Source organism: Gracilimonas sp. BCB1 (genome assembly GCF_040117685.2).
Taxonomy (GTDB): domain Bacteria; phylum Bacteroidota; class Rhodothermia; order Balneolales; family Balneolaceae; genus Gracilimonas.
Map to the genome: position 1 here is coordinate 57,672 of NZ_JBEDYP020000007.1, position 43,398 is coordinate 101,069.

The window sequence follows — 43,398 nt, forward strand, 5'->3', positions numbered from 1 at the left end:
AAGGTTACCAAAGAAATTTCCAAGCTGGAAGATTATCTGCAGCAAATCGTTGAGAAGTATGAGAAGCTGGACATCGGCGAGCTCAGTAAATCATTGAAAGAAAAGGAGCAGGAAGTCCGTCGTCTGGAACAGCAACAGCACAGCCTGAGCTCCAAAGTCCAGGTATATCAAAAAAATATTGGTGAGCTGGTTAACCGAAAGGACAACCTGAAAAGCAGCGAAGGCACCGCCCAGGAAGAACTCGATTCCATTCAGCCCAAGCAAAAAGAATTACAGCAGAAGATGCTGGAGCTGGATGAACAACAGCAGGAAAAGAAAGACCTGCTCGAAACATTGGAAGACGAGCGCTCCATTGCTCAAAGCCGCTACAACGATACCCAGCTCAAACATCAGGATCTCCGTAACAAAGTTGAAAATCTGGAAAAAGAAGTTCAGCGGGCTGAGACCGGAATTGAAAATGTAGAGAGGCGCATTGAAAACCGGACTTCGATGACGGAAGAAAGTAAGGAACAGATCGACACGCTCAGTTCCCGAATCAAAGAGCTGCAATCCAGTATTGAGAAGAATGCTGAGGCCAAAAAAGAAGCTGATGAGGAACTGGAAAAAGCGGAGGAAGCGGCCGCCAAGCAGCGTGGAAAGATCAATGAAATTGAAAAAGAGCTAAAGGAAGTCCGTCGGAAGAAAGAGGTGAATATGGAGCTGGTTCATCACCTGGATATGGCCCGTGAGAAAATGGAGATGCAAAGTCAGGCTCTATCTGATCATATTTGGGAAACCTACGGCATCCTCATGAAGCAAATTGAAGGCGCTGAAATGCCGGAAAACAAAACGCCTGATGAAGTGAAAGAGCGCATCAGCTGGCTGAAGCAAAAGCTGAACAGCATTGGGGAAGTAAACCCGCTGGCTATCGAAGAATATAAAGAGGAGAAAGAGCGGCTGGATTTCTACGAAGAACAAATTAAGGATCTGGAAGAAGCCGAAGAACAGCTGCTCGAAACCATCGATGAGATTAACGAAACGGCTACCGAGCGCTTTAACAAGACTTTTGAGCGGATTCGGGTTAACTTTCAGAAAGTGTTCAAAACCCTGTTTGAAGCTGACGATTATTGTGACCTGCTTATTGAACAGGATGTAGAAGATCCGCTGGAAGCCCGCATTGAAATTAAGGCACAGCCACGCGGTAAGCGGCCATCCGGTATTTCACAGCTTTCCGGTGGGGAGAAAACACTGACGGCTATCGCCCTTCTTTTCGCTATTTACCTGGTGAAGCCTTCTCCGTTTTGTGTTTTGGATGAGGTGGACGCTCCGCTTGATGATGCCAACATTGAGCGATTTGCCAAGATGATTAAGGAATTCAGTGAAGACACTCAGTTTATCATCATTACCCACAACAAAAAGACAATGAGCAAAGCCGAGATGATGTATGGGGTGACCATGCCAACTACCGGAGTTAGTCGTTTAGTTGGGGTGAAGCTGGACGAAGTGGAAGACGTGCTCTGAGAATATTGAATAAGGAACATTCAACATTGAATGTTGAAGTTTAGTTGGTTTGCAGCGGATTGTTAATCCTAATTCCAAACCTGACTCCAATCACTAACCCTAACTCCACACCTCTCTCCGATAGCTCTGCGTCGGAGCGAATTTTTGCCAGATTCTTTTTAAAAGCTCCCAAACCAATATATTCACGTCATCATCATTTTCTGAATCAACCTATTAGCTATGAAGTGTCGCATTCCGGTTTTTCTGATTTTATCCTTTCTTCTGATTGCTTGTCAGCCTCAAAAAAAACAGCCAGATTTTGACTCGCTTCCACTTTCAGCTCAGTCTATTTCTATGCTGGGCGACACGCTAAAAACGAATATTCAGGGCATTCCCGAACGGTATTTAATTCGGATAGATTCGCTCAGCAAGCTGGCTTTTCAGGAAGAACGCATGGTGGATCACATGATTTGGGAAGCCCGGAAAACCGCTTATGCCGGAGATTACCGCCAGGCAGTTGAGCTTTTCACCGATGCCATCAACCAATTTCCCAAAGAGCCAAGATTATTCCGGCACCGCGATCACCGATACATTACGCTCCGGGCTTTTGATTCAGCCATTGATGATTTTCAACAGGCTGCAAAGCTTTTTGAGGGCCAGCCCGACATCATCGAAAAAGACGGTCTGCCAAACAGTCAAAACATACCACTTAGCACCCTTCAGACTAATACATGGTATCACCTTGGGCTGGCGCATTACCTGAAAGGGGAATATGAGCAAGCCAATCTGGCTTATGAAAATGGGCTTCAGGTATCCGGCAACACAGATATGCGTGTGGCTTTTTTATACTGGAAGTATATGACGCTGCGAAAACTCGGGCGGGATGCTGAAGCCGGTGCTTTACTCGACCAGGTTTCTCCCGATATGGAACTGATTGAAAATACCAGCTATCATGAATTGTTAATGGTGTTCAAAGGGGTTTTTACTCCGGATGAAATTATCACGGAAGAAAACTCCGAACTTGATAATGCTACTCTTGGGTACGGACTCGGATTCTGGCATCACATTAATGGCCGGGAAGAAAGGGCTAATGAAATCTGGCAAGGGGTACATGAAGCCGGAAACTGGGCGGCCTTTGGCTACATTGCCAGCGAGGCTGAATTGGCTAGGTTTTAATATTTACTTCACCGAATAAGAGCACTCAAACAAAGTGTGAAAGTGTTAACGTAAATAACACCATACTTCACGTTAACACCTTCGCACTTTAAGACGTTATTCTAATTCCCCACAAAGAACACGGCATTCCCGAACAGCAGCTTGCCATTGTGCCAGAAACCTCGGAACAGGGGGTTATCAACCATATACACTACGTGACCTGCCCCCATATCCTGAACACCGAAAGCAAGCGTGTGCTCCAGTGATTCCTTCGCTTTATTTCCCGCAAAACCGCTGCGATGAGCTCCCTTTTTGGCCGCTCCAACATTCCACCCGTTTGCAAGATAATCAAAAGCAGAAGACCCCAGTTTCAGTGACATGTAATCCTCATCATATCCAAAGGCTAATGGGTGTGAGGTATCCAACGAAATCTCGAAGATGCTGCCGGGATTAAAATACTGTGCCCGCTCGCGTGAAGCTTCCCCATACTTTTGGAGTTTGTCTTCGGGCTCTTCACTTTCCTCGTTCTCCCGCTCTTTTCTTTTCAAGTTGAAGCCATCCTTCCCGGCTAAGTCATTATTGGCACTTCCAACGGCAATTAAGGTTCCGCCGGAACGAATCCATTCTTTGATGGCATCCATTTCTCCGTTACCGATGGCACTACCATAAGTATCCGGCAGAATGAGTACATGATATTCATCCCAATTAACGGAACCCACATCATCTGCATTAATCAGGTTTACAGGATAGTTGATTTGCTGATCGAAGTAATTCCAGATATGCCCCACCATGTTAGAGCTGGTTCCCGCACCGGAAAGCAATGCCACCTTAGGCTTCTCGATATAGCGGACATAAGATGATCCAAAATCTTTACCGGAATCCACAAAACCCGTAGCTACGGGGGTAATAATCCGGTTCAACAAGTTTGCCTCATCCTTCACGATCTCATCAAATTTATCACCGAGCCTTTCATTTCCATTGCGTGTAATAATTAACGTACCGGGAGCATATTCTTTTCCGTTCAGGGTGAAGGCCTTTTCAGCATACCGAACGGCAACGCCTTCATCCAGCAATCGGGCAAGATATCTCAAGTCTTCGATAGAGTTCCATTTTGCGAGATAAGCATACGGCTTGTCGATAACAGGAGTGAGCTCATCCTCCATACTCATGGAAAGGGGCTCGGTATCCAACTGTCCTTTGATTGCATAGCCATCTACTCCATAGGCATAATGCATTTCCCAGGCGGTGATATCGTACGTGAGCGAATCTGCAAGCTCCGGCTTAGGCTCAAACAACACCCGAACCAGCGTTCCCTTGGGCTGATACGTACTGATCACGTAGTCACCTTCCTCAATGGAAACCCGACCGGTTTCACCCGTTCTGTAATCATATCCGTTTGCATTGGAAGAACGGCTCGCCACCCCAAAATCGATGCGCTGATTTACCAGGTATCTTAGCAGCCGGGATACTTTATCCGGGTTGCTGCTCTTTTTCACCACAAAGGTTTTATATTCTCCGGCTCCGTTTCGGTTGGTATTGGTGAAATAATCAGAAAACTCCTGAATCACCCGTTTCGAATTTTGAGCGGTAATTTCCACGGTGGACAATCCGCTTACAGTATGGTGTGTCAAACGATCATTCAGTGTAAGCGTATCGCCTTCGGCTGTAATCACTCCTCGTCCGGCAGAACTATGTCCGGCCTGCTCGTACGTCATCCCGATAGCCCCGTTAAATGTAGGCCAGGTATCCCCGTAGCTTGGGTAGAACAGGTCAAATACCTCGCGGGTAAAGTACAGCCAGTTTTCTTCATCAAAATATTTGGCGTGGTTTTTTCCAATCATGGTCTGAAACTGCCGCTGCCAGTCTGTGATCGCCATATGGAATGGTTCTGCAGCAGGTGCAAAATAATATGGTGAATTGTATCCCTGCTCGTGAAAATCCACATGCACATGAGGCATCCACTCGTTATAAACGCGGATTCGCTGCTGACTCTCCACCTGTGTTTGCCAGGCCCAATCACGGTTCAGATCAAAATAATAGTGATTAGTTCTGCCTCCGGGCCATGGCTCATTGTGCTCTCGGGTTTCCGGATGCACGTTTTTATTCTCCCCAACCACACTGCGATACCAGTTTACATAGCGATCACGACCATCAGGATTTACCATCGGGTCCATAATTACAACTGTATTTTCCAGATCGTTGGCGTTCTCTGTAATCAGTTTATAAACAGTATTCAATGCCGCCTCACTGGAAGAAGTTTCGTTACCGTGCACGTTATAGCTCAGCCATACAATCGCCTTTTGGTTGGGCGTTGGAGTTCCTGCTTCCAGGTCGGCCAGTTTTAAATTATTGGTTCGGATTTCATCCAGATTTTGGTGATTGGCCTCGGTTGTAACCACGGCATACATCAGCTCACGTCCTTCATTGGTGATTCCGTATTGGGTAAGTGAAACCATAGGTGATTCGTCAGCCACATGCTGAAAGTAATTCATCACTTTATAATGGGGCGTCCATTTTTCGCCTAATTCATACCCTAAAAACTCAGCCGGCGACTGAAGCTGAGCGAACGTACTTCCGGTTAACATTAAACAAGCTGTAACAGCTGCCAAAACAAATTTCTTCATACTTCCGGGATAATTAATTTCTTTCTTAAGTTGGTTAATGGTAGGTATTCAAAAGCGAGTGCACAAGTAAATTTTGGGAAGTCAGTTCAGTGCCTGAAAACGATGCTCCAAAATTTTATGGTAAGCTTCTTTTTTTTCGTCTGATAAGAATGATTTGCTAATAATTTTTCTAAACTCAGTTTTATTTTTCTTCATTTTCTCAATTAGAGACTCAATTTGCTTGTTATTCAAGCCAATATGCTTTCCATATTTTCGAAACGTACTCCTGTGAAAATTACTTTTTTTGCCGGTTAAAGTAAGCGCCAATTCTTCCGGATCTTTTTCTTCCGGTATTACAAGACGAGTAGAAAGCAGATCATAAGCAGGAGATAACTTCCATCCCAACATAGGATCTTTAAATAAAGAAAAGTTCTTCAAATGCATATCGCCGTTACCTGTCAGGTAGGTAAACAGTATCAGCTCAAAAAACCGGGTGAGGTCAAATACCGGGTTTTCCGAATACTTCTTTATAATTTTTGCTATCTGCTCGTGAGAGCCTTTATATTTGTCTTCTGTCATTCGGCCGGATAGCTGACACATATCCTCCATTGCAAATTTCTTACTTCTGTCATCCCGATCTATTCGTTTTGTTATATAAGCCTTTTCTCCCGAAGCAAGATATATGAGCCCGCACCTTACAACTTCAATACCTGCAGCTTCTGCCATTAACATTGTACAATGTTCATTCTCGGGTAATTCCGGCCAATGATTGGAAGGAGGTTTTAGAATAAAACGCCCCCATAAACCCACAATGGTCAATTTATTTGACTCTTTTGTTTTCTTTTGAATTTCTAAGGAAAGCTTTGCCTGCACTCCCGGAACAGTGACCCTTTGATGGACTGATTTTTTGGCTAATTCATTTAACTCCTCAAAATTATACTCCAACTCCGGCTCAACCTCATTTCCAAACATTTCTTTCAGACATTTAGAATGATAGTTTTGTGTGCCCTCAACCGTTTCCAGGCAAATAAGACACCTGCTCATAATTCCCTCACGCTAACATTTCCTATTGTATCTTTGCAGCTTACAAGAAGCAACCCCATTCGATCCCTGGGGTTAACTTTCCAGGTGTCCTCAACAACACTTAAAAGCCAGCCTTCGGGAATCAATCCATCAAAAAACGGAAACAAGGTATTTGACTCATATGCCTGCTCGCTGAGAGGAAGGGTCAAACTAACCGGCTCACTTTCATTTTTTGATAAGTACCCCTTATCATATTGAAATTGATATCCTTTTTCTGTCTCTCTAAGAGTTCCGGCTATTTTATCATTTACTAATATGGTTGCTTTTCTATAACTCATCTCGATCATTTATTCTTATTGGCCCCATTTTATAACCAAATAAAACCAGCACCTGATTCACTTTATCCAGCTGCAAAGTTTCCTTTCCCTGTTCTAAATCACGAATAAATCTCAACCCTACTCCTGCTCGTTCAGCTAATTCCTTTTGGGTTAATCCCAATTGGTCGCGACGTTTTTTTACAAATTTGATTAACTCTTTGTTGCCTGAGCGCATAATGATTATACCTTTACGGGTATATTATTAGGAAATTTAACATCATTATACCTTTTCGGGTATAAAATTGCAATATAGTTTTATTTTATATCCGTTCGGGTATATTTATGATTTTGTAAGCCCTTTTCAACTGCTGCCATTCCCTATTATCAAATCTGTTATCTTTTGTGTATGATTAATCAAAAGTCCCAAATCAATCTTACAGCGTGATTATAAGCAGCAGTAACAGTCAGGTTGCCCCTATCAAACGCATCGCCGCCATCGACATTGGCACCAACTCTTTCCACGCCATTATAGTTGATGTTTACTCCGACGGCAGCTTCCGAACGCTCGACAAACTCAAAGAAATGGTTCAGCTGGCCAAAGGCGGAATGGGCAAACGCCTTTCGGATGGAGCTTTCAAACGCGGGTTAACCGCTCTCCGAAACATCAAACGACTTGCTGACAGCTACGAGTGTGAAGAAATTCTGGCCTACGCAACCAGTGCCATTCGGGAAGCAGAAAACGGTGGGGAGTTCATTCAAAAAAGCATTGATGACATTGGTATTAAAATGAATGCCATTCCCGGCCGTGTTGAAGCCGAGCTGATTGGACTGGCGGTCCGACATGGAGTGAAGCTCACTGAAGAACCGGTATTGATGGCTGATGTAGGCGGCGGTAGCGTGGAGTTTCTTATCGGTAATGAGAATGAATTCTTTTATACCGCCAGCAAGAAAATCGGGGTTTCTCGAATGACGGAAATCTTCAAGCCTGCTGATCCCATCACCGAAGAAGACATTAAAAAGCTGGAAGCCCATTACGAAGAACAACTCCGGGATGTGGCCCAGGCATTTGCTCAGCACCGTACGGATACCATTATTGGATCTTCGGGTACCATGGAGAACATTGCACAGATGATTGCCGCCCGCAAGGATAAGTCTATTGATGTTACGCTGAATGAGATGGAGTTTTCGGCTGAAGAGTTTAAAAAGTTCTATGATTGGTTTATCACACTCACCAAAAAAGAACGGAAAAATGTAGCCGGACTTGATACCAAACGGGCAGGTTTTATCAATACCGGAGTGGTGTTGCTGGACTTTCTGATCCAAAAGTTTGGAATTAAAAACGTAAAGATCTCATCTCAGGCACTGCGTGAAGGGATTGTAATTCGTTACCTGAAAAAAGACATGATTGGGCTGCAGTGGTCGGGTGCTTTTGCTGATCCAAGGCGCAGAAGTGTGTTTGAATTGCTTAGAAAAACAAACTGGCACGAAGCGCATTCCCGCCATGTTGCCAATATGGCCCTTACCATTTTTGATGCTCTGGAAGATGAACTTGAGCTGACTTTGAACGACCGTGAACTGCTGGAATATGCCAGCTACCTGCATGATATAGGGTATTATATTTCTCACTCCAAACACCACAAACACGCTCTATATATCATCCGCCATTCTGATTTGAAGGGTTTTAAGGAAGACGAGATCGAGATCATCGCTAATGTAGCTCGTTACCACCGGCGTTCAACCCCCAAAAAAAGGCACGGCGAATACTGGAAAATGCCACCGGCCATTCGAAAGCGAATACGAAAACTCTCAGGAATACTGAGGGTGGCTGACGGTTTGGATCGCAGTCACTACCAAAACGTTAAAGACCTGCAGGTTTTTTCAGATGAAAAACAGATTAAGCTGAATATTAGAACAGAGGGCGAGCCCTATCTGGAAATTTGGGGAGCTGAACGTAAATCTGATCTGCTAAAGGAAGTGACAGGCAAGAAAATTAACATTGAACGGGTGATTGAACCGGCTTATATCGGTTAATAAAAAAGCTCCGACGCTGAACGTCGGAGCGATATCAAGTTTCTAATAAAGCGTAGGTCGGACAGGCTGTCCGATCTACGTTTTTTGAGACATCCATCCCAAATGGGAAACAGCGCAAGCGGACGCTTGCGCTGTTTTCTCAATAATTACTATGACTTAATCACCGAAAGAACCGGCAGGCCCGGGAAATACAACAGGACTTTCAAAGCCGTCTTCTGATACACTGGCTACCCCGAAGTAATAATTGTCGATAACTACGTTCTCGAGGGTGTGCTCGGTTTTATCGGCCGGAACAAACACACTTTTCTGCCATTGGTTGGCATCTGTAAGCCGCCAGTAGATTTTATATCCGGCCAGCTGAGGGTTTTGCTCAGCATCCAAAGCCTTCCACTTTAGTGTAGTGCTCGGACGTACGGCTCCGCCAATTTCTACCTCTGCCGGGGGACTTGGAGCCCAGCTCATCGCCGCCATAACCACGGCGTTCAAACCGGTTAGCTTGGCTGCAAAATCGAATTCTACTTCATCGAGCACATCACCATACTCAATACCGTCTTCGGTGCGTAAATCCTGATGCTGACGGTTGTAGTCTTCGTTGGTTTCCATGATACGAACCCCGGGAAAACCGGCTTCATTAAACGGACGGTGATGTCCACCACGGCCAAAACGATCGAGCCGGTAAATCATCATCACATCCAGGTTACGGATGTACAGGTCGGCCATTTTATCTACGTAACGAGCCAGGTTTCGCGATGGAGAATCTACTTCGCCACCGGTATATCGACGAATGGTGGCTTCCCGCTCTGTTTCTACTGCACGGGTCCCTTCTGAAAATACCCGGGCAGTGGTGTTGTCAATCACCTGATTGATGCCCTGTATATTCCCAATCATATCATTATTCAAAACCCCTTTGATATCCCAGCCTTTTTCCCTGGCATGGGCTGCTAAAATCTGACCTCCAAACAAGCCCTGCTCTTCGCCAGACAATGCCGCATACATGACAGACCCTTCAAACTCATAATTCGTCAAAATACGGGCCGACTCTAACACACCGGCTACTCCGGAAGCATTGTCGTTGGCACCGGGAGATTCGGATTCCCCATCCAGTGCATCAGATACGCGGGAATCGATATCACCGCTCATTACCACGAACCGGTTAGGATCGGCGGTTCCTCGCTGTATGGCAATTACATTAACAACGTTGGTTGGTTCCGGTATGCGACTTGTTCCTTCAATTACATCACTGACATAAAAAACCTCGAGGCAACCTCCGCATTCTTCAGAAATACGTTCAAACTCAGCCTTAATCCAGCGTCGGGCAGCGCCAATGCCACGGGTATCTGAGGTTGTATCGGATAAGGTGTGTCGTGTCCCAAAACTGACAAGCTTGGAAATATCGGCTTCAATTCGATCAGCAGAGGGAGCTGCACCGATTTCCCGGAGTACTTCCATTTCCGGTGTTTGGGCTTGGGCAAATCCCGCAAAAACAGAAATAAAGAGAAGGGAAAGAGCAGTAGCTTTAAATGATTTCATAAATTTAGTTTTTGTTGAGGTTATCATGCGAACGCTTCAAATCGTCCGGTGTCTTATTATCCTGGTTCAAATATTCTTTCAGGTTTTCCTGGAACTTAACCTGAGCTTTTAGTCCAGCCCGGTGTCCGAAAAAAGCCCCTGATCCACAGGCTATAATTACTGTAAACATAAAAGTGAGCTTTGAATCTCCCAGTCCGGCATCATAAATCTGAACCCAAACCAAGGGGGCAATGGCAACCAGAAGTGCAAAAATGTAGGGAACAGGATTCGGCCCTTGTAAACGCCTCATAAACCGACGGCCTGAGAGAAAAACCAAATTCAAATATACCAACCCAAAGCCTAAAAGCACAAGCAGGCCTACATAGGAAGGGTTACTTATCATCCCTAAAAATTCAGAAGAAATGAGCGTGAAGGCAGCTGAAATCATTAAAATTCCGGAAGCGTAAAAAATAAACCGTGGTAAATTATCCAAAACGTTTTACAGGGGTTGAATTGGGGTTTTTTAGACAAGCTGAAATTCCTAAAAACGCACCCCAAATTCCAATGCTAACATATTTTTTAACGCCTGTCTCAGAGAAATAGCTATTTAGCGGTCAACCAATTCTCAGGATTGAGGTTTTCGTTGCCACGACGGACAAGGAAAAAGATAACTTCACCTAATTCAGACTGACTGGTTCCTGACAAGCCCAGCTGCTGTCCGCGTTCAAGAATAGAACCCACTTCCACATCAATGCGGCTTAAATTTCCGTAGGCAGTGTAATACGAACCGTGCTTTACAAACACCACATCACCATAACCGGGCAAGGGTTGAATGCGGAATACATACCCGTCAGATACAGCTTTTACAGGGGAGGCCGCATCGGCTACAATATCAATACCCGGATGTTCGGTTACCGTACCATAAAGAGGGTTTCGAACACGGCCGAATTTTTTGGCAACCGTTTTACTGTTTACCGGCCATGGAAGACCGCCTTTGGCCTGAGCAAAAGAATTTTCATACGTCAGCAGCACTTCATCGCTCACAAAGTTTTCGCGTACAATGGGACGGGAGTATTTTTCAACTTCATCAGCTCGGCGGGCAGCATCTGCGATATTGCGGGCTTCCTCAAGGCGACGAATACGTTCATTTTCAGCTTCACGCAGTTCCTCCTCTTCAGAGATCAGGTTGGTAAAGGTACTTTCCAGGTTTTCTTTTTCCTGCCGGGTTTTTCGAAGCTCCTCAAGCCAGGTGCTGCGCTCCTGCTTAATTTTCTCTACCGTTGCCTGCTGTTGTTGCCGCTGATCACCAAGTTCTTCCTTTTCCTCCCGGATCTCACTTATCACCTGCTGATTTTTTTTGTAACTGTCCTGTAAATCATCTTTTACCTGATCCAGCTCCTTCTTATTAATTTTGATCAGCTCAGCTTGCTTTGTCTTTTGCTCTTCGAACCGTTGCAGATAATTTGACCGAACCAACATTTGGTTAATGGACTCTGAAGTGAGCAGCAGTTCCAGGTTGCCGGCCCTGCCGTTTTTATAGGCGTACAGAATAATTTCCTTATAATTATCAATTAGCTGTTCCAGCTCCTGCTCTCGGAGTTCAATCTCTTTTTCGGTGAGCTGAATCTCAGCTTCAATCTGGCTCTGTTCTTCCTGCAGGCTGTTTATTTTGTCATCCTGTAGAGCAATGAGATTGTTCAAAGACTGAAACTGCTCAAATGACTTATCAAATCGTTCTTCAGCCTGACTAACCCGCTGCTGGTAATTCCTTATACGTGCTTCCAGTACATTAATTTCAGCACGTGTGTTTTCCTGGCGCTTAAGCAGCTCCTCTCTTTTCTCCTGATAGGTTTGAGCGAAAGACTCTGCCCCCATCAGTAAAGCCAAAATCAAAACTCCAATAATGCGGATGCCACTTTTCGCCTTCATATTCTTTGAATTATGATGTCGTTTGGAATATCCATTTCCAGATTTAATTTACCCGGATTAACCTCAAGGCTTCTTACCAAAAATACGACCCGGGAATCTCCGTCTGCGCTAAAGATCGTTATTTTTCTTGGTAAAGTGAATCCGTTCAGTTCACCGTAACTTTCGTAAATAATGCGGGAGTAGGGAGCCAGTCCTCGCCGGCTTTGATCCACCTGCTGAACCCGGCCATTTTCCTTATTCACAAAAACCCGGGCTCCGTTTTTTAACCGCAGCTGATAGGAATTATTGCTTTCCCAGACAGACTGAACGTCTTCCGCATTCACCTTATAATTCAACAGGTCAAGAATATTGATGGAAGCAAGCTCATTCAGGCTGGTCATCCGGCCATCGTAGATGGATATTTTCTGGGCGATTTTATCCAGTTTGTTATAAATCAGAATGGAATCACTATCCACCAGCATCTGCCCGCCTTCAATACCGATTCGGTTTTGGAAAGTGAGCAGACTCAACTCCCTGTTTGCCTGAAAATCGATGGTCACCCGGTCGCTGTTTCCGGGCTCACTCACCAATGCCCTGCCCTTACCTTTTAAGGACTTCAGCTCGGTTGAGTAATTCGGAATTTTAGAGACTATTTCCTTTTTGGGGATATCCACACGGGTAAAATCCCCCTCGGTAACCAATCGGGTTGACGTACATGAACTAAGAATAAATCCAAGTCCCAATACGGTTAAAAGTGAAAGACGAGATCGAAACTTCACGTTAATTTATTTTATCCTGCAAGTGTGTTCGGGTTGAATCTTTTTCCAGCGCTTGCTGCCACCAACTACGGGCCTCCTCCATGTTTCCGAGCTGTTCTTCCACATCGCCCATATGCTCGAGCACTTCTGCGCTGGCTGCTCCGGTTTTTATCGAAGCGTCAATGAATCTTTTTGCCCGATCGTAATCACCCAGCTTAAAATACACCCAGCCTACCGTATCCAGATAAGCAGCATTCTCGGGGGCTACCTCAATAGCTTTTAGTGCTAATTCTTTGGCTCGTTCCAGGCTTTCTCCCCGAACCGATAAATTATACGCGTAGTTATTCATCGCATTGTCGTTTTCAGGATCATAGCGCAGGGCCAGCTCATATGCTTCATCCGAGGCTTCATGCTTTTCGAGGTTTGCCCTCACATCACCCAGCGTACTGTACACAATCGATTTGAATGGGCGGCGAGCCGGGGCGCGGGTTGCATTCTGCAGCCATTCTTCTGCTTTTCGGTTCTGATCGGTAAGCATGTACGCACTCCCTACAAAAAACTGAATAAAGGCATCATCAGGCACCGACTCATCCGCTTTTTGGCCTACATCGATGGCCTCCTCATATCGCTCCTGACTCATTAGCAGCTGCAGCCGCTGCCTCCAGGCAATATCATCTTCTGGGAGCAACTCGTTTGCCCGCTCGAGATTCTCAAGGGCTTTTTCGGGTTGAGCCGTTTGAGCATAGAACTCCCCTGCAAGGGTGAAAGCCGGTCCGTAACCAGATTCACTTTCCGTGAGAGCATCTAACACGCGTTCGGTTTCAATTCTCAGTTGAATGTTTTGGGAATCCTGCTGAACCCTGGCATACAAAAACCGGGCAATGTTCATTTTATCCTCAGCCTCAATCAACGGATCACCAATAAAATCCGTAAGCAGGGTGCCGGCACTGTCCCATTTCTGTTCGTCCAGGTAAATACCGGCCAGGTTTATGAGTGATTGCGGGTCCCGCGCATTTCGATTCAGAGCATCCGACAGTACATTCTTGGCTGAATCCCGCTCACCGTTTCTCACATAATATTCACCCAGCATATTCAGCATTTCCAAATTATCCGGGTCTATTTGTCGCACTTTTTCAAGCTGAGCCACGGCTGAGTCAGGTACAGCAAGCGCTTCGAAATTCCTGAACTTCATTAAAAGCACCTGAATATCGGGGCCTGTAAGCTTCAGGATTTCATCAAGCGTCTCATTCGACTTCAGGAACTCTCCATAATCATTATAGGTGTCGGCGAGCATATACAGGGCATCGAAATCATCGGGGTAAAAATTCAGCAAGGTGATCAGCTCATCCAGCGTAGCTTGATTTCGGCCGGCTGCACGGTAGATCTGGGCCAGTTTCAGCCGATACCATTTATTTTCAGGTTCTGCCTCAACGGCCTGCTTTCCGAACAGAGCAGCGTTAGGGAGATCGTCCAGCTGCAGATAGGTATCAGCCAGTGCGTAGTTTACACCCGAAGCTGCCTCCAGATTTCGGCGTGCTGCCAGAAATAATTCTCTGGCTTTTTCAAATTCTTCGTTCTCAAATGCTTCCATCCCCTGAATATAAGATGCCTTACCGGCCAGCTGAGCATCGGACTGAATCTGAGCCATCGCCGGGGCACATCCCAAAAAAAGGATCGAAAATAAAAAGGTCTGGAAAAATTTCATGGCATTCATAACAACGGTAAGTATAACAGGAAAGTGTGATTTATGCTCACCTGCTTCCTCAACAAAAAAGAGCCGGATGGGATGTCCGGCTCTTTTGCTCTTTCAGCTTTGATGCTGCTTCTCTTTTCATGAATAGTGAAAGCAGAATGAAAGTTATGCGGGTTTTCGTTCCCAAATGTTAAAATCTATCTCAGGGGTTGTTTATAAGCTGACGCATTTGTTAAATTCAAGCCATGCAAATTTTCTGTGCACATAGGATCAATCTTACCACACTCCGGCGGAGCCTCCGACGGCGGTAACCACATTTTTATAGTTGCTTCATAGCAACTCTCATCTTTTAGCCGCAAGATCCTGAACCAACTTCTTCCCTGACAGAAGTCTATTCATTTCCTAATTCACTCTATTTATTTACCAACATGTCCGTAAAGATTCATATCGCTTCCGAGCCTCATACCGCTTATGCCAATGATATTTGTGCCATGATCGAATCTGCTGCCCGCCAGCGCGGCACCGGTATCGCCAAGCGTAAACCGGAATACATCACCAAAAAAATCAGAAACGGAAATGCCGTAATTGCCCTTGATGGCGAAACGCTGGTCGGCTTCTGTTATATCGAAATTTGGGAGGATAAAAAGTATGTGGCTAACTCCGGCCTTATTGTAAACCCGGATTACCGCGGGCAGGGAATCGCCAAGAAAATAAAGGCTAAAGCATTTGAACTGTCCCGAAAGAAATACCCTGATTCAAAATTATTCGGAATAACCACCAGCCTGCCGGTAATGAAGATAAACTCAGACCTCGGCTACAAGCCCGTAACTTTTTCTGAACTCACCCGCGACGAGACCTTCTGGAGCGGCTGCCAAAGCTGTCCCAACTATGATATCCTGACCCGAAATGAACGTAAGAATTGCCTGTGCACGGGAATGTTATTTGATCCAAAGCATCCTAACAATAAACCCAAAGAAGAACGCCAAAAGAATGTGGCCAAATATTATCGCTGGGTGCGTTTAAAGACTGCCCGGTTCCTAAAGTTCTTTAACCCTATAAACTTGTTTTAATAACCATCTAAAAATCATTCCTGCGAAGGCAAGAATCCAGATCCCGGCTCAAGTCCGGCTGACCTTGAAAAGAATCTATATTGTATCATGAATAAAAAGAAAAAAGTATTACTCGCCTTCAGTGGCGGACTCGACACCACCTATTGTGCCATTTGGCTGACTAAAGATCAGGGCTATGACGTCTATACTGCAGCCGTAAACACCGGCGGCTTTGATGAAGCCGAAGAAAAAGTACTGGCTAAAAAAGCCAAAAACCTGGGTATCAAAAACCATGTGATGCTGAATGTGGAAGATGAATTCTACCAAAAAGGCATCAAATATCTGATTTTTGGTAATGTACTTAAGAATCACACCTACCCGCTTTCGGTGAGTGCAGAACGAGTGTTTCAGGCGGTCGCCCTTGCCGAATATGCCAAAGAAATCGGGGCCGATGCCATCGCACACGGAAGTACTGGTGCAGGAAATGATCAGGTTCGTTTTGATCTTATCTTCCAGGTGATGGCTCCTGATATCGAGATCATTACACCCATCCGCGACCAGAAATTGAGCCGTGAAGAAGAGGTGGAATACCTGAAGTCACACGGTGTTGACCAGGAATGGGCAAAGGCAAAATACTCCATCAACAAAGGACTTTGGGGAACTTCGGTGGGAGGAGCAGAAACGCTGACTTCTCATAAAGGGCTACCTGAAGGAGCCTGGCCAACGGAGGTCAATAATCAGGATTCGTTAGAGGTAGAACTCGGTTTTGAACACGGTGAACCAATAATGATTAACGGTGAACGGTTTTCGCCTGTCGAATTGATAAAAAGACTCAACAAACTCGCTTCACCGTACGGAATCGGACGGGATATCCACGTGGGTGATACCATCATCGGTATTAAAGGTCGCGTTGGATTTGAGGCAGCCGCTCCCATGATCATCATCAAAGCCCACCAGCTTTTGGGAAAGCATACGTTGGGGAAATGGCAGCTGTACTGGAAAGATCAGCTTGCCGAATGGTACGGGATGCTGATGCACGAAGGCCAATACCTGGATCCCGTAATGCGAAACATCGAAATATTTCTGGAAGACACACAGAAAACCGTATCCGGTAAGGTATTTGTGAAACTTGAGCCCAAGCGATTTGAGCTGGAAGGCATTGAATCTGAAAATGATTTGATGGGCAGTAAAGCCGGTCAGTATGGGGAAATGAACAACGCCTGGAGCGGCGAAGATGTGAAAGGCTTCACCAAAATTCTGGCTAACTCCATGCTCATTCAACAAAAAGTACAGAACCATGATTAAAGCAGGCATTATAGGCGGAGCCGGATATACGGCCGGAGAGCTGATCCGAATTTTACTCCATCACCCTCAGGCAGAAATAGAAAGCGTAGTGAGCCAAAGTCATAGTGGCAAATTTCTATACGCCGCCCATCCTGATCTGGAAGGAGATACAAATCTGAAATTTGATTCCGAATTATCTCAGCATGCAGATGTGGTTTTCCTTTGCTCGGGACATGGAAAATCCAAAGCAGTTTTTGAAGGAACTACGATTCCAGTAGCAGCCAAAGTTATTGACCTAAGCTCAGACTATCGCATTAAAGGCGAACATGATTTTGTGTACGGGCTGCCTGAGCTGAATCGTGATGTCATCAAGCCGGCCAACTACGTTGCCAATCCCGGTTGTTTTGCAACCTGCATTCAGCTATGCCTGCTCCCTCTGGCAAGCGAGAACTTACTCAACAAGCCGGTTCATGTAACGGCCATCACCGGGAGCACGGGCGCCGGACAAAACCCAACTGATACCACGCATTTCAGCTGGCGAAGCAACAATGCTTCGATTTACAAACCACTGAATCATCAGCATTTAGGGGAGATCAAGCAGAGCTTGGAGCAGCTTCAGCAAGGGTTCAATCAACCTATGCATTTCATTCCAATGCGAGGAGCTTTTACAAGAGGAATTTTAGCTGTTTGCTATACTGAGCTGAGTGAACCGGTTGATAGCATCAAAAAGCTGTATCAGGATTATTATGAGGATCATCCATTTGTGACTATCTCAGATTCCTCCCCAGAAATTAAGCGAGTGGTTGCCACCAACAAAGCCCTCATTCATATTCAAAAGGAAAACGGGCAAGTATTAATTACCGGTGTAATCGACAACTTACTGAAAGGCGCTTCCGGTCAGGCCGTGCAAAACATGAATTTACTATTCGGCTTTAACGAAGCTGCCGGACTTAACCTCAAAGCCACCGCATTCTGATGAACCTGTTTCAAGTATATCCCCTGTTTGATGTGGAGCCGGTGAAGGCGAAAGGCAGCTATGTGTATGATGCCTCCGGGCAAAAATACCTCGATTTCTATGGCGGGCATGCCGTGATTTCCATCGGCCATTCACACCCGCATTATCTGGATCGCATTAGTACACAGCTTAATGATATTGGCTTCTACTCCAACTCCGTGCCCATTGGTATTCAGCAGAAACTGGCAAAAAAGCTGGGGCATCTTTCCGGCTACCAAGACTGGAATTTATTCCTTTGCAATTCCGGTGCCGAGGCTAATGAGAATGCGTTGAAAGTTGCCTCGGCTTACAACGGTCGTAAAAAAGTATTGGCTTTTAAAGGAGCTTTCCATGGTAGAACATCTCTGGCCGTGGCAGTCACGGACAATCCAAACATCGTGTTTCCGGTGAATGAAGGGGCTGAAGTTGTACGATTTGAATTCAATGACTTTGAAGGTGTTGAAGAAGCCCTGCAAAAAGAAGATATCAGCTCCGTCATTATTGAAGGAATTCAGGGAGTGGGAGGGATTGAAAGTCCGTCACCCGAGTTTTTTCACCATCTGCAAAGTCTATGTAAGGCTACCGACACTGTACTTATTCTGGATGAGGTACAGTCTGGCTTTGGCCGTACCGGGAAGTTTTTCGCCCATCAGCTGTTCGGGGTTGAACCGGATATAATTTCTATGGCCAAAGGCATGGGGAATGGGTTTCCAGTTGGTGGCGTAATGATTCACCCTAAATTTGAGGCATCGTTCGGAATGCTGGGTACCACTTTTGGTGGAAATCACCTGGCTTCTGCAGCCTCTCTTGCCGTTTTAGAAGTGCTGGAGCAAGAGCAGCTGATGAAAAATGCTGAACAACTTGGCACTTACCTGAAACAGGAATTAGCAAAGCTTCCCAAAGTTCAGGATGTACGCGGATTCGGGCTGATGATTGGAGTTGAGTTTGATCAACCGGTTGCTGAATGGCGAAAACAGTTACTATACAAGCACCACATCTTCACCGGTTCTTCATCAAATAAAAATGTACTTCGGTTGCTCCCCCCGCTAAGTATTGGACAAGAAGAATGCCATGAATTAATCAAAGCTTTGAAGGAGGTTCTGAAATGAAATCATTCCTGTCTATTAACGATGTAGAAATCCTTTCGGCACTTGTTAAAGACGCTCTGGAAATCAAGAAGAATCCACATGTGTACAAGGAGCTCGGCCGAAATAAATCCATGTGCCTCATTTTTCTGAATCCAAGTCTCAGAACCCGGCTCAGTTCTCAAAAGGCAGCCTTTAACCTTGGGCTGCAAACGGCTGTGCTGGATGTGGGAAGTCAGGGCTGGCAGCTGGAATTTGCGGATGGGGTCAAAATGGACTCCGACAAAGCCGAACACATTAAGGAAGCTGCCGCTGTAATAGGTTCCTACTTTGATGTGGTGGCCATTCGTGCCTTTGGCAAGCTGGAAAACCGCGATGAAGATTACAGCGAACAGGTGATCGAATCCTTCAAAAAATTCTGTCCTGCCCCGATTATAAATATGGAATCGGGAACCGGCCATCCGCTTCAGGCACTTGCCGATCTTATCACCATAGAAGAACATAAAATTGTGGGTAAGCCTAAAGTAGTTCTCACCTGGGCACCTCACCCAAAAGCCCTGCCACAAGCCGTGGCTAATTCATTCTCGCGATGGATGCAGGCCGCTGATTTTGATCTGACGATCACTCACCCCGAAGGCTACGAGCTGGCGGATGAAGCTGTTGGAGATGCCAAAGTGGAGTATGATCAGTCTAAAGCTTTTGAAGAGGCTGATTTCGTCTATGCCAAAAACTGGAGTAGTTATACGCACTATGGCAAAGTTTTATCTAAAGATTCGGGCTGGATGGTAACAAATGACAAAATGAAACTTACCAACAACGCCCGTTTTATGCATTGCCTGCCTGTCCGTCGGAATGTTGTGGTGGAAGACATCGTAATTGACAGCGATAGCAGCCTGGTTATTCCTCAAGCCACCAATCGCATTTATTCGATGCAGACCGTTCTGAAACACATTTTGGAGGAGCTGAAATGAAATCCCTGAAAATAATAAAGATTGGCGGCAAGGTGATCGATGACGAACAAAAGCTGGATCACTTCCTGAAAGAGTTTGCTTCCATCAAGGAACCAAAAGTCTTGATTCACGGAGGAGGTTCCATAGCCTCCAATATGAGTGAACGGCTGGGCATCAAACCGAACATGATTGACGGCCGCCGCATTACCGATGCGGAAACACTGGAGGTGATCACTATGGTGTATGGGGGGCTGGTTAACAAAAAGATAGTGGCTAAGCTGCAATCACTGGGAATCAACGCAGTAGGTTTGACCGGGGCTGACCTGAATATCATCCCCGCAAAAAAACGTAATCCTGAGCCGGTAGATTTTGGGTGGGTCGGTGAGGTGGAAACTGTAAACACATCATGGCTTTCTCAATTTCTCGATAGCGGAGTGGTTCCGGTTTTGGCTCCACTCACACACGACCAACAAGGCCAGATGCTAAACACCAATGCCGACACTATTGCATCTGCTGTGGCTACTGCACTGGGCGGAGAGTTTGAAACAGAACTCCTATTTTGCTTCGAACAATCCGGTGTGATGAATAACGGAAAACTGATCACTGAGATGAACCTGCTGCTTTATAGATATCTGAAAGACGGGGGCGTTATTACAGACGGCATGATTCCTAAGTTGGATTTGGGCTTCTCTGCCCTTATAAAGGGAGTACAAGTTAGCATCCGCAGCTTTGAGGATGTGGCCAAGTTGGAATCAGGAACCAAATTAGTTAGATGAATGGAACACGGATGATACTGATTGAGAAGTTATTCATGGATATTGGCAAACTTTTATTTCATGAGTCCTCCTCCTTGCGAAGGAGGAGACAGAGGAGGTCGAAATGCTTGAGTTAACTTCTTTTGTCATAATCGATATACACAGGATTATTTGAACACAGGTGACACTGATTAATCCGATAATCACTGATATTAATATGGATATTTTTCATCAGTTCCTCCAAATAAAGAATCAAAATGAGTGACATAAATCAACTTACTGAACAAGCTTTTGAGCTCCTGAAAAAACTGATTTCAATTCAGTCTTACAGTGGCGAAGAGGATAAGACTGCAGATGTGCTTTCCGGAGTTTTGAAGGAATATGGATTCGAACCACAACGAAAAGTGAATAACGTTTGGGCATTTTCCGGAAAGATTGATCCTCAAAAGCCTACCATTTTGCTGAACTCGCATCATGATACGGTGAAGGCTACCTCAAAATGGACTAAAGATCCTTTTACTCCCACCCTGAAAGATGCCAAGCTCTACGGATTGGGAAGCAACGATGCCGGCGGACCTTTGGTGAGTTTGCTGGCAACCTTTGTTTTTCTCTCACAAAAAGAGCAGCCCTACAATTTAGTTTTCCTGGCCTCCGCTGAGGAGGAAACTTCCGGGAGGAACGGTGTCCCCATTGTACTACCAGAACTGCCAAATATAGATTTCGCCATAGTTGGTGAACCAACTTCCATGAACCTTGCCATTGCCGAGCGTGGCCTTATCGTCCTTGATTGTGTAAGCCATGGCCAAAGCGGACATGCCGCTCGTAACGAAGGTGAGAACGCCCTGTATAAAGCCATGGATGATATCAACTGGTTTCGTTCTTATCAGTTCGAAAAAACATCCGATGTCTTGGGTCCTGTTAACATGACCATAACGATGATTGAGGCCGGAAGTCAGCATAACGTGGTGCCGGATGAATGCCGCTTTGTAGTGGATGTTCGTCCCAATGAATTTTACTCTAATGATGAAGTAGTACGACTCATTCGGGAACACGTGGAATGCGAAGTAAATCCCCGGTCTGCAAACCTGAATGCTTCGGGTATCAGTGCCGATCATCCCATAATCAAAAGAGCCGAATTATCAGGCATAAATATGTACGGATCCATGACCATGTCAGACCAGGTTCACATGCCTTTTGACAGTGTGAAAATAGGTCCCGGAGATACCCGTCGTTCTCATACAGCAGATGAATATATTGAGCTGGATGAAATCAGAAATGGAATCAAAACGTACATCACACTTTTAGATCAATGGGAAGTAAAGTAGTCTTATTTACAATGAAGATTATTAAATCGACTTAGGTGATGTCTAAACAAGGAAAATGTTTTTGCATATTAACATATTTAAGCTAAATCATATTTACGCTGAACAATAAAAACGGAAAAATGTCTGACAAAAAACTTTGGGAAAAGGGAATTCAAACCGATGCGTTCATTGAAAAATTTACGGTGGGCAAAGACCGGGATCTGGACCTCCAATTAGCGAAGTATGATGTACAGGGAACCCTCGCTCACATCACCATGCTGGAGTCGGTGGGACTGCTGGAAAAAGATGAACTGAACATCCTGAGAAACGAACTGAATCGGATTCTGGATGAAGTGATCGAACCCGGAAATTTTGAGATTGAAGATGGCGTGGAAGATGTTCATTCACAAATCGAACTCATGCTGACCCGTGAGCTTGGAGACGTGGGTAAGAAAGTACATTCCGGACGTTCCCGAAATGATCAGGTGCTGGTGGATATCCGGTTGTACCTTCGTGATCAAATCAAGGAGGTTGCTCAGCTTTCCAAGAAGCTATTTGAGACCCTGATGAATCAGAGCGAAGATACTAAAGAAGTGTTGCTTCCCGGTTATACTCACACTCAGGCTGCCATGCCATCCAGCTTTGGAATGTGGTTTGGTGCCTATGCCGAAAGCCTGGTAGATGATTTGACCCTGCTGGAGTCGGTTTATCATATCATCAACAGAAATCCGCTGGGGTCGGCGGCGGGCTACGGCTCTTCCTTTCCTCTTGACCGAAGCATGACGGCCGAACTTCTTGGGTTTGAGGGGTTGAATGTAAACTCCGTTTATGCACAAATGGGCCGGGGTAAAACAGAACAAACCCTGTCTTTTGCCATGGCCGGACTTGCCGGAACGCTCAATAAATTGGCCGCTGATGTATGCCTCTACAACAGCCAGAATTTTCAATTCCTGAAGCTGCCTGATGAACTCACCACCGGTTCCAGCATCATGCCGCATAAAAAAAACCCGGATGTGTTTGAGCTGATCCGCGCCAAAACGAATGCGCTGAAAGCACTGCCCAATCAAATGATGATGGCCACCACGAACCTGACCTCCGGTTATCATCGCGATTTCCAGATACTGAAGGAGCTGTTATTTCCAGCTATCGAAGAACTGAAAAGCTGTTTATTCATCACCGAATATGCGGCTGCACAGATGGAAGTAAATCAGGACATTCTCGATGACCCGAAATATAAACTGATTTTTTCAGTGGAAGCGGTAAACGAACTTGTTAAAAAAGGAGTGCCATTCCGGGATGCCTATCAACAAGTAGCCCAACAGATTGAAGATGGAAGTTTTGAACCACCAACGGAGCTCAATCACACCCATGAAGGGAGCATCGGGAATTTGGGGAATGAGGAGATCAGGGAAAGATTTAATAGTATTGAGATTTAAGATAAAAGATTTAAGACTCGCCTTATCACTGGCATTTTGTCTTATGTCTTAAATCTAACATCTTTAATCTATCATGAACCAACTCTACTTCATTGCACTCATACCGCCAAGTCCTTTGCAGGATGAAATTCAGGAGCTGAAGCTGGAAGTGAAAGAGAAATTCGAAAGCTCGCATTCCCTGAATGCTCCTCCTCATATCACACTTTTAAGTCCGTTTCGGCTTGAAGATCAAAACGAAGTCAAACTGAGTTCTTTGATCGAAGATTTTACTAAGTCGGCTACTCCTTTCGAGGTTCAGCTCCGGGATTTTTCCACCTTCCCTCCGCGAGTCATTTTCATTGATGTTGAAAAAACGCCTGCCCTCATGAATATGCAGGAACAATTGGAAGAGCTGGCCCGCTCAAACCCTGACCTGTTCAACTATAATTACGATAAACGTCCTTACCACCCGCACCTCACCTTAGCCTTCAAAGACCTCACCAAAAAGAATTTCTACAAGGCCTGGAAAGAATTTGAAAACCGGGATTTTGATGGTTCTTTTACCGCTGATACACTTCACCTGCTCCGGCATGATGGAGTCCGGTGGCAGGTTCAGAGTTCACATCCCATTCCATAACAGCATCGTTAATTTATTTTTGGTTTTCGCTTATCAGATTCCTCGAAACGCATGTTCTGCCTCTCTTGTTTGGAAACTCCAATTGAAAAATCATTCATCAAAAAGAGACTATGAGCGAAAAAATGAACGCTGCTTTTATAGAAGAATATGGAGAGCTAACTAATGTAACTACAGGAGAACTACCCAAACCTGAAGCAGGTGAGGGGGAAGTGCTGATCCGGGTTAAGTCGGCCGGGGTAAATCCCGTGGATGCCGCCGTCGTTAAAGGGATGCTTAAAGATGCCATCCCCGGTGAATTTCCTCTCGTGCCCGGATGGGATGTGGCCGGAGTGGTGGAAGAAACCGGTCATTCCGTGAGCAGGTTCAGCGAAGGAGATGAAGTATATGCCTATGCCCGCCGACCGAAAATTAAGCACGGTACTTTTGCTGAATACATAAGCCTGCCTGAGTCCTACCTTGCTGAACGACCGACAAATATTTCTATGGAGGAATCCGGAGGAATTCCATTAGTTGGACTCACGGCCTATCAATCCATTTTTGATTTCGGGAAACTGAAAGAAGGGCAAACCCTGCTCATTTTAGGAGCTTCCGGCGGAGTGGGAACTCTGGCTATTCAGCTGGCAAAATCGGTAGGTGCACAAGTGATTGGAGTAGCCAGCGAATCCAACCACGAGTATATGAAAGAGCTCGGTGCCGACATCACCATTGATTATAACGACAACCACGTTGGCGAAGCCGTGAAAGAAGTCCAACCCGATGGAGTAGATTTGATTTTCCATTGCTCACGGGGCGACTCCTTCAGTCAGGTCATGGAAACCGGTGTTCTGAAAGAGGATGGAAAAGTAGCTTCCATCACCAAAAGCAATCCTGATATCGATGATGATATAGATTTCAGATATGTATTTGTGGAACCCAATGCAGAACAACTGGAGCATATCACTGTGCTTGCTGACAGCGGTAAAATTACCGTTCCGGTCACTGAGACTTTTGCTTTAGACGAAGCTGGTGAAGCACTTCAAAAAATTGAGTCGCTGCATACACGAGGCAAGTTGATAATTACACCCTGATTGAGTTTCCTTATAAAGAACTACAACCCCGACTTGGTCAATCAAGCCGGGGTTTTTTGTGGGTTAAATAAAAAAGCCCGGTGATATTGCCGGGCTTTAAAATTGTCAATTGTGATTTATTTTACTGTAAATGCGCCGGAGGAGACGTTGCTTCCACGGCTGTAAAAGTTTCTATAATCTTATAGGTGTGTTCAGCTTCTTTAGGCACCAGATAAGAATTGCCTTCCGTCAGCTCAATCACTTTATCATTCAGATGAAGTTCGGCTTTTCCTTTAAGTACATAACCCACCGTTTCATAAGAATTAGTGTGAAGTTCTTTGTCAGCACCCGGCTCCTCATCTCTCCATACTCTGAGTCCTACATCTTCGCCGGATGCCAGAATTTCTTTCACGTCCCCGGCTTCATTTAATTTACCCTCTGCTACTTCTTCGGCTGTCATTGTTTCAATACTCATAATAAATAGCGTCTTTTTTTGATTGATTAGTCTTAATTCATCAAAAGCTACAACAGATGAGCAGATTATAGGGTTTCATTGGATTTAAGCTCAACCTTGTTTAGTTGAAGATGCAGGTTCTTTTATGGAATGAAGAAGAGATTAATTTTTGCAAACAAAAATACAGATACCCCCCCCCGGTGTTAATTGGCATATTATATATAAGACGAACGAATGTTTACGATGCCGGTGTTTGAGTGCTCATTAATTACCATCTATCTTTTTTAAGAAACCGGAGCCTTTTGACCCATCCCATTTTATTTCTTTCCGTAGCCATAGCCGGATTTTTTCTGATCTATGGCATACAATGCTTTCGCTCCCCTTTTATGAAGGAAGAATTTATTCGCTATGGAATGGGCGATGGTTTACGAAAACTCACCGGAGCGGCTCAGCTGACCGGAGCCGTGGGCTTGCTTGCTGGATTATATTTCCCCCTCGCAGGTTTTCTCGCTGCTTCAGGCCTGGCGTTTATGATGCTTGTAGCCTTCGGCACCCGCATAAAAGTCCGGGATTCACTGAACCAGACCTTACCTTCATTTTTCTTCATGATGGTAAACGCGTATCTCGCCTACCGGTATCTGCTTTTGCTTCCCTGAACTTTATACAAAAGCGACAACCAGCGACAAAACCAGAAAGGTAAAAGCCGGGAAGGATTTTTTTAACGGATCTTTAACTTTTATGTGCATACTCACTGCACCCAGCATCAACACGGCAATGCCGTAAGCGGAATAGGTTTCTAATTCCGGATAGCCGGTAAACCAAATGGAAGCCAGAAGCCCCAATGCAAACAGAATTTTCAGTCCGCCTACAGCCCACATAAACCAAACCGGTAAGCCATACGCTTTGAATTCTTCTTCGAGGCTACCCGCATCTCCGCCCCGCCATTGCGTTTCTTTTCCGGATCGTAATAACCAGACGTTCAGGATACTCAGCCCAACTATCAGTTTTATGGCTATGATTAGATATTCCATGATTTCTTACCTTTTTTCTTATTGAGGATGTGTGCCGTAATCTAATTAAACTTTCAGCAATACAATCATAAGCCGTACTACCCTCTTATAATTCCACTGTTTGGGCTTTACCGGCAAAATGTCCAAAACCGGCTTTTATCACTAAAACCACTAAAAGAAACCCCAGGGGAACATTCCAGCTGCCGGTAAGATCATAAAGAGCCCCGATTAAAATAGGTCCAGCCGCCGCCAGAATATACCCGGCTGATTGAGCCATTCCACTTAATTCGGTTGCTCCCTGCGTGTCGTGCGAGCGAAGTACGATAAATAACAGAGCCAACCCAAAAGAGCCTCCGAGAGCAAATCCCAATAAAGACACCCAGACAGCTACTCCAAACGTGCCAGTTACCATAATTGCAATCAAGCTCAGTCCTTCCATTGCAATTAATCCCCATACAATAGTCCGCTGATCTGCTCTTTTGCCTGCTAAATAAGGGATGAGTAGTGTCCCCAGCACGCCCATTCCCTGAGAAAGAGATAACATCCATCCGGAATAGGATTCCGTTAGGCCTCTACTCTGCAGGATATCAGGCAGCCAGGCCAGGATCACGTAGAAAGCGAGCGACTGCAACCCCATAAACACAGCAACTTGCCAGGCCTTGGCCGAAGCTCCCAAACTTTTCATAGCCTTCCGAAAACTCTTCAGGCGATCACTTTTGGTGTTGTATTTCAATTGTGGAATCCAAACCAATAATGCGATCAAGGCTGGTACGGCCCAAATGGCCAGCGTCCACCTCCACCCAAGTTCAAGTCCGTCTGAAAGCGGGACGCTTAAGCCTGCCGCCAACGAAGCCCCGATGCCCATCATGCTGGAATACAAGCTGGTTAATGAGCCTGATTTATCCGGAAAATCACGTTTAACTAACGTAGGGAGCAGTACATTTCCCAGTGCAATCGCGATACCCAGTAAGAGGGTTCCGCCAAATCGGGCGACCGGAGAATGAACAAGCCGGACTAAGATGCCTGCCGAAAGCAGTAGCAACGCACCAAATAAAGTTTTTTCTATCCCAAAGCGCCGGGTAAACAAGGTTGTAAGCATTGAGATCACACCAAATGCGATCAAGGGAAGCGTTGTGAGTAAACCCAGCAAGGAATTGGAAAGACCCGTGCTTTCTCGTATTTCAGCAATCAAAGGCCCTACGGATGCAAGGGCCGGTCTCAGGTTCAGGGCAATCAGTAAAATTCCGGCAATTAATAAACCTGTTTGCCATCGGTTTCTATGGGAACCGTCCTTTTCAATGGGTGGCATATTCTTTTATCCCTCAGAAAAGAATTTGAAGTCATTTATCAAAATAGGCGATTTTTTTTCGTGATTTTAATCATGTTTGACGTTCAACACTTGACAACCCACTTTCGATCAGTTGTAATATAAATAACAGGACTTCATTCCTCTTAAGGTATGATATTGAAGAGGCCAGCGTTTCACAGATCCTCTTTTTTTAATAAGAAAGTCTACCGTATGACATCTAAGACCGGAATAACAAAAGGAGTGGGAGTAGCCAAAACAAAAAAGCCCGACACATATTAACCTGCATCGGGCTTTACTTGATGTGGGACCGGGCGGATTTGAACCGCCGACACACGGATTTTCAGACAAAAGACAAGCCCTTATCCCAACAAATCCCACTGGCACTCACAAGTCCCCATATAATCCTATAATTTGTTGCAATACAAGGACTTATAGATGAATATTTCATTGGATTTTATTCCCTTTTATTACTACTATTTCCCATCGAAGCCAATAACTCGAGTACCCAAATCGTACCCAAATTTGAAAATGTAGTGTTATGCCGAAGATCAAATTAGAACACCAAACCATCTTAGCTATGAAAGCTAAGGATAAGCCTGTTGAATACTTTGACACAGAAGAAACAGGTTTAATACTTAGGCTTTCAGTTGCCGGAACCAAAACATTTGCATACCGATACCAGATCGGTGAAAAGAAAAAAAGAAGAATTACTCTCGGAACCTTTCCTGGTCTTGGATTATCAGACGCCAGAAAAAAAGTCCAGAAATTAAAGGTTCAAATAAATGACGGGCTTGACCCACAGGCGGAAAAAGAAGAAAAGAAGCACCAAAGAGCTATCGAGCCAAAAACAATTAAGCAGGTTATCGATACTTATATAGAGAAACACCTCCCAACCTTAAAGCCCACTACTCAAAAAGACTATAAATACCGGGTAAAGCATTTCATTAAGGGGGAAGGTTCTAAAAAGACAAAACAAAGAGGATTTGCATCAAGTCGTCCCGTTAAGTCGATAAAAAGATATGAGGTCTTAGAGTATTTTGACGACGTTGCTAAAACTTCACCGGTACAAGCTCAACGGTTACAGGCAATTCTAAGTGGTATTTTTAAGTTTGCAAAAGACAGGGGCTGGGTTGATGTGAACGTTGCAAATGAAATTAGAATCAAAAATAAGCGAACTAAGGAAGAAGGAAAGTGGCAAAATGTAGAGTTTGATGATGATCAGATAAAGAAACTTTGGAATGCTTTTGACGAACATCCTGATCCGGTAAGTTCCTTGTTTAAAATGCTAATGCTGCTTGGGCAAAGATCAGGCGAAACCCGCAAAATGAAATGGGATGACATTGACTTTGAAAATAAAATATGGGCAATCCCCGCAAGTGATACTAAAAACAAAGAAGAGCATTACGTACCACTACCCGATACTGCGATGGCTATCCTCAATAAACTTAGGTCAGGAAATCAAAATAAATATGTTTTTGCAAGTCCTGTTAAAGAAAATGAACCAGTAGGCTCAGCTCAGAAAACAGCAGAACGGCTAAAGAAAACATATGGGGTGACTGATTTTAACATCCACTCAATGCGAACAACAGTCGCAACACGACTTGCCGGATTAGGAACCCCACCACAAGTCTTATCAAAAATTTTGAATCATAAGCGACCAGGTGAAGGAAGCTTTATTACTCAAATTTATAATAAATACGATTACGAGAAAGAAAAACGAGAAGCCCTGAATAAGTGGAATGGTGAGCTAAACCGGATTGTGAACGAAAAAGATAAGCAGAAAGAAAAGTCGCCCCCTGCTAAATCAAACACCGGGTATAGCAATGTTAGTTTTTCGTACTCTATGACTACTTGAGGTATGACATATGAGTGGTAATTTTAGACATGACAACTTCGAGGATTTCCTAATCTGGATGATAGAGTTATCCTCTGTTTCTAACATGAAGAAGTGTGTCTCAGACTTCGAAAACATGCATTTGGACGAGCAGAAACTCGGCCCTACAGGAGAAGTGTATAAAGTTGAAAATAAACCGGGATGCTTAATTGCTGAAATGCATCCCTCTAAAAACAAGAGCGAAAAGATTGAACTTAGTTTTGATCAGGACATCTATAGTGACTTAAAGTATCATCAGAAGAATACTTTCAGCAGCTTCATTGAAAGTAATGATGACAGATCACTTCTCATCATTCTAAAGCATCGTATCGATCAGTTAAAGGACTCCCTTGGTCGCATATCGAATCAAGATTACTATTCGCATTTTCCCAATTATTTAAGAGTATTAAAAAACCTACATCATCTTCTATTAAGAGCATATGAGGAGAGAAAGTCATCCGCACCTAAAGATATTAACTTTTCTCACGTAAATGATAAGGTGATACCAAAGACAAAACAATTAACCGGCGCTTCACTTAAAAACCGTAAGGCTTATGAAAAAAGATATGCTGAAGTTTGGCCCAAAGTTGTAAGAGCGGTAAATGATATCATTGGAGTAGAACCATTGAATAATTTCCTAAAGAAGAACGGTAAAGCAAAACCTATCCTATATAATAATGTGCTTAAAAAAGTGCCTGATTTAAGCAAATCCACAGCAATAAGATGGCTAAATAATGGAATTGAAAGTGGTGATTTAGAATCCGATTTAAAGAAAATTACCACTGATTAACCACAGCTTTCCACAGTAATTCCATAGCTTTTCCCCTCCTTAGTATACAGTCTATGGTAAATTAAAACAGTGTATTACGGGATTTTATAGCAACTCATTACGATCTTTGGGATAACATTAACATTCAACAAACCCAAGATTGTCATGAGCAATATTGATCTGTTAACCCCAAATCAAGTCATCACAAGACTCAATATCCCAAGTTCGACTTTATATCGCTGGATTAGTGAAGGAAAGTTTCCCCGTCCAATCAAACTTGGTGATAGGAAGACTGCCTTCAGAGAAAAGGACATTCAAGAATGGATTGAATCAAAAAATGAAACAGATTCAAAAACTGCAATTCAATGATGGACAACTTCCAAATCGATTATCTAAATCTCTTGACGGGAGGATACTGTGGAAAATTCCAATAATTCCGAAAATTCTATTGTTCCAAGTCTGGAACATTCCAATACACCATTGATCAATCGTGATATATTTGATAGGCTTCCATCCCCTTTGAATGAACTATGTGAATTAATTTCAGAGCCTCACGAAAAAGACATGTTTCTCGTATCTACCTTGCCGGTAATTGCAGCACAATTACCAAATTTATATGGTCTTCATGCAGATGGAGAGTATAGCCCTGATTTGTTTGCCGTTATTATTGCAGCACCTGCTACCGGAAAAGGTATACTCAGTAAATCAAAATCATTGGCGAATGCATTACAAAACCACTTGTCCAATGGGTTCTATTCAGAACCGGGTGTTTACACTCTCCCGGAGCAGGATGAAGTAAAAACGGCGAGAAACAAATCCCTTTTTCTACCAGCTAATACATCCAGTAGTGCCTTCTATGATATCCTCTTAAAGAATAGTGGACGTGGGCTGATATTTGAGACTGAGATTGACACGATGACGAGTGCAAATTCACAGGAATGGGGTAATTTCTCCGATATTACCCGAAAAGCCTTTCATCATGAGTCCTTATCTAAAAACCGAAATGAAGGATCACTATTCATACATAGGCCGGAGATTTCAATGGCTCTTTCAGGTACATTTGACCAAATGAAAAAGTTATTTCCATCTCCTGAAAATGGCAATTACTCACGCTTCATCACTTACACACATGCATTTAAGCCAAACTGGAAAAGCCATCGACCTACTGATGAAACCAATAAGCTTTCTTCGTTAATACAAAAATCCAGTAACAATTTGCTTAAAATGTATAATCTACTTAACAATAGGACAACGCCCCTGAAAATTGAACTAACGGAGGATCAATGGGACACTATTGATGATACATTTTCTCGCCAAATGGCGTATATAGAAAATAGTGGCCTCAACAGATATCTTCACTCAAACAATAATCGTATGGCAGTTATTGCACTTAGAATTGCAATGATCTTTACTGCCCTACGAAATTTTGATAACAACCCTGATATACTTTCCAATTCAGATAGTTTAACTCCAACCGATGAAGATCTTGCTGTAGCATTGTCTTTATGCGATACTTTTAACAAACATGCACGAGTTCTATTTCAATATGCTTTTAAAAAGAAACTCGATGACAAAGGGGAAAGGTTTAGAAATTTTGTTGCTGTTTTACCAGATGAATTTACTACAGGACGAGCAGTCGAAATTGGCGAATCAATGGGTATTCCGGAAAGCACTGTTAGGAAATGGGTTCCCGAATGCTTTGAAAAAATTGCTCATGGTCAATACAGAAATAACTTAAAGTAGATCCCTTGAATGGTTGGAATTATTGGAATAGTTGGAATTTCAATGTGTGTTTATTCCCGCCTGCATGGTAACATAGGTTTTTATCTAAGATTAAGCATTCACCATTTTGAGCATATTCTAATAATAGAGCACTTTCGACCTTCTTTGATAAGATAAAAGGCATCAAAACGAGCATAATTTTAGGTTGTTAAGCCACAAGTCAGCCCTCATTCCTACCATCAAATCCACAACACCAGTACTATGAAACTACTGTAAGCTCACCTTCTTAAAATTTTTTCTAAAAAAATTCTTCGGCCGCTTCTCTATTCCTCTTCTATAAAGCTTTCATATAAAGCCCCCCTGACTTTCTTTTCTGAAAATCGTAACCCACCCCTTTGTAAGAATCTGTTGTAGTCATCAATTATTTGAAACGCTTGTACGTGCGAGTACCAGCTACACGATCACCCGGGCTATCCTTTGCGGTTTTAAACCTATCCCGCACCTGACTTTTTGAAGCCAGGCAATCAAAATCTAAATAAATCAAAAAGGAGACATAACCATGTCATCAATAACCAACTTAACAATAGAAAGAATTGAAAGTCGCACGAACTCAGTTGATGGTTCTGAATTTGCCGTTGCAATAGTAACCGGTATCGCATATGCCGTTTCAGAATCTGGGAATTCAAGATTTGATAAACGTGAGGTATCCATACCTCTGAGTAACATCAAACCGGAAGAGGCTAATACACCGAAAGTAAAAACCATTCTCAACGAAATGGTAGCCGACATGGAAATATACAGGAAAGAGGTAGATCCCTATGAGTATGAAGTTCCAGGTACCGGAGAAGTCGTCATGCTCAGCCACTCATGGGACATACGGTCCCGGGACAAGGTTAAGGGCAAGGAGAACAAGTCCTCCATTGAAGACCATGTATTTGCAGGGTCCTCAAAGAGTACCAACAATGAACTTGAACCGGCGCTGTAATTCGCCCTCACATCAATCAATAGGGAGGCCATTAGGTTTCCCTTTTTTATTTACCGGAGATACACATATGAATACATCACATCAGTTTGACTCAACCAATCTTGTTGGGGAAATACAACTCATCTATAAATCCAAAGAAACCGAAGGCCCTCAGGTGCAACTCACCAACCCTGAGGAAGTAGCCGATCTGCTTTGGCACATCTGGGATGAAAACACGATTGAGCTCCGGGAAGAGTTCGTGGTCGTGCTTCTCAATAATGCCAAGCATTGCCTGGGCTGGAGTAAGATCAGCATGGGCGGGAAGACCGCCACCATTGTCGAGGTCAGCCAGATTGTAGCCTTGGCCGTGTGCAGTAATGCGAACTCGGTTATTCTTGGACACAATCATCCAAGCAATCTTACACGCCCATCAAATGCAGACGCACAGCTTACCCAGCGCGTTCGGGATGCCCTGCGACTGGTAGGAATTACCCTCGATGATCACATCATTATAACTAAAGAGCAGTTCTATTCTTTTGCTGCTCACGGGCAACTGTGATGATATGGCTGATGATCGTAATCCTGTCAGCCTTCCCAAAGACAGCCTGCTGGTATATCCCCCCTCGGGGTTGATGCGCCTGCGCTGTCCCATTTGGGCCGTATGTGTCCGCAATATTCCTCCTTATCACGCCGGCGCTTATGTCCGGATCATGGGCATCGGGTACACCCGAACGGACCCTTTGATGTACCTGATTGGAGGAAAATTTTACTCGCATTCTTATTTCCAAATCTTAACCAAACTCAACAACATCTTATGAATCTGAATAACTATTTCTTTGACGTGGAAGAACGTGAAATATCTCTTGTTCCCGGCGCTGAAGAACCCATCAATCCAATCTCAAATTATAAAGCTATTGTTACCACCATAGGCGGAGCCGAGAAAGTTGTTTCGGTAGCCAAAAACAGCTACCAGCTCATTCCCAACAAAGACCTGATTAATCCCTTCATGGATAATCTGGAAAAGCTGAATGTAGATTGGGTCATTGATCCCAGTCACAGCTTTTGCCAAGCCAACCGTATGCGGTTGCAGGTCACCTTTCCGGAAGTACTCGTACATGACGGACAGTCTGAGATACCCTTATCAGTATACCTCCATAATTCCTATGATCAGTCCGAGGGAGTTCGGCTCTATTGGGGCGCTATCAGATCAATCTGCAGTAACGGGATGATTTTTGGGTCTGTTCTTGGATCGCTTTACGCCCGGCATACTTCAGGCTTTTCTTTTGATAAGTTAGAAGATCAGTTCAACAGCATCACCGATAAAATCACCGATGTACAGACTCGTATCGACCAGCTTAAATCAAGGGAGTTAGAAGAAGCTTTTATGAAAGAGCTTCAGAAAGCCCTTGGTAAGAAACGGCTGAAAGCCATCGTTTCTACCGATCGCATCCCGGATAAATCGCAATGGGAGCTGCTGAATGACATTACGTACTTTATCTCCCACGAGGTACCTAAACCGTCCCGGGCCAGGTTACAACTGAAGACTTCCAAAGTCTTTGCCCTATGAACTCAACATTAACTATGAACACATAACAAAGCCCGCAAGTGATTGTGGGCTTTTTTGTTATACAACAAAATCTGCTACAACTATGAATACAACACAAACTGTTACACCAACAACCAAAGAATCCCTGTTTGAAATCGGGGAGCACTTCTATGCCCTGGAATCCCTGCTTATTGAATCAGGCGGTGAAATCACCGATGAGGTCGATCAATGGCTAAATGAGTATGAAGGAAAAGAAGTGCAAAAAATCGAAGCGTACTGTTATCTAATTCAAAAATTTGAAGAGATCGCAGATGAAGCCCAACGATTGGCCGAACGGTCAACCGGCTACCGGAAGAAGGTTAGCAGTCTCAAAGAAAGACTGAAACTCTACCTGGAATACCGGGGCAAAGAAAAAGTAGAAACCTCACGCTTCACTGTGACGGTCTGCGGTAATGGGGGATTACTCCCGGTCAAGTTACAAGAAGATGTTTCTACTGATTCCCTACCGGAACAATTCATTCGGGTTTTCAAAGAACCTGATATGAGTCGGATTCGGGAAGCTCTTCTTGAAGGGGATGAACAAGCACACCTCTTTGCGAAAGTAGAACCAAGAGGAACTCACCTAAGAATTAAATAACAAAAGGAGAACATTATGTTTAAGAAATCTGAAAGACAAAATAGTTACTTGAAGCTTTGCTTGACTGGCCCATCTGGTTCAGGCAAAACGTACTCTGCTCTGCGACTTGCTAAGGGGCTTACAAACAATGGAAAAATTGCTGTAATCGATACAGAGAATGGTAGTGCATCATTATACTCTAATAAGTTCAGTTTTGATGTATGTGACATCGAACCTCCCTACACTATAGATAAGTTGGTTGAAGCAGCAAAATATGTCATGAATAATGATTATGACATACTATTGATTGACAGCGGATCTCACTGGTGGACTGGGATTCTTGAATTTAAGGAAAAACTTGATTCAAGAAACCCAGGGGGAAATCATTTTACCAACTGGTCGGAAGCGAATAAACACTACTCTTTGCTACTAAGAATCATTTTACAATCAAAAATACATGTTGTCGTCTGCCTAAGATCTAAGACTGATTACATTTTAGAAAAAGACAATCGTGGTAAAAGTGTTCCTCGGAAAGTGGGATTAGCTCCAATCACAAGAGAAGGAATGGATTATGAATTTTCCTGTGTCCTGGATATTTCACTTGATCATAATGCTAAGGCATCTAAGGATCGAACAGAATTATTTGGGGATAAGATCTTTCAAATAACTGAGGATACTGGAATACAGCTTCGAGATTGGCTTAATGAATCCTCCGGAGCTTCTGAGGCTCACCACGAAGAGCCTCCCATTCCAGAGGAGATCTTCTTTGAGCATCAGGAATAACATAATTGGCAGGGTTTACATAGCCCTGCCAATTTTATCATCTGTTAAATCGACTACTCTCATCATCATCGGATTTACTGCTGACAAATATAGAGATCGTATGAACACAATTAACTACGGAGTGATGAACTTCCTTTACTTTGAAATAACCACTGTCATACTCAGTTTTTATAAATGGGATGGAAAAAACGTCACCTTTTTTAGGAATGTGCTCCAGATAATCTAATCCAACCTGCCAGTGATGATCATCCCGGGTCTCAGCACTTACATAATATTCAGTTCGCTCAATTTTGTATCGGTGCGCCTGAAATATGGAATGTTTGAAGTCTTGACATAAGTCATGCATTAACTCCATTAGTTGGGTCCTTGATATCCCAAATCGATTTATCAATTCACTTTGTTTCGGCATGTCATTGTATTCGTCTTCTCTATACTCAACAAATACCTCCAGTAACTGACTGTATTTGGGATTTTTCCCAAAATAGTACTGAAGCGTTTTAAGTTCTGAGCTTAAGACGAGGAATAATTCATTGTACCGTAAATCCATAACAAATCACCAGTAATTAATTTGAGTTATTTAGATCATACAAAAAGAGAATCCAAATGCTTTACTAATGCAGTTAAAAAAATAGTTGCAAATATCACCCTAAGTAACTTTATTTCATGAACCTATCAAATAAAATAAAGTTAGTGGGTACAAATAGAATTAGGCAAAATGATACTCGTCTTAGGAATAGAGAAGTTATAATTTTTGAGCCACATGGGTCCTTGGCTGAGGACAAGAATCTTTTTTTAGCCGAAAAACTGATCCGGTCTAAGGATAGAATAAATATGATGCTCAAAAATTCAATCTTACAGATTGATAAAGAAACGGACCTAATATTGCCATCTATAGTAGTAAATATGAGGCCTGTTAATTTTGATGGAGCGAATTTACAAGAAAACCTAACCGATGTACACGAACTGAATCAAGTCCGGTGTGTGTATTCCATTACGGAAATGAGTGAAGATGGGGATGGTGATTTTCTTAAGAATAATGGGATTTCTCATTTAGTACTTATCGATAAAGAAAGCGAGCCTCATGGCTGGAAGTCGTCTAAAGGATTGCCTTCTGCTAAATTAGTATTAAAAAATTTAGATAAGTCCATTTTGGAAAATGTAATACATGATATCTTACTTGATATATCCATGTTTTACTCTTGGCAATATCTGTATGAAGAACTTAGTAAAATCACTGATAGAATAAATTTTTCCGAACTCAAAATTAAGTATGCCTCTGAAAAGTTATCAAAAAATTATTATGGGGTAACTGATCCGGAAGCCCAGTATTTAAGTTTTGCATCATACGCAAGGGAAGAAAAAGGGCTCAATTATAAGTTATACAATGATATATGGGAGGACTTTCTCAAAGCTGAAATTTTAAAAAATTCAAGCTGGAATAATTTCAATAAAAGAATGCAAGATCCAGTTGATTACATAAAGAAATACCATAAAAATAGCGGGCAACTCAGCAGGAAGACTATATCAGATTTATTAAATAATAAAAAACCAGGGAAATACCTTTTAATAACATCAAACGAAAGGCCAAAGTTAATTGAGAATCGGGAAAAAATCGCTAAGATTTTTGGCAAGGAGAAATGGCGCCAGAATATGATTAAAGTTGTCGAATATTCTAAGCTAAGTTTTTTTCTGAGATATTTTCCTTACATAACTTACTTTAGATTTAGGAAATGAAATGGAAACTTCAGAAAAAAAATACATCTCTTTTTTAGACTTACTTGGAACTACAAGTACAGCACATTTCAACGAGTCAGGTTATTATAAAAAGTTAGAAAACTTTTGGGGAGCATTAGCCAAACATAGCTCAATATTAGAGGCAGAGGATCAAGTTCATTTTTTCAGTGACTGTGCATTTATTGAAGCAAAAAAAATACAGACTTTAGTTAAATACCTAAAAAATGTAAGGACTTCGTTATTTTTAACTGGTCAGTATTTTAAGGCTTCTATTGTAGAGGGGGAATTAGAAGCAAAATCTCTTAACCTATCGAGATACAAGAACAAAGAACTGAAAGAATCAATAAATAAAAAAATAAAAGGTCATACCTTCGGTTCAAATGTAGTAAGTGCATACCTTAATCATGATAAATTAAAAGGTATAGGAATTGTAGTTGACCACAAGGTGGCTCAAAAAATTGAAGAAGAATGTGTCTATTCATGTTATACACCAAATATAAATACACGATCATATAGTGTTTATTACGATTTGAAGTATAATGAACATGATATAGAAAGAGAGTCAATTGATTTATTTTTCAGAAAGTTTGTCCAGGCTAACCATCTATCAAAAAGTTTAGGTAGATATTACATACCTATTCTGGTTGGTATGTTTAACAGTTTGAATTATTCAAATTTTTATCAGAAGAATGATGAAGAATTTGATTATGAGAAATTACCATACTTAGTTGAAGTCCTTTTAAAAGGGCGCATAAATTCTTTATTCGAAACTGTGGTTGGAATAGAAACGGTTTTCTTTTCATACTTGAACAACGTTTATAATCAATACAACAGTAATAACATAGAATCAGTATTGTTCTCTAAAAGCAATGACTACATATTGTCAAAGAAAAGAGTTACAAAATACCTTAAAAATATCCCAGATGAATTGTTGAAAAGTTCTAATAAAAACATGGTATTAGAAAAAATATCTGACAATTTAGTTGGTGAACTAAATTTTAAACCAAAAAAAATTACTTAGATCAAGCAAAAAAACTCTTTATCCACCTCCTGCATCAGTCGCCGGTCTAACTGAACCAGGATATACACCAGGTGAAAAAATCGGTGCTAACCAGTTTAAAATTCATAATTAAGCTCTTTGGTAATCATTACACTCTCGGTATGCTTGATAGGTATACCGATAACCTGGGTGGAGTTAATCTTATCTTCCCCGTTTGAAATCTTTAGGGCTGCATGAGTCGAATAAGCGGTCGTTTTAATGCTGCTTATCCAGCTCTTCCGGAAGCAAATCAAGCCGGCAGGACCGTTGCACACACTAAAACCCAAATTCAAAACTACAGGCTAATCCCATTTCTGTGTGTCAGAACCATTAAGTAATCAAAGTAGCGTAGAAAGTCGCCGTTAAGGATTGGGTTCTTTTTGTTTTTCAACTTTATAAAACTTGGACTCGTAACCCATTCGTAAATCAAGCTATTTAATTATTCATAATGATTTTAACCAATCCAGCAAGCTTTCAGGATGATTCATTCTCAATATATACCTTTTGTACCATCTATCTATTCTACCATCGATTACATATTTGATAAATCTATCTCTTGAAGTTTTCATTAAGTAAATACTCTCAGGATATGTATTAGTTGGAAGTAATAGCCAAAGATCAGATTCGGTTTTACTGCCAACTTTATGAAAATCGAAATATACTAATGAATTAGAAGTGCCCCACTCTTCGAATAGTCTACAGTTAAGTGTACAGTATTTAGGATACAGGATTAATATATGAGGTTGTTGACTTATTTTAATAGCATGTTTCTTCAAGGCCTTATTGAATTGAATTATATCTGTAGGCCTACTTAGGCCGTCTATAATCCAAATTAGTTTGGAATAAAAAGTATCACGTGCTCTACGTTCTTTTGGTTTTATATATGAATGTTGAAATTCTAAAACCCATCCATAATCTGTTTTAACATCGGCAATATGCTTTTCCCCATTGCCTGAAGTATGTACTACTTCTTGCCATTCAACTGGAAAATGTGATTTCCAATTACGGTGCCAAGCTGTCTCATTTTCCCACCAATTGTCACAACTATTACTCTTAAGGTGAGCCCAATGATGAGCTTTTTTTTCTCCACACTTTGCAATCATTTTAGAGCCGCAGGATGGGCAGATGCCCCTTGCTCCTTCAGTAGCCTCAGTTTTGTTATTGACTAATGCATACTTCATAGTTTTTTGACGAATAATAATTGTAAAGGGTGTCAATAAGTGTCAGGTATTTCTGATACTTTTCAATCTAATTTATGTCCATGACCTGTTAATACAGGGTTTCCTATAATTTAAATATGGCACATCTGCCAGATAATTGAGCATTATTAGTATTCAATTGAACCTTACAAACATCGTTTCCTGAATAATTTTTAGCAACATTATAACGCTCAGTTATGATGCTACAACTGAGGGCACTCGGCAGATTCGTAACCTGTGGCTGGGTACTAAAGAAATCGACAAGATCAATCAGCTAAATGCATTTTTCAGGATGATGAAGAAAAAGTCGCCCAGGTTAAAGCCATGGGTGAAATTAAAAACCGTTTCGGACAGAAGTATATTACGAAAGCGAATACGCTATACCGGGTGGAGAGGAATGTTTAAATAATTTTAAATTACCTCAGAAATATTATATTCAAAAAGCCTAACATATCCATTAAATATTAACTTTATAGGCATAAACTACAATAAAAACATTTTCGGGTAATATGATTGAGCAAGCAAAGTTAAATTTATACGAAATCTCAAAATGCGGGTATTTTCGATACGGAATAAATATCCCTGAATTTGGATCAATTGATGAAATATTAGAAAGCCTACTAAATTGGACAAGTGGACGAGAATTACAAGAAACGAGTACCTATGGTGAAGAACAATATTTAAACCATAATAGTACATACTGTTTAGATATAATAACTGATAGAAATACTGGAGATTATATTCTAACAACATGGAATGAAACTCCAACTGAAAGGGGGCGGTTTGCCTCTGTTAATCGTAGATCTGCTGTTGGGGAATATGATATAGAAACTCAAGAGATAAATGAAGATGATATACCAGGATATGCAACATATTTTTGGTTCTTACCTGAACTCAATCACTTTACTACTGTGAGATTTAATATGTCAGTTAATGGGCATCAGCAGCTACAGTTATATCTTAGAAATTTTATGGAGAAATATTCGAGATTTGTTGTAGATGATGGTGGGGTGGAAGGTGAGAGAGAGATTTTTGGTTATAGATCGAACGAAAACGATGATGTGCAAAATCTTCATCCTGCTTATGAATCGAGGCCACATACAGATCAGGGAAGTTTACCATTTTTACTATCAAGGAGACAAGATATCCGTAAAGTTATGAAAAAAAGTGTCATGTTATATAACAATGAGGTTGATAGTGCAGCCACATTTTTTCAAAATTTGAGAATAGATGTAGAAAATGTTCCTGAACAAGATGAATTTACAGTTAAATACGAGGTAGATTTTAATCCCAGTGAAGATGCTCTTAGAGACCTTTATGAATCATGGGAACAAGAAATTCAAAATTCAGATAACGACTGGGATGATATCGGAGTTCAGTTTTCTGGAAACCAAAATGATTACTGGTTTAGTAGGATTTTGAAAAAAGCAGAATACGATATTGACGTTGAATGGGAAAATGAAGCTGTAGTTAACGCAAGGACATTAATGGAAGCTTTATTAGAAATTAGAGAAGACATAATTGAATTGATCTGAGGAAGCATGCAATATGGGCGTAAAATACTATTAGGAGTCATTGTATTTTCTATACTTACAGTAGCATTGTGTTTATGTTTCCATTTTGGTAAAGCAATACCAATAGGTACACAAAAAGAAATCGTAGAACTACTACTTACTGTTGCAAGTATTGTTTTTGGTATAATGGGAGTATGGCTTGCAGTTGTTTTTCCTAACAGTTTGAGTATTGCTTTTGATAGGGAAGCAGAGATCAAAGATAAAAAAGAAGCGCTTAAAGACTTAAGGTTTTTAACCTTACCTATGATCATTTCTGCCATAATAATTTGCTATGTATTATTATTTCATCTCCTGCACCCTATAGTCGTAAATTTTAGTTTCTTGTTAACATATATCCCATTAATAAGAGGGCTTTCCTTTTCAATAATTAGTGTTATAGTTATCATGCAAATCTGGACTTTGATTTACATATTTGCACCAGGTGAAAAGCTTCGCATAAAAGCACTCATCCAAATGAAGAAGGAAGAAAGAGGAAGGGGATTAAACTCAGAGACACAAAGCCTAAAAAAAATGTCTAAAGATTAGATTGCTGGCTCCTCTACTCTACGCAATCTCATTAGCTAACACAACGGGGTACAATCAGGTAGGTTAACGGCTTTTAAATTCATTATACAAGGCCTCCAGTTGCCCAATTTTAATAGGATCATCTATTGGTGCTCGACCTTCAGAAGGAATTGACCTATTAGCAATATCATGGCTTATGTCGACATCTAATTCTGGAAGCCTTTCGAAATTTTGAAGTACATACTCTTCAAATTCATCTCTGTGATCATTATCTCGAAAATAGAAAAAATTAAATCTGCCTCCGCGAGAAATCGGATTATATCTTCCTCTTGTGACTAAGTGTTGGAGCCGTCCACCTATGGAGTCAAATGTATAGTACCAATAGCAATATGAATCTTCATTATTAGGCCCTACGCATGTAAACTCGGGAAGACTGGTCAATACTCTCATCTCATCCAAGAAATTCAAATGATGCTCAAAGAGTGTAGTTGTATGGTATTTTAAGGTAATTGGTGCTATATATGATTTTTTATTAGGAAAGTAATGACTGTAGGTCTCTTGAAATTCATTCCACTCTCCTATTTCGAAACGATATTCTGGAAACTGTTTATGATACCCATATTGCTTATTCCCGATATCAAATTCCCAATCCTCATGATCTAACAAGAGGGCTTTAAACTTTTCAATCGGAGATTCAACTAAACCAAGCCGTTCTCTCCACATTCTTTCTATCTCGTGGACGTCAGCTGAAGCATCAATAGGAGTATTTGTATCCCCCACTCTGCTATATATATAATTTGCTTTGACTACTGCTTCTCGATCTCTATAATCTTCGGTGATATAAAACGGCTTACGGTCTGAATTCCTGATAACTATTATATCTAACTCTTTTGAATTGAGCTCAATAGTTTTTAAACCAATACTTGGGCGTTGATGTCCTGCAAATGATTTTGTTCTAAGAAAATCGATCAAATCAGATTGTTTTTTACGGTTCGGTGTGTTTTCATCTAACCCAATGATCTCACAACCTTCAGCCGGGTCAGATACTCCGATGATTAAGTACCGATTCCCTTTGTGGTAAGAATTAGATAGGCAAATAATATCATGAAGAAGCTTGGCATTATTTTCATGAGGTTCTTTTTTAAAATCCGAGAACACTCCTTCATTCAAGCTTTGTATTATGTTGAATGAAGCGGCGCACGAAAAACGCGAAAGCGTTTCACGATAAATGCGAAAACCTAGATGTTCAAAGCTGCACCAGTGGTTAAATACCGGCTTCATAACTGAACCAAGTAGGTTACATAACA

43 protein-coding genes (1 of these 43 cut by a window edge) are annotated in these 43,398 nt (G+C 42.4%); 28 read left to right on the forward strand and 15 right to left on the reverse strand.

Annotation, left to right across the window (positions count from 1 at the left end; genetic code table 11):
• Together smc and ABFW99_RS02840 are read left to right on the forward strand one after the other, a co-directional pair.
• Positions 1–1,500, forward strand: partial view of a chromosome segregation protein SMC gene (gene smc, locus ABFW99_RS02835; protein WP_349353974.1) — the final stretch only. It extends 2,031 nt beyond the left edge of the window; only the last 1,500 of its 3,531 coding nucleotides appear in the window; its start codon lies off the left edge, out of view; its stop codon occupies positions 1,498–1,500.
• Positions 1,501–1,719: 219 nt separating this feature from the next.
• Positions 1,720–2,655, forward strand: a complete 936-nt coding sequence (locus ABFW99_RS02840) for a tetratricopeptide repeat protein (RefSeq protein WP_349353973.1) — start codon at positions 1,720–1,722, stop codon at positions 2,653–2,655.
• A 101-nt stretch (positions 2,656–2,756) separates the two neighbouring features.
• On the opposite strand, the gene ABFW99_RS02845 is transcribed toward ABFW99_RS02840, so the two are convergent.
• The 4 genes from ABFW99_RS02845 to ABFW99_RS02860 form a co-directional block, all read right to left on the reverse strand.
• Positions 2,757–5,258, reverse strand: coding sequence for a M14 family metallopeptidase (locus ABFW99_RS02845; RefSeq protein ID WP_349353972.1), 2,502 nt, complete (start codon positions 5,256–5,258; stop codon positions 2,757–2,759).
• 81 nt (positions 5,259–5,339) lie between these two features.
• Positions 5,340–6,281, reverse strand: coding sequence for a HipA domain-containing protein (locus ABFW99_RS02850; RefSeq protein ID WP_349353971.1), 942 nt, complete (start codon positions 6,279–6,281; stop codon positions 5,340–5,342).
• Entirely contained in the window at positions 6,278–6,604 is a 327-nt protein-coding gene (locus tag ABFW99_RS02855; RefSeq protein ID WP_349354024.1) for a HipA N-terminal domain-containing protein, read from the reverse strand. Before ABFW99_RS02855 ends, ABFW99_RS02850 begins: the two co-directional genes overlap by 4 nt.
• Positions 6,588–6,812 (reverse strand): helix-turn-helix transcriptional regulator, encoded by a 225-nt coding sequence (locus tag ABFW99_RS02860; protein ID WP_349353970.1) that lies wholly within the window; start codon positions 6,810–6,812, stop codon positions 6,588–6,590. The genes ABFW99_RS02855 and ABFW99_RS02860 overlap by 17 nt, the downstream gene beginning before the upstream one ends.
• A gap of 206 nt (positions 6,813–7,018) precedes the next feature.
• On the opposite strand from ABFW99_RS02860, the gene ABFW99_RS02865 reads away from it, so the two are divergent.
• Entirely contained in the window at positions 7,019–8,608 is a 1,590-nt protein-coding gene (locus tag ABFW99_RS02865; protein ID WP_349353969.1) for a Ppx/GppA phosphatase family protein, read from the forward strand.
• Positions 8,609–8,764: 156 nt separating this feature from the next.
• Here the strand turns inward: ABFW99_RS02865 and ABFW99_RS02870 are convergent, their stop codons facing one another.
• The 5 genes from ABFW99_RS02870 to ABFW99_RS02890 all read right to left on the reverse strand — a co-directional run bounded on the left by ABFW99_RS02870 (position 8,765) and on the right by ABFW99_RS02890 (position 14,488).
• Complete coding sequence (locus tag ABFW99_RS02870; protein ID WP_349353968.1) at positions 8,765–10,138, reverse strand: M28 family metallopeptidase; 1,374 nt, start codon at positions 10,136–10,138, stop codon at positions 8,765–8,767.
• Between the two features lie 4 nt (positions 10,139–10,142).
• Positions 10,143–10,610 (reverse strand): hypothetical protein, encoded by a 468-nt coding sequence (locus ABFW99_RS02875; protein WP_349353967.1) that lies wholly within the window; start codon positions 10,608–10,610, stop codon positions 10,143–10,145.
• A gap of 110 nt (positions 10,611–10,720) precedes the next feature.
• The gene (locus ABFW99_RS02880) at positions 10,721–12,046 is read right to left on the reverse strand and encodes a murein hydrolase activator EnvC family protein (protein WP_349353966.1); all 1,326 of its coding nucleotides are present in this window, start codon (positions 12,044–12,046) and stop codon (positions 10,721–10,723) included.
• Positions 12,043–12,804 carry a DUF4292 domain-containing protein gene (locus ABFW99_RS02885; RefSeq protein WP_349353965.1) on the reverse strand — a complete coding sequence of 254 codons (762 nt, stop codon included), beginning with the start codon at positions 12,802–12,804 and terminating at the stop codon, positions 12,043–12,045. The genes ABFW99_RS02880 and ABFW99_RS02885 overlap by 4 nt, the downstream gene beginning before the upstream one ends.
• A gap of 1 nt (position 12,805) precedes the next feature.
• Complete coding sequence (locus ABFW99_RS02890) at positions 12,806–14,488, reverse strand: tetratricopeptide repeat protein (RefSeq protein WP_349353964.1); 1,683 nt, start codon at positions 14,486–14,488, stop codon at positions 12,806–12,808.
• Between the two features lie 416 nt (positions 14,489–14,904).
• On the opposite strand from ABFW99_RS02890, the gene ABFW99_RS02895 reads away from it, so the two are divergent.
• The 10 genes from ABFW99_RS02895 (at position 14,905) to ABFW99_RS02940 (ending at position 25,016) form a co-directional block, all read left to right on the forward strand.
• On the forward strand, positions 14,905–15,546 hold the full coding sequence (locus ABFW99_RS02895; protein WP_349353963.1) for a GNAT family N-acetyltransferase: 642 nt from the start codon (positions 14,905–14,907) through the stop codon (positions 15,544–15,546).
• An 87-nt stretch (positions 15,547–15,633) separates the two neighbouring features.
• On the forward strand, positions 15,634–16,830 hold the full coding sequence (gene argG / locus ABFW99_RS02900) for an argininosuccinate synthase (RefSeq protein WP_349353962.1): 1,197 nt from the start codon (positions 15,634–15,636) through the stop codon (positions 16,828–16,830).
• On the forward strand, positions 16,823–17,785 hold the full coding sequence (argC, locus tag ABFW99_RS02905) for an N-acetyl-gamma-glutamyl-phosphate reductase (protein WP_349353961.1): 963 nt from the start codon (positions 16,823–16,825) through the stop codon (positions 17,783–17,785). The genes argG and argC overlap by 8 nt, the downstream gene beginning before the upstream one ends.
• On the forward strand, positions 17,785–18,912 hold the full coding sequence (locus ABFW99_RS02910; protein ID WP_349353960.1) for an aspartate aminotransferase family protein: 1,128 nt from the start codon (positions 17,785–17,787) through the stop codon (positions 18,910–18,912). Before argC ends, ABFW99_RS02910 begins: the two co-directional genes overlap by 1 nt.
• On the forward strand, positions 18,909–19,859 hold the full coding sequence (locus tag ABFW99_RS02915) for an N-acetylornithine carbamoyltransferase (RefSeq protein WP_349353959.1): 951 nt from the start codon (positions 18,909–18,911) through the stop codon (positions 19,857–19,859). Before ABFW99_RS02910 ends, ABFW99_RS02915 begins: the two co-directional genes overlap by 4 nt.
• A complete protein-coding gene (argB, locus tag ABFW99_RS02920; RefSeq protein ID WP_349353958.1) occupies positions 19,856–20,614 on the forward strand; it encodes an acetylglutamate kinase in 759 nt (252 codons plus the stop codon). Before ABFW99_RS02915 ends, argB begins: the two co-directional genes overlap by 4 nt.
• A gap of 236 nt (positions 20,615–20,850) precedes the next feature.
• Complete coding sequence (locus ABFW99_RS02925) at positions 20,851–21,918, forward strand: M20 family metallo-hydrolase (RefSeq protein WP_349353957.1); 1,068 nt, start codon at positions 20,851–20,853, stop codon at positions 21,916–21,918.
• 119 nt (positions 21,919–22,037) lie between these two features.
• Positions 22,038–23,333 (forward strand): argininosuccinate lyase, encoded by a 1,296-nt coding sequence (argH, locus tag ABFW99_RS02930; protein ID WP_349353956.1) that lies wholly within the window; start codon positions 22,038–22,040, stop codon positions 23,331–23,333.
• A 73-nt stretch (positions 23,334–23,406) separates the two neighbouring features.
• Entirely contained in the window at positions 23,407–23,949 is a 543-nt protein-coding gene (locus ABFW99_RS02935) for a 2'-5' RNA ligase family protein (protein WP_349353955.1), read from the forward strand.
• Between the two features lie 110 nt (positions 23,950–24,059).
• On the forward strand, positions 24,060–25,016 hold the full coding sequence (locus ABFW99_RS02940) for an NADP-dependent oxidoreductase (RefSeq protein WP_349353954.1): 957 nt from the start codon (positions 24,060–24,062) through the stop codon (positions 25,014–25,016).
• Between the two features lie 121 nt (positions 25,017–25,137).
• On the opposite strand, the gene ABFW99_RS02945 is transcribed toward ABFW99_RS02940, so the two are convergent.
• Positions 25,138–25,470, reverse strand: coding sequence for a cupin domain-containing protein (locus ABFW99_RS02945; protein WP_349353953.1), 333 nt, complete (start codon positions 25,468–25,470; stop codon positions 25,138–25,140).
• A 281-nt stretch (positions 25,471–25,751) separates the two neighbouring features.
• On the opposite strand from ABFW99_RS02945, the gene ABFW99_RS02950 reads away from it, so the two are divergent.
• Positions 25,752–26,105, forward strand: coding sequence for a DoxX family protein (locus ABFW99_RS02950; RefSeq protein ID WP_349353952.1), 354 nt, complete (start codon positions 25,752–25,754; stop codon positions 26,103–26,105).
• Between the two features lie 3 nt (positions 26,106–26,108).
• Here ABFW99_RS02950 and ABFW99_RS02955 read toward each other — a convergent pair whose 3' ends face one another.
• Together ABFW99_RS02955 and ABFW99_RS02960 are read right to left on the reverse strand one after the other, a co-directional pair.
• Positions 26,109–26,480 (reverse strand): DoxX family protein, encoded by a 372-nt coding sequence (locus ABFW99_RS02955; RefSeq protein WP_349353951.1) that lies wholly within the window; start codon positions 26,478–26,480, stop codon positions 26,109–26,111.
• 85 nt (positions 26,481–26,565) lie between these two features.
• Positions 26,566–27,768, reverse strand: coding sequence for a CynX/NimT family MFS transporter (locus ABFW99_RS02960; protein ID WP_440707417.1), 1,203 nt, complete (start codon positions 27,766–27,768; stop codon positions 26,566–26,568).
• Positions 27,769–28,306: 538 nt separating this feature from the next.
• Between ABFW99_RS02960 and ABFW99_RS02965 the strand changes: the two genes are divergently transcribed.
• The 10 genes from ABFW99_RS02965 (at position 28,307) to ABFW99_RS03010 (ending at position 36,041) form a co-directional block, all read left to right on the forward strand.
• Complete coding sequence (locus ABFW99_RS02965; protein ID WP_349353949.1) at positions 28,307–29,623, forward strand: tyrosine-type recombinase/integrase; 1,317 nt, start codon at positions 28,307–28,309, stop codon at positions 29,621–29,623.
• A 121-nt stretch (positions 29,624–29,744) separates the two neighbouring features.
• Positions 29,745–30,431, forward strand: a complete 687-nt coding sequence (locus tag ABFW99_RS02970; RefSeq protein WP_349353948.1) for a hypothetical protein — start codon at positions 29,745–29,747, stop codon at positions 30,429–30,431.
• A gap of 144 nt (positions 30,432–30,575) precedes the next feature.
• Complete coding sequence (locus ABFW99_RS02975) at positions 30,576–30,779, forward strand: helix-turn-helix transcriptional regulator (RefSeq protein WP_349353947.1); 204 nt, start codon at positions 30,576–30,578, stop codon at positions 30,777–30,779.
• Between the two features lie 48 nt (positions 30,780–30,827).
• Positions 30,828–32,153, forward strand: a complete 1,326-nt coding sequence (locus tag ABFW99_RS02980; RefSeq protein ID WP_349353946.1) for a DUF3987 domain-containing protein — start codon at positions 30,828–30,830, stop codon at positions 32,151–32,153.
• Between the two features lie 538 nt (positions 32,154–32,691).
• Positions 32,692–33,117, forward strand: coding sequence for a hypothetical protein (locus ABFW99_RS02985; protein WP_349353945.1), 426 nt, complete (start codon positions 32,692–32,694; stop codon positions 33,115–33,117).
• 67 nt (positions 33,118–33,184) lie between these two features.
• On the forward strand, positions 33,185–33,655 hold the full coding sequence (locus ABFW99_RS02990; protein WP_349353944.1) for a JAB domain-containing protein: 471 nt from the start codon (positions 33,185–33,187) through the stop codon (positions 33,653–33,655).
• Between the two features lie 4 nt (positions 33,656–33,659).
• Entirely contained in the window at positions 33,660–33,914 is a 255-nt protein-coding gene (locus ABFW99_RS02995) for a hypothetical protein (RefSeq protein ID WP_349353943.1), read from the forward strand.
• Positions 33,911–34,663, forward strand: a complete 753-nt coding sequence (locus ABFW99_RS03000) for a DUF932 domain-containing protein (RefSeq protein ID WP_349353942.1) — start codon at positions 33,911–33,913, stop codon at positions 34,661–34,663. Before ABFW99_RS02995 ends, ABFW99_RS03000 begins: the two co-directional genes overlap by 4 nt.
• Before the next feature lie 82 nt (positions 34,664–34,745).
• Positions 34,746–35,279 (forward strand): siphovirus Gp157 family protein, encoded by a 534-nt coding sequence (locus ABFW99_RS03005; RefSeq protein WP_349353941.1) that lies wholly within the window; start codon positions 34,746–34,748, stop codon positions 35,277–35,279.
• Positions 35,280–35,294: 15 nt separating this feature from the next.
• Positions 35,295–36,041 (forward strand): AAA family ATPase, encoded by a 747-nt coding sequence (locus ABFW99_RS03010; protein ID WP_349353940.1) that lies wholly within the window; start codon positions 35,295–35,297, stop codon positions 36,039–36,041.
• A gap of 37 nt (positions 36,042–36,078) precedes the next feature.
• On the opposite strand, the gene ABFW99_RS03015 is transcribed toward ABFW99_RS03010, so the two are convergent.
• The gene (locus tag ABFW99_RS03015; protein WP_349353939.1) at positions 36,079–36,588 is read right to left on the reverse strand and encodes a hypothetical protein; all 510 of its coding nucleotides are present in this window, start codon (positions 36,586–36,588) and stop codon (positions 36,079–36,081) included.
• A 116-nt stretch (positions 36,589–36,704) separates the two neighbouring features.
• Between ABFW99_RS03015 and ABFW99_RS03020 the strand changes: the two genes are divergently transcribed.
• Complete coding sequence (locus ABFW99_RS03020; protein WP_349353938.1) at positions 36,705–37,775, forward strand: hypothetical protein; 1,071 nt, start codon at positions 36,705–36,707, stop codon at positions 37,773–37,775.
• 1 nt (position 37,776) lies between these two features.
• Entirely contained in the window at positions 37,777–38,796 is a 1,020-nt protein-coding gene (locus ABFW99_RS03025) for a hypothetical protein (RefSeq protein ID WP_349353937.1), read from the forward strand.
• 461 nt (positions 38,797–39,257) lie between these two features.
• On the opposite strand, the gene ABFW99_RS03030 is transcribed toward ABFW99_RS03025, so the two are convergent.
• Positions 39,258–39,995, reverse strand: coding sequence for a competence protein CoiA (locus ABFW99_RS03030; protein WP_349353936.1), 738 nt, complete (start codon positions 39,993–39,995; stop codon positions 39,258–39,260).
• Between the two features lie 527 nt (positions 39,996–40,522).
• Here ABFW99_RS03030 and ABFW99_RS03035 point away from each other — a divergent pair.
• Positions 40,523–41,548, forward strand: a complete 1,026-nt coding sequence (locus ABFW99_RS03035; RefSeq protein ID WP_349353935.1) for a hypothetical protein — start codon at positions 40,523–40,525, stop codon at positions 41,546–41,548.
• Positions 41,549–41,554: 6 nt separating this feature from the next.
• On the forward strand, positions 41,555–42,112 hold the full coding sequence (locus tag ABFW99_RS03040; protein ID WP_349353934.1) for a hypothetical protein: 558 nt from the start codon (positions 41,555–41,557) through the stop codon (positions 42,110–42,112).
• Positions 42,113–42,175: 63 nt separating this feature from the next.
• Here ABFW99_RS03040 and ABFW99_RS03045 read toward each other — a convergent pair.
• The coding region (locus ABFW99_RS03045; RefSeq protein ID WP_440707418.1) for an AlbA family DNA-binding domain-containing protein at positions 42,176–43,398 on the reverse strand (1,223 nt) is incomplete at its 5' end.

Bases quoted from the DNA above. Each gene is read 5' to 3' on its own strand.
- ABFW99_RS02840 (WP_349353973.1), top strand. From the start codon at position 1,720: ATGAAGTGTCGCATTCCGGTTTTTCTGATTTTATCCTTTCTTCTGATT.
- ABFW99_RS02845 (WP_349353972.1), bottom strand. From the start codon at position 5,258: ATGAAGAAATTTGTTTTGGCAGCTGTTACAGCTTGTTTAATGTTAACC.
- ABFW99_RS02850 (WP_349353971.1), bottom strand. From the start codon at position 6,281: ATGAGCAGGTGTCTTATTTGCCTGGAAACGGTTGAGGGCACACAAAAC.
- ABFW99_RS02860 (WP_349353970.1), bottom strand. From the start codon at position 6,812: ATGCGCTCAGGCAACAAAGAGTTAATCAAATTTGTAAAAAAACGTCGC.
- ABFW99_RS02870 (WP_349353968.1), bottom strand. From the start codon at position 10,138: ATGAAATCATTTAAAGCTACTGCTCTTTCCCTTCTCTTTATTTCTGTT.
- ABFW99_RS02880 (WP_349353966.1), bottom strand. From the start codon at position 12,046: ATGAAGGCGAAAAGTGGCATCCGCATTATTGGAGTTTTGATTTTGGCT.
- ABFW99_RS02890 (WP_349353964.1), bottom strand. From the start codon at position 14,488: ATGAAATTTTTCCAGACCTTTTTATTTTCGATCCTTTTTTTGGGATGT.
- ABFW99_RS02895 (WP_349353963.1), top strand. From the start codon at position 14,905: ATGTCCGTAAAGATTCATATCGCTTCCGAGCCTCATACCGCTTATGCC.
- argG (WP_349353962.1), top strand. From the start codon at position 15,634: ATGAATAAAAAGAAAAAAGTATTACTCGCCTTCAGTGGCGGACTCGAC.
- argC (WP_349353961.1), top strand. From the start codon at position 16,823: ATGATTAAAGCAGGCATTATAGGCGGAGCCGGATATACGGCCGGAGAG.
- ABFW99_RS02910 (WP_349353960.1), top strand. From the start codon at position 17,785: ATGAACCTGTTTCAAGTATATCCCCTGTTTGATGTGGAGCCGGTGAAG.
- ABFW99_RS02915 (WP_349353959.1), top strand. From the start codon at position 18,909: ATGAAATCATTCCTGTCTATTAACGATGTAGAAATCCTTTCGGCACTT.
- argB (WP_349353958.1), top strand. From the start codon at position 19,856: ATGAAATCCCTGAAAATAATAAAGATTGGCGGCAAGGTGATCGATGAC.
- ABFW99_RS02925 (WP_349353957.1), top strand. From the start codon at position 20,851: ATGAGTGACATAAATCAACTTACTGAACAAGCTTTTGAGCTCCTGAAA.
- argH (WP_349353956.1), top strand. From the start codon at position 22,038: ATGTCTGACAAAAAACTTTGGGAAAAGGGAATTCAAACCGATGCGTTC.
- ABFW99_RS02935 (WP_349353955.1), top strand. From the start codon at position 23,407: ATGAACCAACTCTACTTCATTGCACTCATACCGCCAAGTCCTTTGCAG.
- ABFW99_RS02940 (WP_349353954.1), top strand. From the start codon at position 24,060: ATGAGCGAAAAAATGAACGCTGCTTTTATAGAAGAATATGGAGAGCTA.
- ABFW99_RS02945 (WP_349353953.1), bottom strand. From the start codon at position 25,470: ATGAGTATTGAAACAATGACAGCCGAAGAAGTAGCAGAGGGTAAATTA.
- ABFW99_RS02955 (WP_349353951.1), bottom strand. From the start codon at position 26,480: ATGGAATATCTAATCATAGCCATAAAACTGATAGTTGGGCTGAGTATC.
- ABFW99_RS02960 (WP_440707417.1), bottom strand. From the start codon at position 27,768: ATGCCACCCATTGAAAAGGACGGTTCCCATAGAAACCGATGGCAAACA.
- ABFW99_RS02965 (WP_349353949.1), top strand. From the start codon at position 28,307: ATGCCGAAGATCAAATTAGAACACCAAACCATCTTAGCTATGAAAGCT.
- ABFW99_RS02975 (WP_349353947.1), top strand. From the start codon at position 30,576: ATGAGCAATATTGATCTGTTAACCCCAAATCAAGTCATCACAAGACTC.
- ABFW99_RS02985 (WP_349353945.1), top strand. From the start codon at position 32,692: ATGTCATCAATAACCAACTTAACAATAGAAAGAATTGAAAGTCGCACG.
- ABFW99_RS02990 (WP_349353944.1), top strand. From the start codon at position 33,185: ATGAATACATCACATCAGTTTGACTCAACCAATCTTGTTGGGGAAATA.
- ABFW99_RS02995 (WP_349353943.1), top strand. From the start codon at position 33,660: ATGGCTGATGATCGTAATCCTGTCAGCCTTCCCAAAGACAGCCTGCTG.
- ABFW99_RS03000 (WP_349353942.1), top strand. From the start codon at position 33,911: ATGAATCTGAATAACTATTTCTTTGACGTGGAAGAACGTGAAATATCT.
- ABFW99_RS03005 (WP_349353941.1), top strand. From the start codon at position 34,746: ATGAATACAACACAAACTGTTACACCAACAACCAAAGAATCCCTGTTT.
- ABFW99_RS03010 (WP_349353940.1), top strand. From the start codon at position 35,295: ATGTTTAAGAAATCTGAAAGACAAAATAGTTACTTGAAGCTTTGCTTG.
- ABFW99_RS03015 (WP_349353939.1), bottom strand. From the start codon at position 36,588: ATGGATTTACGGTACAATGAATTATTCCTCGTCTTAAGCTCAGAACTT.
- ABFW99_RS03020 (WP_349353938.1), top strand. From the start codon at position 36,705: ATGAACCTATCAAATAAAATAAAGTTAGTGGGTACAAATAGAATTAGG.
- ABFW99_RS03025 (WP_349353937.1), top strand. From the start codon at position 37,777: ATGGAAACTTCAGAAAAAAAATACATCTCTTTTTTAGACTTACTTGGA.
- ABFW99_RS03030 (WP_349353936.1), bottom strand. From the start codon at position 39,995: ATGAAGTATGCATTAGTCAATAACAAAACTGAGGCTACTGAAGGAGCA.
- ABFW99_RS03035 (WP_349353935.1), top strand. From the start codon at position 40,523: ATGATTGAGCAAGCAAAGTTAAATTTATACGAAATCTCAAAATGCGGG.
- ABFW99_RS03040 (WP_349353934.1), top strand. From the start codon at position 41,555: ATGCAATATGGGCGTAAAATACTATTAGGAGTCATTGTATTTTCTATA.